This is a genomic window from Flavobacterium tructae, from assembly GCF_002217475.1.
In the GTDB taxonomy this organism is placed as follows: Bacteria; Bacteroidota; Bacteroidia; order Flavobacteriales; family Flavobacteriaceae; genus Flavobacterium; species Flavobacterium tructae.
Genome location: NZ_MUHH01000023.1, coordinates 70,727 through 128,397 on the forward strand (window position 1 = coordinate 70,727; position 57,671 = coordinate 128,397).

Here is a 57,671-nt window from a genome sequence, read left to right on the forward strand (position 1 = left end):
TCTACAATCAGCAATCTAAAATATAAATTTCACCCATGCCCTTATCAATAATCAACTCTTTCGCTTCGTGGGTCCTAAAACAAAGGATACATCAAATAGAACTTTTTCTAAAATATCCGAATGAAGTTCAGGAAGAACTGTTGCATAATTTGCTGACCGCTTCAGAAAACACTATTATAGGGAAACAGTATGATTTTGAATCGATTAATTCTTATCAGACTTTTGCTGAGAGGGTACCGATTGCTACTTATGAGGAGCTTCAGCCATTGATTGAACGCACGCGTCAGGGGGAACAGAATGTATTTTGGGAAACGCCAATAAAATGGTTTGCTAAATCGAGCGGAACGACGAATGCCAAAAGTAAATTCATTCCTGTGAGTAATGAAGCTCTCGAGGATTGTCATTATAAAGGAAGTAAAGATTTGCTTTGTTTGTACCTCAACAACAATGAGGATTCGGAATTGTTTCTGGGTAAAAGTCTTCGTCTGGGCGGAAGTTCTCAGATCTACGAGAACAACAATACGTTCTTTGGAGATTTATCTGCTATTCTGATTGAAAACATGCCTATCTGGGCCGAGTTTAGCAGTACTCCGAGCAGTAAAACTTCTCTGATGAGCGAATGGGAATCTAAAATTGCTGCGATTATAAATGAAACAAAAAACGAAAATGTAACCAGTTTCGCGGGCGTTCCGTCATGGATGCTGGTTTTAATGAATAAAGTTTTAGAGAATACGGGGAAAGAAAGTCTTTTGGATATCTGGCCTAATCTGGAAGTTTATTTCCATGGGGGCGTAAGCTTCTCTCCTTATAAAGAGCAATACAAAAATATTTTACCAAGCAAAGATTTCAGGTACTACGAAATATACAATGCTTCTGAAGGCTTTTTTGCTATTCAGGATTTAAACAATTCAAGTGATTTATTACTGATGCTGGATTATGGCATTTTCTATGAATTCATATCGATGGATACGTTTGGCACTCCAAACCAAAAAGTAATTCGTCTGGCTGATGTTGAGTTAAATAAAAACTATGCGATTGTCATTACAACGAATTCCGGTTTATGGCGTTATTTGATTGGGGATACGGTTCGTTTTACTTCTCTAAACCCATACAGAATCAGAGTGACGGGCAGAACGAAACATCATATTAATGTGTTCGGCGAAGAATTAATGGTCGAGAATACCGATCAGGCCATTGCCAAAGCCTGCCAGCTTACTCACACCGAAGTGATCGATTACACCGTGGCTCCTATTTTTATGCAGGACAAGGAAAAAGGCGCTCACGAATGGATGATTGAGTTTAAGAAAAAACCTGCTGATGTGGGACTTTTCCAAAAGGTCCTGGACGAAACACTACAAACTTTAAATTCGGATTACGAAGCCAAACGTCACAACAATATGACTTTAAATCCTCTGGTGATTAATGTGGCACGTGAGAACCTGTTTTACGACTGGCTAAAAGAGCGCGATAAATTAGGAGGGCAACATAAAATTCCAAGACTTTCGAATCAGAGGGATTATTTGGAGCAGCTGAAGGAGATGTAATTTTTATAAGGACCTTAACCAAAGACCACGTTAATTTGCATGGAATCAACAGAAAAAATCCAGAATTTACTTCCAATAGGTTATCTTTTTCTCGTCGTGCTGGGAATTTTAAAAGAATGCGTTTTCTTTTTCCAATTGAAAATAAACATTCTGAAATATTCGACCATTATGGATATTCTTGTCAGCCCCATTGCTGATTTAACTGCGAATCCAATTATCATTTTAAGTCTAATTGTTTTCGCCGTTTTTATCTTACTTTTTATCAGCTTATGCTACAAGCATCGCAATAAAAGCTGGGTAAAAAAAATAATCGGCACCAAACCGGATGGCGATAAATTCTCGGACATAGAGATCAAGAGCAAGCTGAAACATTTTTTTTTAATTTCCATTGGAATTGGACTGTTAAGTTTTTTCCTTGGTTTAGGAATTGGTGAAGGGTACAAAATTGCAGAAAAAATTAAGTCGAATAAACTGCAATACGAACAAAAGCTCACCTTTAACACAGGAGAAACAGAAACTATTTTTTTGATCGATGTGAATAGTGCTTACTATTTTTATTTGACTCCAAAAAACAATGCCATCAAAGTTGCCCCTCTGGGAGCCATTAAGAATATTGAATTAACGTGCTTAGAATCTATAAAATGAAAAATGCCATTCTGATTCTACTTTTTATTTTTATTTCTTGTACCAAGGAACAGCATTCAAAAATAATTGTTCTTCAACCCTTGGGGGATTTCAAAGCAGAGCAGGCCAAAAATGTTTATCATAAAATACAAACGATTAACCCTAATGTTGTTTTAAGAAAAAATATACCTTTTCCAAAAAACTCTTACTACAAACCCAGAAACAGATATAGGGCTGATAGTATTATTAAAACCATCAAAAACAATATTGGTCAGAATACCGTAATTGTTGGCTTATCAAACTGCGACATTAGCGTTACAAAAGGTAAAATCAAGGATTGGGGCGTTATGGGTCTAGGCTATCATCCAGGCAAATCCTGTGTAGTTTCTGATTTTAGGCTGAGCAAAAGAAACAAAGAAGTACAATTCTACAAAGTTGTTTTGCATGAGTTAGGTCACACCGAAGGTCTGCCTCATTGTCCCGAAAAAACATGTTTAATGAGAGATGCTGAAGGAAAAAATTATTTAGATAAAGAAACTGCCTTTTGTTTAAAATGTAAAAATTATTTAACTGAAAAAGGGTGGAACCTAAACAGTCCTACAACTTGAAATCTCAAAATACACTATTCAATTAACCAAAAACCAACATAAAATGAGCACCAAAAAATACAGCGAAATGACTACTGAAGAGTTAGTTAAAAGCGAGAAAATTTCAAAATCAGCCGCTTATGCATTTACCATCCTTTTACTTTTATTATTTATCTCTAACATTTATCTTGCTTTTTTAAAAGGATTCAGTGCTGTTCAAATTGTCCCTATTGCCTTGCTGCCACTACTTATTTTCAGTTTTAAGACTTTGAAAGACATCCAAACTGAATTGAAATCCAGAGAGAAATAAGAAACTGTAATTCCAACACAACTCATGAGGGATAGAAGAGAAAATCCTTTTGTGTCCGCCACGGCGGGCACAAAAGATTACTTCGCTCGTGCGCAACGGATAGCCCGACCCGCTTTTTCAGTGGGGCATGCCCATAGCTTCGACTTCGCTCAGCTTGACTAAAATGAGCGAAATCAAAGTTCTTTTTAGCATTACAGGGCTTCGACTTCGCTCAGCCCGACAATAGATTTACATCATATCGATATACCTGTCATGGTATCCTAATAAATACAAAACTCCGTCAAGACCCAGACTTGAAATTGACGTTGCAGCGTTTTCTTTTACTTTTGGTTTGGCGTGAAAAGCAATTCCCAGACCTGCTAGATTGATCATTGGCAAATCATTTGCACCATCTCCAACCGCAATGGTCTGGTTGATGTGAATTCCTTCTTTGTCGGCGATTGCTTTAAGGTATTCGGCTTTCTTTTGGCCGTCTACGATATCGCCTATATATTTTCCGGTAAGTTTACCGTCCTTTATCTCTAATTTATTGGCATGAACGTAATCGATGCCCAATTCTTTTTGAAGATACTCTCCAAAATAGGTAAATCCTCCGGACAAAATTGCGGTTTTGTATCCATAGTATTTCAGGGCTTTCATTAAGCGATGCGCTCCTTTTGTAATCGGTAAATTGACGGCTACATTCTGCAAAACATCTTCGCTCAATCCTTCGAGCAATGCCATACGCTGTTTGAAACTTTCGTTGAAATCAATCTCGCCATTCATTGCTGATTCTGTGATGGCTCTAACCTGATCTCCTACTCCGTTCAGCTCGGCCAGTTCGTCGATCACTTCAGTCTGAATTAAAGTAGAGTCCATATCGAAGCAAACCAAACGTCTGTTTCGTCTGTAAATATTGTCTTCCTGAAAGGATATATCCACATTTAACGTTCTGGAAATTTCCATAAAACTTGCCGTCATGTCAATCTTGTTTACGATCTCTCCGGTCACGGACAATTGTATGCAGGAACGAGGGTATTCTTCCAGATCTACAATAGAAGTTCTTCCGGTTAATCTTATGATAGAATCAATATTCAGATTTTGGGCTGACATTATTTTGGTTACGGCAGCCAATTGAGAAGCAGCTAGTTTTTCGCCCAAAATATTGATGATATAACGTTGTTTGGATTGTGATTTCACCCACTTTTCGTAATCCTCGATAGAAATTGGAATAAATTTTACTTTAATTTCTAATTCATAAGCTTTGAACAATAAATCTTTTAAAACGGGGCCGGAAGAGGAACCTGCCTGAATTTCGAATAAAATTCCCAGAGAAAGCGTATCATGAATATCGGCCTGACCAATATCTAAAATATTTGCATCGTAAGTTGCCAATACAGCGGTTAAACCTGCTGTTACTCCTATTTTATCATGTCCTGAAACTTTTAATAAAATAATCTCTTTATCTTCTGTTGCCATTTTATGTTTATTGATTTTACGAAGCGACAAAAATCGGCAATCTAATGTTGATAAAAAAGGATATTGCTTGTTTTTTAAAGAGAAAAAGCACCTAATACTGTGCTTTTTGGAGTAATTTAACAATAATGTTCAGGGATTGGAATAACCTAACTTTTTCGATCTCTGAATTGTTTTTTTATCACAGATTTCAAGGATTAAAATGGTGAATCCCTGAAATCTTTTGTATTGTGATAAAATATAAGAAGTTGTTTTTAACCTGCCTGGTTTTCATCAAAGTTTACCATCCAGCTTACATCAAACTTATCTTTGAACATTCCAAAATAAGCTCCCCAAAAGGTTTTTGCCATTGGCATATAAACAGTTCCTCCTGCCGAAAGTCCGTTAAAAACACGATCGCCTTCTGCTGCACTGTCTACATTTATGGAGATAGAGAAATTCCCACCAAAGGTTACGTCTCCGGATTGCTCACTGCTATCGCTTCCCATCAGTATGGTGTTTCCAATTGGCAATGAAACATGCATGATTCTATTAGCATCTTTTTCAGATACCGGAGCACCACATCCTTCCTCGCCTTCCGGCATTTCACTAAATCTTCCAAGAAATGGAAATTCTCCTCCAAAAACGGATTGATAAAACAGAAATGCTTCTTCGCAATTTCCGTTAAAAATTAAATAAGGGTTTACTGCTGTTGCCATGATATTTGTTTTTTTGTTTGTTGTTTGTTTCTTTGTTTATTGTTCCGAAAGTTCTTTGGCGGTTTCTAGTCCTTTTGGAAATGCTTCCTTAAAATAATCAATGTATTTTTCGACTACATCTACCTGCGCTACCAAATCAGTAAATTCGTCATCGGCTGTTAATCGATACGTTTCCATGGCACCTGTCCACTTTTTGGTTTCTTCATCAAGAGGCAATTCTTTAAAGTCTTTGATTTCGCCTATATGTTTAAAAGCCATATACTCGTTCGGAATTTTCGTTTCAATGACACTATTCATTCCTTCTCCGTTTGGAGACAAGAAATGTATTTTATCGCCCTGATTCCATTCACTTATGGCGTATGAACCTTCGCAAAAAGACCCCGTCCACTTCTTATATGTTTCCTCGTCCCATAAAACTGCCCAGACTTTTTGTACCGGGGCTTTAATTCTGATTTTAAATTCTAATGTTTCCATACTCATGATAGTTTACTAAAATCCATAAATAAAACATTCCAGCGATGACCGTCTAAATCTGCAAAGCCACAGCCGTACATCCATCCCTGACTTTCTGACGGTGGAGCAAAAACAGTTCCTCCGGCTTGTTTAACTTTCTTTGCCAGTTCATCTACTTCAGCAATACTTTCAGCATCAATCGAGATCAGAACTTCTGTACTTGTTTTAGTATCTGTCAGTTGATTATGAGAAAAACTGGCAAACAATTTTTCTTCAAAAAGCATTACTACAAATTTTCCTTCTCCAATCACCATACAAGTTGACTTTGGTGTGTCGTGTTCTTCATTAAAAGAGAATCCTATTTCCGAAAAAAAAGCTTTTGATTTTGCCACCTCTTTTACCGGCAAATTCAGCCAAATTTGTTTTGTCATTCTAACTCTTTTTAAAATTAAATTCTTTCTCTGTGATGTCAGTCAGTACCTTTGTCACTTTGCTTCTTTGAACCTTTGAGCCTAAAAAAACTAATTACTTTCGGCATAACTTTTAAAATTATCCATGATGGCTTGCCAGCCTCCACGCTGCATTTCTTCAGGGTTTTCTGTTTCGGGGTCAAATTTTTCAATTACCTCAACTCCGCTTGGTGTTTCTTTAAAAATAATTTCAACCTTTCTTCCATCGCCTAAAATGTACTCAATAGCTTTGTTCTGCTCTACTACAGTGTACTCCCCTCCAAAATCAAAACTCATACTGCCGTCTTTTGCAGCCATAGTCGATGTGAATTTTCCTCCAACTCTCAGATCATTTTCAGCATGAGGTGTATGCCAGTCCGGAGAAGCAAAATTCCATTTTGTAATGTGTTCCGGTGCTGTCCAAAATTCCCAAACTTTGTCTACTGATGCATTAATCGTGTTTTGTACTGTTATCATTTTATTTCTTTTTTTAGTTATACTTTTAAAATTGGTTCTTGTTTCGTTTTTTATCTAATTATTTTCAACATACTCTTTAAAACAGTCAATCACGGCCTGACACCATTGCTGCTGCATGTTTTCAGGGTTTTCTGTTTCGGGTTGAAATACTTCTGTGAGAATTACTTTTTCATCACTTTCTTTAAAATGAACACTTCCGGTTCTGTTATCAGATAGTTGATACTCTATTTCTGAAAAAGTTTCTACCCTCGTATAAACTCCTTCAAAATCAAAAGTGGCAGTTCCGTCTTTCGCAGCCATCGTATATTTGAATTTCCCTCCAGCCTTCAAATCATTTTCGGCATAAGGGGTATACCAGTCCGGAGAACCAAAACTCCATTTCACTATATGTTCCGGCGCTGTCCAAAATTTCCAGACTTTGTTTACAGCTGCGTTAATTGTGTTTTGTACGGTTATCATTGTTTATTTATTAAAATCAAAGATGTTTCTTTATAAAATTACAAATTATTTAAAGCAAATTTAGTTTTTTAGCATTAGCTTTAAGTTACATTAAAAGTCATTTTTAGGGTCATTTAAGACAAAATACTTACTTTTGTAACCTATCATTTTTCCAAAAACCAATGCAATCATGACTAAGAAAGTAGGATTAATTGTTCCGCACGACTATAAATTACTAAGTATAGCAGCTATTTTAGAAGTTTTTGAAACCGCCAACAAACTTGCTAAAGAAGACGAAAAGCCTTTTGAGATTATGGTATTTCAATTGACAGAACAGATCAAAGAAGCAAATTTGTTCGGCTATAAAGTAAATCCGGTTGAAGATTCAACAACAATCCTTGAACTTATCCTGATTCCGGCTTTTACTACGGATAATATGAGCGAAATGATCGCAAAAAACAAAAACTTTATTCCCTGGTTGAAAAAGCACCATCAATCCGGCGCCGAGCTGGCCAGTTTTTGTACGGGTGCCTTTTTATTTGCCGCATCCGGTTTGCTTAACGAAAAGTTGGCCACAACTCATGTCGATGCCTGCAGTGCTTTTACCAAAGCGTTCCCACTCGTAAAATTGAAACCCGAAGAAACTTTAACGGCCGACGGTAGTTTGTATACCAGCGGAGGCTCTACCTCAACGTTTCACCTGTTGATTCTTTTGGTTCAGAAATACTGTGGAAATGAGATTGCAGTTCAGATTGCAAAGATTTTTTCGATCGACCTAAACCGATACAAGCAAAGTTATTTCAGCACCTTTAGACCCAACCATTTGCACAATGATGCCTTAGTTGCCATGTTGCAGCAAAAAATAGAAAGTCAGTACCATACAATCGAAAAACTGGAAGAAATCACCAAAGACATTCCTACCAGCACGCGTAATATGACGCGACGTTTCAAACAGGTTACCGGCATCCCGCCTATTGAATACCTGCAAAATATAAGAGTCGAAAGTTCAAAGAAATATCTGGAACAAACTCAGCTTTCGATTTCTGAAATTATTGAGAAAACGGGCTATAATGACCCAAAAGCCTTTAGGAAAGTTTTTTATAAAATGGTAGGCATGAAACCTATTGAGTATCGGGAGAAGTTTAGGGTGCAGTAATTATTTCAGATTCCATTTCAAAAGTTTTTCTGATGTGCTATTGTCCCAATGATAATGCTGCCTTCTAAATGAAGAATCAATTTTTACCGTTGACTGATACTGTTCCAACCAAACTTTTTCTTTGTCAACAGCAATAGATTTCTCCGTTTTTTCCTTTTCTTTCTTTTTTATTAAACACCAATGAGTGACCAACATTGGAAGCCCTAAAACAATTATAACAATGGCAAATTTTTTAATATCCTTCACACAAATCCATTTTTACAAATGTAGGAAAAAAAATACATTAAATAAATTAACTTAGAAAGTTCTTTTCTTTACAAAAAAACCTATTCGAATTAATGAACAGGTTTAAGAAACTTATAAATAAGAGTTTAATACGTTATAAACACCCCCTCATCTCCTTTAAGAATATAATCAAAAGAGAGTATTCTGCCATCTATTAAATAGAAATATTCAACTGGTTTATTTTTACTTATTAAAATAAAAATTTTATCAGTATCTCTAGAGAAAAAAACTTTATCATGTTTATAGTCTTTATAGCCTACCACATAAAAATCTTCTGAATTTAAGAGCACTTTTTTATCTTCTTTTATCTTTTTCAAATGTTTACTAAGTATCTCTATTCGGTCATCTAAAGAATATTTTACATCAGAGTTTACTGTTTCAAAACAGATAAAATTATCTGCAATAAATCTCGTCGATCTCTCTTCAAAAAAAACAGATTTCACAAAATTAGTTACCATGTCAGTCTCATTTATTTTATTCTGACATGCAATAGTCGGTGTTTTTAATAGTAACACGACAACTAAAAACATACATTTATTTATTTTCATTTAGCAACCTCCTTTCTTTTTTGACGAAATTCTCTTTCTACAATATTACATTACTAAAAAACTATAAAAGTATAATCTTCGGAACCAGCTTTTTGGAACCCAAAAAAAGACACTATTTTATCTTTTTCGATTAAAAAATACTGAGGAGCACCATTCTTTAGATCAACTTTATAAATTTCCTTCCTTTTGTCTTCTACTAGATTTTTGAATTTAATTTTATCAGTCTCAGGAAAAGAATTATAAGACGAGATAAAAAAATTATTTTCCATTATATCTTTTTTTAATAAAAAGAAATTTCCTTTTTCTTCATTAGCCAGATTACGAAAGTCCATCACCATATATACGCCTTTCTTGCATTGATCTGCATCAGAACATTCAATATATCTAGCAACTATTTCTTCCGGATCAATATCATTAATATATAATGCTTTATAAAAATCTCTTATCAGCTTTATTTCATTATTCTCTTGACCATATGAATCTAACGAATAACCAAGAATCAGAACTAGTACTAAACTTAGACATTTCATTTGTTATAGTTTAAATTATCAATTACAATCTCCTTTTCTCTGTGGAGCATTGCTTTTAGTTGTCGTTTTTGTCGTATTTAGAAAATTCCCATTTCTAACATCTCGCCTAAATTCCCTGGATATGTACCATTAAAAGTAAAACTAGAGGCCTTTGTTGAAGGAAGATTAATCCCTCCTAATTTACCAACAGCAATACCAAAATCAGTACAAGCATATCTATTTTGCATAATCTTTATCGCTACTTAAAAATATTAACTTTAAGTAATTGGAAAGTTCAGATACCAAACCCATTTATTATTTACTTTCTTATAAACTTTCACTGTAGTAGCACCACATCCGTCATAATTGCAGGGGTTACTAAAAAAAATAAAAACCACTTTTTTGTCTTTGGAATAGATTGGAGGCGAGACACTAAACCTAATAGTTTCATAAGGTGTCGATTCACTATATTTTATAAAAGGATATTTGAATTTACTTAAATTCCAATTTACTTCTTCTCTCTTTTGATTGGCTAAATATTCAAAGTTCATTGATTTAATTAGCTTTTTTATTTTTACAGAATCTATTGGCGTATAAAAGTACTCTTCAAAAGTTTCTTTAGTAAAAAATGTTTTCTGATCATGAAATATTAGACTCTCTTTATACAGAGCAATAGTGGTATCTTTATCCTTTACATATAACTGTTTTCTACCCTCTATTAAACTATTTGTTATTTGGTTTATTACCTCATAATCTTCGTTATCAACTTTGCTGATTGTTTGACCAATAGCAACATTAGCTAATAAAGAGAAAAACAAAAAAATTAAATGCGCTTTCATATTTTCTAATTAGTAGGTTTTTATTGGCAAGCTTTTTTCCCTCTCGGATTAAAGCTATTATTTCCTGAATTTTTGTACTCTGAATAAATTCTATCCAATATTCTCTCTTGGTCAGCTTGAGGAAGATTTTTAAAGGCCTTTGTTTCTGCTAAACCACCCCATGCCATATCATCGTAAAACAATTTGGGTAGATTATATCCTTTCAAATTGCCATACTCTTGCAAGGCAACAGATATTTCCTGTACAATATTAGTATCGGCAAAAATATTATGCTGAGCATCATTTAAATCTTTATTGAATTGATTAAAATATGTCTCTACCAAGTTAACATAGCTCTTATCTATATCTCTGTATCTGTAAACACTAACCAAATACGCATGAAAACACTCATGAAGTAAAGTTTTTGCGATTGAAAGATCTGTCGAAACTGAAAGATCACTTTCATTTAAAGTTGTAGTTACTTTACCATCTAATACTACTTTACTTGTACTTCCAGGGCTATCTGCTGATAAATTGCCCTTAATTATGAGCCAATTGTAATTAGTAGGTGTAGGATTTACTCCTGAAAATTTTGCAATTACCTGAGAAAACTTACCCTTTTGTAATTTTTTTATATCATTGACAATGTTATCAATACATACGGGCAAATTAGTCTTTATCTGTTTTACTATATTTTGTGCATTTTCTGAAGTCGTAGAACTTCCACTTCCACCACCTCCCGGAGACTTCACATATCCCTTTGGACTGTTACCTTTCGATCCTGATTTTAGACTGCCTCCATAAGCTCCTCCTCCATATTCCTGCTTATTCTCGGATTTTTCTCTGCGAATGATCACTTCATCTAATTCAAAAGGATCTGAATCTGACTTAGCAGTCGATTTATTGAGGCGTTCTGACTCCTCCGAAGTGATTACCCTAAGTCCTGTTAGCGCTGCTGTCGTATTGGAGTTTTCAAATTTTGCCCCATTTACAAATCCCTTTTCTAAATCCCAGGCAATGATATACCCATTAAAGTTAACTAAATCCGCTGAAGTTTTTATTTTTTCTAAAGATTCTGATAAAGGGAGTATCTCATATAATGTAGCCGAAAATTCCTTTTTATTTTCTAAAGGGTATAAATACAATACTTTCTGACCTTTATAAGCATCACTCAGATTATTATCTCTAACGGGAACTACAATTGCCTCAGTCCCATTTTCAAAAGTTTCCGTGATTGCACTATCCCAATTATAAACCTGACTTTTAAACGACGAATCAATTTTTGCTTTTGATTGATACTGTTCAAACCAAACCCTCGCTTGACTAACCTTAATAGATTGCTCTATTTTTTGTTCGCTTCCTGCTTCTTCTGAAACACAACGACCTGTTAATACTGCAACTCCTAAAACCATTAAGAGGATTGCCATTTTTTTAATATTTTTCATACAAATATATTTTTATAAATATAAGAAAAATATTATAATAAATAATTTAAATTATAGGTTTTATTTTACAAAATAAAAAAACCTGTTCGTTAAGCCGAACAGGTTTTTTCTAAATTATTAAATCTTATTATAGAAACTTACGAAGCGATTTCCATACGTTTCAATAGATTTTTATTCAAAGTATGTTTTGCGTAATCTTTATCGATACTCAAAACTTTATCGTCTGAACTTGGCAATTCGTACATGGCATCGGTTAAGATTGCTTCACATAACGAACGCAATCCACGTGCCCCTAATTTGTACTCTAATGCTTTGTCTACAATAAAATCTAATGCCTCATCTGTAATGGTGAATTCAACTTCATCCATTAAGAATAATTTTTGGTATTGTTTTACCAAAGCATTTTTAGGCTGTGTCAAAATTGCACGCAGGGTTTCTTTGTCTAAAGGATCCATGTGCGTTAAAACCGGTAAACGTCCAATAATTTCAGGAATCAAACCGAAATCTTTAATATCTTTTGGAATAATGTATTGCAACAAATTGTCTTTATCGATATTGTCTACATTTTTAGAAGTCGAATATCCAACAGCCTGACGGTTCAAACGTTTAGAAATGATACGCTCAACACCATCAAAAGCACCTCCCGCAATAAACAGGATGTTTTGAGTATTTACTTCCACAAATTTCTGGTCCGGGTGTTTACGCCCTCCTTTTGGTGGTACGTTTACAATTGTTCCTTCAAGAAGTTTCAATAAAGCCTGTTGTACTCCTTCGCCGGAAACGTCACGTGTAATAGACGGATTATCACTCTTACGGGCAATTTTGTCAATCTCGTCAATAAAAACGATTCCTCTTTCGGCTTTAGTTACATCATAATCGGCAGCTTGCAACAAACGTGTTAAAATACTTTCAACATCTTCTCCTACATAACCTGCCTCAGTAAGTACGGTCGCATCAACGATAGCCAAAGGAACATCTAACATTTTAGCAATTGTCTTTGCTACCAGTGTTTTTCCTGTTCCGGTTTGTCCCACCATGATGATGTTACTTTTTTCAATCTCAACTTCATCGTCTAATTGCTGTTGCATTAAACGTTTGTAGTGATTGTAAACGGCAACCGACATTACTTTTTTGGTCTGATCCTGGCCAATAACATATTGATCTAAGAAAGCTCTGATTTCTTTTGGTTTCTTTAAAATTAAATCCCCAACCAATTTTGCGCTTCCACTTGATTTTAATTCTTCTAATACAATTCCATGTGCCTGTTCGATACACTTATCACAGATATGTGCATTGATACCTGCAATCAATAAATTAGTTTCTGGCTTTTTTCTTCCACAAAACGAACATTCTAATACTACTTTTGCCATTCTTTATTTAAGTTACTAAGCTGCAAAGATACTAAGTTTTAAAGTTTTTCAACTAAAACTTTAAAACTTAACTCCTTACAGCTTAAGAGCCTGTTTAATTTTTAAACAGGCTCTAATATTTTTATTTTTTTATTTAAAAATTTAAATCACAAAGAACACCTAGAATCTTAGCGTCTTAGCAACTTAGAAGCTTTAAAAAAATTAGCTTCTTCTTAATACTTCATCAATCATTCCGTATTCTTTTGCTTCATCTGCAATCATCCAGTAATCACGTTCACTGTCTTTGTGCACTTTATCAAAAGTTTGTCCTGAATGTTGAGAAATAATATGATACAATTCATCTTTCAACTTCAACATTTCACGTAAGTTGATTTCCATATCTGTTGCAACTCCCTGAGCTCCCCCTGATGGCTGGTGAATCATCACTCTTGAATGTGGTAAAGCCGAACGTTTTCCCGCTGCTCCTGCACATAATAGTACTGCTCCCATAGAGGCTGCCATACCAGTACAAATTGTCGCTACATCCGGTTTGATATATTGCATGGTATCATAAATTCCTAATCCTGCATAAACACTTCCTCCAGGAGAATTCAGATAAATCTGAATGTCTTTTGAAGCATCAGCACTTTCTAAAAATAATAACTGTGCCTGAACAATGTTCGCGATCTGGTCGTCAATACCTGTTCCTAAAAAGATAATTCTGTCCATCATTAATCTGGAAAAAACATCTAATTGAGAAATATTCAACTGACGTTCTTCAATAATATATGGAGTCATATTCGTTGGGTTCATTGCCGCTATAATTTTGTCATAGTACATGGCATTTACTCCCTGGTGCTTTGTAGCAAATTTTTTGAATTCTTTACCGTAGTTCATATTTTTAGTTTAAAGTTTGAAAATCTAAAGTCTTTAAGCGACTTAAGCAGGTAAAAACAAAGTTCGTACCTTTTTATACAATAATGTCAATTTGTCTTACTTTTTTGTTTCAGGTTTCAGGTTGCAGATTACTTAAAGTCCGTTTAAACGAAAACCGAAACAAAATAAACTTAAAACAAAAAGAGCGTCAGAAAAATCTCCTGACGCTCAAATATACTTATTTTTTTAGAAATTATTCTCCGTATGAAGCGGCAATAAATTCTTCGTAAGTTACTTCTTTTGTAGTTGGATTTGCTTTTTCTTTAAAGATTTCCAATAACTTCTCAGCTACTACCTGCTCAGAAAGTCTTTTCACTTCTTCCTGGTTTGATAAAACTCTTGCTACAATTGCCTGAACTTCTTCATCAGAAGGATTTAACTGTCCAAATTGAGCCATTTGTTGTTTGATAGCGTTTGTTGTAAAAGCTTTCAAATCTTCAAAATTAATCTGGATGTTGCTTTGAGCTAAAGCTTTTCCTTCGATTAATTGAAAACGTAATCCTTTTTCAGATCTTGCGTATTCAACTTCAGCTTCTTCTGCAGAAAGTTTTTTCTCTCCAACAGTTTGCAACCATTTTTTAAGGAATTCAGCCGGTAAATCAAATTTTGTGCTTTCGATCAGGAAGTCCTGAACGTCTAACAATAATTTCTGATCTGCTTGCTGCGCGAATTGAGCTTCAGCATCTTCTTTAATTTTAGATTTCAAATCTTCTAAAGAAGCTACTTTTCCTTCACCAAAAAGTTTATCAAATAACTCTTGGTTCAATTCTGCCAATTCAGCTCCGTTGATAGCCTCGATAGTAAAGTTTACTTCGATATCTAAACCGTGAACATTATCATGACCTACTTTTAAGTAATCCATTAATTGGTGATCGTCTTCAAATAAACCTTTTGTGCTTACTGTTACAACATCTCCAACTTTTTTACCGATGAATTTATCTCCGGCAGCTTTGCTAAAAGTAGCTACAGCAATTGTAGTTGTATTGTTGATTCCGTTTTCTTCGTTAGCGAAAGTTCCAGTCAAATCTGAATCAGCTACTACCACTTCTTGTGGAATTGCTTTTCCGAATTGTTTTTGGATACGCTCTACCTGACCGTCGATTAATTTATCATCAGCAGTAACGATGTATTTTACGATATTGTTTTTAGCTTCTAAATCAATTTCGAAGTTTGGTACTAAACCAATTTCATACTCGAATGTTAATTCTTCAGCATCCCAGTCAAAGTTTTCGTTTACTTTAGCTAGTGGAGTTCCTAAAAGATTTAATCTTTCAGCTTGAACAAAACGCTCTAAAGCCAAATCAACTACTTTTTTAACTTCTTCCTGCTTAATTGCTTTTCCGTATTGTTTTTCAACCAGGTCTTTAGGAACCTGTCCTTTTCTGAAACCTTTTACAGTAGCCAATGGCATTTTTTCGTTTATCCTTTTTGCTACCTGACCTTTATAATCCATGTGAACAACTGTCATTACAATTGTTTCATTCACAGCGTCTATTGCTACTCTTTTAATATCCATTTTCTTCTTTAATTTACATAATAAAATTGGGTCGCAAAATTATAAAATTTTTGCAACCCAACCAAGTTTTTAATCTATTGTATTTGAATACGTTTTAATCACGCTTTCTCTATTTATTTTATTTATCGTCTCCTATAATCTTATAGGTGATGGACTGCAGAACAGACAATATAACACTAAAAAACAAGGCTGTCCAAAAAGAATCTACTTTAAAACCTCCGACAATATTTGTACAGAACAAAATAATGATTGCATTAATTACCAACAGAAATAAGCCTAAAGTAATCAGTGTAACCGGTAACGTCAAAATTACCAATATTGGTTTTATAAAAAGATTTAACAACCCCAAAACTACCGCAACAATTACCGCGGTGGTAAAACTGGCAACATGAACACCAGGTAAAAAGTGAGCAATTAACAAAACTAAACCTGCCGTAACAAGAAGTCTGAGTAGTAAATTCATAATGGTATGTTTTAAAAATTTATTTAAAAGTACTAAAATTTAATAATATAAACCTTTGCTCAAAATTGCATTGATTGCTTTTTTTTCATGCTCCAGTAATTTCACCATTTCCTCTTCAGAAATATCATGTTTTACTCCGACATATTCCATCTGATCAAATCCTAAAATTTCATCAAAAATAAGTTTCACCCTTTCAACATGATAATCAGATGTAATGACCACAACAGCATTTAAGTTGTGACCGAGTACTATCTTTTTTGATAAAACGGCATCTTCGACGGTATTGGCAGACAAGGCAGACTCCAGAAAATTTTCAGCACTAAGTCCTTTTTCTTTTAAATATTTGATGGCATAATCTGCGTGTGGAAGCGGCGCTGTATTAAAGTGCTCTCCAAAACCTCCTGTACAAATAATGCAATTGTCCTTTGATTCAAAAATATCGAAACAATATTCTAACCTGTCCAAAGCTACTTGCCCCAAATCTCCTGTTTCTGAATTTGGGGATCCCAAAACTATTAAAACTTTCATCTTTTAAACTAAATAGAATTAGTTATTTTAAATCAAAATTTACTCTTTCAAAAACCCTGCTGTCAGTTCAAAAAACATTTTTGGATTTTCGGCGTGAAGCCAGTGCCCTGCATTGGGAATGGTTTCAAATTTAGCTTTAGGGAAATGTTCGCGAATTGCATCAAAATCTGTATCTAAAATATAGCCGGAATTCCCTCCTCTTATAAACAAGGTATCTTTATCGAAAACTAAATCATCGGCCAGCGCTTTTCCGATAGCATCAAGATTATTATTAAAAACTTCCAGATTGAATCTGAAAGCCAGCTGTCCCGGTTCCTTCCAATATAAATTCTTCAATAAAAATTGCCTTGTACCAAAATCGGATACATATTGCGCAACAATTGCTTCAACATCATTTCGGCTCGGTTTTACCGAAAAATCAACGGCATTTAATCCGGCCAAAATATCCTGATGATGTTGTTTGTAAAATCGAGGACCAATATCGGCTACAATTAATTTATCGACTATTTCGGGATGCGTAGTAGCAAAAAGCATAGCCACTTTCCCTCCCATTGAATGTCCTAACAGCTCTATTTTATTTAACTGATTGGCCTGACAATATTCAAACACGTCTTGTACCATTGCTTCATAGGACCATTCGTCTGAATGAAAACTACGTCCGTGATTTCTTAAATCCAGAAGATGAACCTGAAACCCTGCCTCGACATATTGACCTGCAAGTGTTTTCCAGTTGTCTGACATTCCTAAAAATCCGTGCATGATTACGAAAGGCTTTCCTTCTCCTTCTATTTTCGAATATAACATTTGTATTGGGTTTTAAAAACTGCCCACAAAGGTAAAAAAAGTTATGCATCAATTCTTAAACTAATTCCCCCTGACAAAGCTACTTTGTTTAAAAAACTTCGCGGCATTACGGCTTTCCGTAAAGAAAGCACAAATACAAACTGTAACTTGCGCCTTCAAAAATCAAAATAAAATTTTTATTTAATTTAAACCTCAACCATGATTAAAAAATTATTTTTAGTATCCTTAGTTGCTTCTCAACTTATGGTTTCCTGTTCTAGTGACGACAGCAAAGACGAACCTACAAAGGAACAAACTCTGGCAGAACAAATTGAAAATCTTAGCAAACAACCTTATTCAAAACTAACTCCGGCTGAACAAAAAGTAAAATTAGAGGCTGAAGCTAATGAGATGTTGGCTCAATTAGACAAATCAAAAAGTTCCGGTGCTATTGAAGCAATTCAAAACTTAGGCAGATTGTTAGGTCTTAGAGAGGTTGATATTTTTAACGGAAAAAGCGATAATGCAGTAGAAGACATTTTAAATGTTTCTGGTGTTTACGGTATTTATACCTGGGACAATGCCGCAAAAAACTGGGTTAAAACAGCTTCTACAACTGAATTAAAGTTTGTTTTCCCTGCAAAAGCGTCACAAACAGCGAACAATGCAATATTCTCTGCTAAAAGTACTTCATCTGATATCAAAGTAAAAAATATCGACACTTACGGAAACTGGACTTACGACCCTGTAAAACAGCAATATATTCAAAATCCATCTGTATACGACTATTTCTTTTTACCAACATCTGCAGATGCTACTTTAACAATCGATAATGCAACAGCAGCTACTTTTACTCAAACTGCAAAATACTCTAACAAAAAAGAAATCCCGGATGAGTTTGCTTACAAGATGACTTTGAACGATGGATATGCCTGGGAAATGAGTGGTAAAAAAGCGCTGGAAAGCAGCTCAAAAGCTACTTTTACTTTTAACGGAAAAACATTAGTTGATTTCAACGCCGGAAGTACAGCAAACATCGATGGTTTACTTGAAAATGACGAACTTGTTCAGTACAGAGGAAAAGCGAATGGTGTAATTAAATTAATGGACAATTTTATTATTGTTGCTAATATGGATTTGGCTACTGAAGCAGCTGATGATATCGCCTTAGATAAAAGCATTGTTCGCCCTGCTTATTTAACAGATAACACCAACCCTAAAAATGATTACAAAGCCTATTATACGGCCTTAAATGCATACGAGAAAAAATACTCTGAAGGTTTGGTTGCGCTTTTCAATAAAAACATAAAACTGATCTTAGTTTCTAAGAAAGACGGTACCAAAATAGCTGATATTATTAAACGTTCAGAAGCGAGAGGTAACTATACTTTCAATCTGCCTGTTTGGAATGAAAAAAACAAATACTGGTCATGGAATACTGCACAAGGTGAATCTTTTTCACAACCTTACATGGAAGAAATCTACTATCTAAAATTCAGTGACAACACTGAAGTAGAAATGAGTACTTATTTCTCAGAAGGTTTCACAGCACTTGAAACTAAATTCGAGAATTTCGTAAAAGCATTCAAAAGATAATTACCCTTAAAACATAAACTTAAAGCCGTTTTGAAACTATTTTCAAAACGGCTTTGTTTTTTACTGAGCCTTTACCCTAAAGGTACTTTGACCATATCCTGCCCAAATTCCTATTCCGCCTTTTATATTTGATTTCAAACTAGTGTTTGCAGGATAAATAGGGTTTCTGCTGTTTACAATTTCGTTTTGCCAACTGTTCCAAAAATCCAGAGCCTCTTTGTTCTGTGTTCTTAATTTTACGTGTATTAAATCTCCATCTACAAAATAAGGTGTGAACTTGGTTTTAGGAAAAAGTAAAACTCCTCTGTTAACTTGTACAGATACTGCCGAAATACTAAAGTTTTTATCGTCTAAATTGCCATAAAATGCAGGTACAAAAACAGGTTCCTCTCCTTCTATTCTGGTTGCAATCTGATAATAATTTTTTTCGTTTAGCGGATCATCAAATTTCACAAAAACGTAGCCAGTCGTATCGGTGTCAACTTTCTTTACATACTCTGCACTTTTTATGGCTACTGATTTTGGAATCTTGGTTGTCGCTTCAACCACGCGGTTTAAATACTCTATTTTCAATGAATATTCTTTCCCTGTCTCCCCTTTAAGAACTGAACCATAATACACAAATGGAGGCACTCTGTTTTTATCATTCTTAACCCTTAAAACTTCCGATGTCACACCATCTGAAATTGTAATTTTTGCAGAACGTATGACATGATTTAAGACATTAGTGGAATCAATTGTATTGGTAACCGAAATACTGCTCGATAGCAAAACCTGAGCATAATCTCCTTCTTCAATCCAGCCTTCTACTACAATTTTAGATTCTGCTTTTCGGTCGCCAAAATCATCCTTAGAACAACTTGCTATTATCAAAACTACCAGAAATAATATATATTTTTTCATCTTTTTTAAAATTTAAACCTCCAGCTCACAGAAGGCAATATGCGATACAAAACCTTTTCTTCCTGTTTTACAATTACACTGTTTTTATCTTTATTCTCTTTAACACTCAGTACCACATAAATAGGGTTTTTGATATTGAATGTATTGTAAATGGAGAAATTCAAAGCGCTTTCTTTTTTGTTTGTTTTTAAGAAAAAATAATTCACCGAAAGATCGGTTCGGATATAATTAGGCATTTGTGCATTGTTATAACCTGAATACTCTTTAACCGGATTATTATTGATGAAATACCAGGATGTTGGCATAGTAAAACGGTTTCCGGAACCAAACAGCTGTGTAACTCCGAAATTCCATTTAGCATTCAGATCATACATCCCGACAATTGACAGATTATGTCGTCTGTCGTATTTGGCAAAATAGGTTTTCCCGTTGTTGAGTTCCTCAAAATTTCGATCAGACCAACTCAATGTATAACTCAGCCAGCCTGTAAACTTTCCATTGCTTTTACGAAGCATTACCTCCAATCCGTATGCTTTACCTTTTCCCGTCAACAAGTCGTTTTTGAATGTGGTAACCTCATTAAACTGTGTGATACCGTACGGATACTCCAGTAAATCTTTCATCGAACGATAAAAACCTCCCAAAGAAGTACTGAAATTTTTCGAAATATTCTGATTAGAACCGATCGAAAACTCGTCTGACGATTGCGGTTTTATACCGTCTGAACTGGCAATCCAAAAATCAGTTGGAATCCCAACACTTGAAGTAGTTATCAGGCTCAGATATTGATATTGTCTGTTATAAGATCCATAAAAAGAATATTTTTCGTTTAACTGATAATTCAATAAAACTCTGGGCTGAAAATGCAAATAAGAATCACGGGAACCTGAAGTATAATAATTAACCCGAATACCCAATTCGGCACTTAAACGATCTGTAAATCTAGGCCTTACAGTCGTGAAAATAGCCGCCTCATTGGCATTGATTGTACTATTTTGAAAAGTATTATTAGCATCTGTCAAATTCTCGACATTCACTTTTTGAGGCTGTAAATTATGATGTACGTATTGTATTCCGGATTCTACAGGAACATTTTTTATCTGATATTTAAAAGCGTTATTAAATCCAAAATCTTTTACATACGACGAAACTCCAAACTCAATTGTAGCCTGTTCCATATTCAGTTCATTAGAATATTGGCTGAAATATAGTGCATTTGACATACTTACATTTGGCGAAATTGCAGTAATCAAGGTTGGTGAAATGGTGACATTACTCCATTTTAAACTGGTTTGCAAAGCAAGGTTTCCGTCTTTGATTTTCAATTCATCACCGCTAACAAAAGCATCGACAGAAAGCAAATTATTTTTAGAAAGCTGAGAGATAAAAGTTAGATTTCCATCTGAGAAACCGTATTTCATATTCTGAACATCATTGTTTTCTGAACCGGAACGCAATAATGGCGCAACAATTTCGTCTATATACGTTTTCCTTCCTGAAATGTACAAGCCTGAGTTTTTACCAATAGGAGCGGTCAATGTAAGCTGTGAAGCTAAAATCCCAACATTTCCCTGAATCCCCAATTCTGAAGGTATTTTTTTATTCGGTATCAAGAGTGTAGTTGAACTCAAACGTCCTCCATATTTTGCATTCGAACTTGATTTATCAAACTCGACACCCTTTATATGATCAGTATTGTAAAAAGGGAAAATCCCCAGTAAGTGTGACATTCCATATACAGGAGCTCCATCGTACAAAATGGCATTATGCCCAGGATCTCCACCTCTAACATACAAATATCCGTTTGCATCTCCTGAATTTTGCACTCCTGGTGTCAGCTGCAAAAGTTTTATAATATCAGTAGTTCCTAAAACAGTCGGAACTGAAGTCAATTCTTTTAAATTAAAGGCTAATTTCCCACCTGATAAAGTCGTTATGGGGCTTTTTTTATCATTGTTCACGATAACTTCTTTCAGATGAGAAACATCTTTATCCAGTACTATTGAAAGCACCGTATCTTTTTCGAAGTTAAGATTAATGATTTTCGTAAGATAACCCAATTGGCTGATTGCTATTTCTACAGGTCCCGGCGGCAGCTGTTGCGAGAAATTACCAACAGAGTCAGACAATGTATAATACTGTTGGGTTGCTGTTTTTAAAGAGATACTTGCTCCAACGAGATTCTCACGTTCAGAAGATTTTAGATTTCCGTTTATACTGACTTTAGATTGCGCAAATACATTGGAAAAACAGAATAAAAAAAGGAGGATAATTGGTTTTGGCACTTGATTTTAATAAGAAAAATGCGAAAATAAACAATTATAAAGTGTTTTTTGAGAGTCTGCGCGATTTTATTTCAATTTGCGTACTGCTTTCTTGCGGTCTAACCTGACCCATTTTAGATCAGTTTCAACCTGTTGCTTTTCTCAGCGATTAAAAACCTTCAAAGCTAGTCCCTTTTCTAAAATTCGTGACTAATCTTTACTATTAGTCACGAATTATTATCTCAATTACTTCAATTTATTCAGATACATGTTTACTACGTTATCCAAGCCCAGATAAAGAGCTTCTGAAATCAAAGCATGGCCAATAGACACTTCTAACAATCCCGGGATATTTTGTTTGAAGAACTGAATATTATCCAAACTTAAATCGTGACCTGCATTAATCCCTAAATCCAATTCATTAGCCAGTTTTGCCGCTTCAACATAAGGATCAATTCCGTTTTTATTCCCTAAACCGTATTGATGTGCAAAAGCTTCCGTATACAACTCAATACGATCTGTTCCTGTTTTTTTTGCTCCTTCTATAACTTCCAGCACCGGATCGACAAAAATTGAAGTTCTGATTCCGTTTCGTTGAAACTCCTGGATAACTTCCGTCAGATACGATTGATTGGCCACAGTATCCCAACCTGCAGACGAGGTAATCGCTCCAATTGCATCAGGAACCAGAGTCACCTGTGTTGGTTTACATTCTAAAACCAAATCGATAAAATTATGCTGAGGATTTCCTTCAATATTATATTCGGTATATACAATTGCTTTTAAATCGCGTGCATCCTGATAGCGAATATGACGCTCGTCCGGACGTGGATGGATTGTGATTCCCTGGCTTCCGAAATTCTGAATATCTGTCGCAACTTTTAATAAATCAGGAACATTTCCGCCGCGTGCATTTCGCAACGTTGCAATTTTATTGATATTTACACTTAACTTTGTCATATAAATAGATAATTAATTCTGGTAACACTATATTTGTTACGACAAAAATACAAAGTAAAACGTAGCGTTTTTTGCTATTTTTTGATTATTTTGCATGAAATATCTTCAATAGATTTATGACAGAAATTACAAACTATATCACCAATGATTTCAGAGCGATTGATAGTCAGGAAACGATAGCATCGGTTCAGGACTTTTTTGCTGATTTGAGTTTTTCGCATTTTCCGGTTTTGGAAAACGGAATTTTTATTGGAAGTATCGCCGCCGATGATGTCGAAACTTTTGATACAGACAAAAAAGCCATTGACTACAAATATACGCTGGAACGTTTTTTTGCCCGAAAATCTATGATTTGGCTTGACGTTCTGGAAGTATTTGCTAAAAATCATACCAATACAATCCCGGTTCTTGACGAAAACAACACCTATATTGGCTATTATGAAATGGAAGACATCATGAAGTTTTTTCAGGAAACTCCTTTTTTAAAAGAGCAAGGCGGTATTATAATCGTTCAAAAAGGGCTTTTGGATTACTCCATGGGACAGGTTACTCAAATTATAGAAAGTAATAACGGTAAAATCCTCGGATGTTTTGTCTCTGAAGCTGACTTAGAAAATGTTCAGATCACCATAAAAATTGGTATAGGACCTATGAATGAAATCATCCAGACTTTTAGACGATACAATTACGAAATCATATCCGAACATCAGGAAGACGCTTATATCAACAGCTTAAAAGAACGTTCTGATTATCTGGACAAATACCTTAACATATAAATTATTAATGTGTCAATAAGCAAATTAGTTGATTAGATAATCTTCGCATTGACAAATTATCCGATTAACACATTGACAAATTATCTAATTAACGAATGAAAGTAGCCATTTACGGGCAGTATTACCAAAACAGTACAGGCCCCATTATTAAAGACATTTTTATTTTTTTCAATTCCAATAATGTCGAAATGGTAATTGAAGAAGACTTTCTGAAAATGCTCTACGAAAAAGAACTTGTTAAAAAGGAATATAAAACCTTTTCTTCTTCTACTTCGTTAGACGACAGTTATGAAATGCTCATTAGTATTGGTGGTGACGGAACTATTTTAAGAGCCGCAACTCTGGTTCGCAACTCAGGAATTCCAATACTAGGCATCAACGCCGGAAGATTAGGGTTTCTGGCAACAGTTCCCAGAGAAAGTATCGATAATTTTTTACAATACATCATCGACAAAAATTACACGATCTCCGAAAGAACTTTATTAAGCTTGACCTGTGATCCTAAAAATGAAGCCATCGAAGACGACTTAAACTTTGCAATGAATGAAGTCACCGTCAGCCGAAAAGACACCACGTCTATGATTACAGTTGAAACGTATTTAAACAACGAATACTTAAATTCATACTGGGCAGATGGTTTAATCATTTCAACGCCAACCGGCTCGACCGGCTACTCATTAAGCTGCGGTGGTCCTATTCTGACCCCTAATGTTGAGAGCTTAGTGATCACTCCTATTGCGCCGCACAATTTAAACGCAAGGCCATTGGTTATCCCGGACAATACCGAAATCAAACTTCGCGTTACCGGAAGAGAAGACCAGTATTTAGTTTCTTTAGATTCCAGAATCACCTCTGTAAAAAATGACTCCGTTCTAAAAATTAAAAAAACCGATTTTAAAATAAAAATGGTGGAAATACCGGGCGAAACTTTCCTGAAAACATTGAGAAAAAAACTGCTCTGGGGAGAAGACAAGAGAAATTAAGCGCTTTTCTGAATTACCACTATACGATAATACTACATTTTCCCGTTCTGCATATAGCGAATCATTACCAAATAGCTCAAAATCATATTATAAATTGAAAAAAAAGCACATTTAGCTAAACAAACTTTGATTCGAATCGATAATTATTATATTTGCACGCAATTTTGAATTAAATGAAGAAAATTTTTAATTTATTGTTATGTTTTTTCCCCTTTATCACACTAAATGCTCAAATCAATGAGATTGGTGTTTTTTTAGGTGGAAGCAACTTTGTAGGAGATGTAGGCAAAACTACCTATATTGCACCAGAAAAACTTGCTTTTGGCGTCTTGTACAAATGGAACAAAAGTCCGCGTCACTCCTATCGTTTTTCGTATACACAATCAACCGTTACAGCAAACGATTTCGATTCATCTGAAACAGGAAGAAACAGAAGAGGCTATAGCTTTAAAAATAATGTAAAAGAACTTTCAGCGGGTCTGGAATTCAATTTTTTCGACTTTAATCTGCATGATTATCACAGAAAAATAACTCCGTATATCTTCTCCGGGCTTAACTTTTTTATGTACGACAAATTGTACCGCTTTACATCAAGTCCAACCGTAACACAATCTATAAGTTCAAGTTCGTTTGCCATACCTATTATATTAGGTATAAAATCAAACATAACTCCAAGTATTGTTCTGGGAGCTGAAGTTGGAGCACGATATACTTTTACAGATGCTATGGATTCCAGTAATCCAAATACAAAAAACACAAACATATTACAGTTTGGAAATTTAAATAATAATGATTGGTATGTCTTCTCTGGTATTACTTTAACTTATACCTTTGGAGAAAAACCTTGCTATTGCGCAGAATAATAAAAATGAATTTACTAGAATCAATAGATAAAACAAATTTACCTCAACACCTGGCCATTATTATGGACGGGAATGGCCGTTGGGCAAAACAACAAGGTTTTTTAAGAGCATTTGGTCATGAAAACGGAACAAAATCTGTAAAAAACACTATAAAAACATGTGCCAAACTTGGTATTGAATACCTGACGCTATACGCTTTTTCGACAGAAAACTGGAATCGTCCGAAACTGGAAGTCGAAGCACTGATGAAAATTTTGATCAATTCCTTAAAAAAAGAACTTGGAACCCTGCAGGAAAACAACATCAAACTTAATGCTATAGGGAACCTTGAAAAATTACCAAAATCAGCTCAAAAAGAGTTGTTGGATGTAATCGAAAAGACCAAAAATAATACCCGTCTGACCTTAACTTTAGCATTAAGTTACGGATCAAGAGAAGAATTGGTACAAGCTGTTAGAATCATCAGTGATAAAGTTAAAAATAATATAATTTCAATAGACTCTATTGACGATTCAATTATAAATGAGCATCTTTACACGCAAAATTTACCTGACGTAGATTTATTAATAAGAACAAGTGGAGAGCATAGAATAAGTAATTTTTTGCTATGGCAGATCGCCTATGCAGAACTATATTTTACTAATGTCTTATGGCCAGACTTTAAAGACCAAGATTTATATGAGGCTATTATTAGTTATCAAAAAAGAGAACGTAGATTTGGAAAAACCAGTGAACAAATTAAATAATTTTTTAGTGTTGCAAAAAAGAATACAAATAGTCTTTACCCTACTTCTTTTGGGTAGTTTTTCACAAATTAAAGCGCAGGAAAGAGTTCCTTTTGATCAGGGGAAAAAATATATTCTTGCCAAAGTTTCTGTTGTTGGTAAAATAAGCTTTAACGAACAAACAGTTGTTACTTTTTCCGGTCTTCAAAAAGGACAGGAAATTGCTGTTCCGGGTGAAGAAATTAGTGGGGCTATTAAAAAATTAGGCAAACTTGGCCTTTTTGACGAAATCTCTTTTTATGTTAACAAAATCGACAACGACAGTATCTATCTGGATCTGAACATTGTCGAACTCCCTAAATTAAACGAAGTTAAATTCGTTGGTATCAAAAAAAATAAAATCGAAGGGTTAATTAAGGACAATAATCTGACCAAAAACAAAATTGTCAACGAAAACTTAATCACGACAACTAAAAATTATATTGAAAATAAATATAAAAAGGAGGGATTTTACAACACTAAAGTTACCATTACCAATACTCCTGACAGTACTGCAGGCAATCATGTAAACATGCTTGTACGGGTAGACAAAGGAGATAAGGTCAAGATTAGCAGTATCGATTTCATCGGAAACAAACAGCTTAGCGGAAATCAGTTGCGAGCTGCTATGAAAGATACCAAACAAAAGAACGTACTCCGTATCTTAAAGTCTTCTAAATTCATCCCTGAAAAATATAAAACTGACTTAGAAAAAGTCGTTGCTGCTTATAAAGAAAAAGGATATCGTGATGCCCGTATTATTTCTGATTCTGTTAAATACGACAAGAAGAAAAATATGCTGGCCATCAAAATTAATGTGGAAGAAGGAAACAAATACTACTTCGGAAATATTAAATTCTTAGGAAATACAGTCTATTCAGATCAATTATTAAACCGTTATTTAGGAATCAAAAAAGGGGAAACTTACAACGGTGTTTTACTGGAAAAACGTATTGCCGACAAGACAAAACCTGATGCTGAAGACATCACAAACTTATACCAAAACAATGGTTATTTATTCTCTAACATTAATGCTGTAGAGGTAAAAACAGTAAACGACACCATTGATTTTGAGATCAGAGTTACAGAAGGCCCTATCGCATACTTCAACAAAATATCGGTTGTAGGAAATGATAAAACAAACGATCACGTTATTTATCGTGAATTAAGAACTAAACCGGGAGAAAAATACAGCAAAGAACAGTTAGTTCGAACAATTCGTGAAATTGGACAATTAGGATTCTTTGACCCTGAAGCCATTGATCCAAAATTCAAAAATGTTGATGCTGCAGCAGGAACTGTTGACATTGAATACCACGTTGTAGAAAAAGGATCTAGCCAGGTAGAACTTCAGGGAGGTTATGGCGGTGGAGGTTTCATTGGGACCCTTGGATTATCATTCAACAACTTTTCAGCAAGAAACCTGTTCAATAAAGAATCTTATAAGCCATTACCAATGGGTGACGGTCAAAAAGTAGCACTTCGTTTACAGGGAAGTACTTATTTCCAAACCTATAGTGTGTCATTTTCAGAACCATGGTTTGGAGGAAAAAAACCTGTACAATTTAGTTCTTCTATTTCATACAGTAAACAATTCCTAAACAATTTCGCGACCAGACGTGTAGATAAAAGCAAAAGTTTCAACATCCTGACCTTACAGGTTGGTTTAGCTAAAAGACTTACCGTGCCGGATGATTACTTCGTATTATCACAATCTGTAAGTTACCAACATTATGATTTGAACAATTATAACACAGGATTGTTTACCTTTGGTAACGGAGCGTCGAGAAACTTAGCGTATACTATTGGACTTTCCAGAAGTAATAAAGGGGTTAACCCAATATTCCCGACTTATGGTTCAGACTTTAGTATTTCAGCAAAAATAACTCCTCCATATTCATTGTTTAACGGAATTGATTACGGTGACCTACAAAATCAAAAAGAATATAAAACACAATATACAGGAGCTCCAAAATCTGGTGATGATGGCAAACCATTGAACACTGGAGATTACACTAAAACGGAAATCGTAAACGGAACACCAAGAGTTGTAAGTGTTGGTTCTGATTACGCAAGTGCAGATGTTGACCAGGGGAAAGTCGATCAAAAAAGATACAATTGGCTGGAATATTATAAAATTAAGTTCAAAGGAGAGTGGTTTACCAAACTTTATGGTAAATTAGTACTACGTACGCTAACAGAGTTTGGATTCATGGGAGCCTACAATCAGTCGAGAGGTCTTGTACCGTTTGAGCGTTTCTATTTAGGTGGAGACGGAATGGCAAACTATTCGATGGATGGTAGAGAAACGGTACAGTTGAGAGGTTATGAAAACAACTCTTTAACTCCTGTAAATGCAAATGGAGAACAGATTGGAGCTACAATCTATAACAAATTCTCTATGGAGTTACGTTATCCGATTACATTAAAAGCTTCTGCATCGATTTATGCATTGGCGTTTTTAGAAGCTGGTTCATCATACCCAACTTTTAAAGCTTATAACCCATTTGATTTGAACCGTTCTGCGGGTGTTGGTTTACGTGTATTCATGCCGGCATTTGGATTATTGGGTATTGACTGGGGTTACGGTTTCGATCCTCAACCGGGAGAAACTAAGGCACATGGTAAAGAAATTCACTTTATCATTGGGCAACAATTCTAAAAAAAAACAATAGTTGGTTAAAAATTTTCAAATAAAGTAATGTTATGAGAAGACAATTTTTATTTATATTTTTAGCCCTGATTGTAGCAAATACAAGTCAGGCTCAAACAAGAACGACAAGGATTGGCTACATCGATATGGAGTATATTTTAGAAAATGTTTCCGATTACAAAGAGGCTAAGGCTCAATTAGAGTTAAAGGCTCAAAAGTGGAAACAGGAAATAGAAACCAAAAAACTGGACATCAATAATCTTAAAGAAAGCCTTAAAGCCGAAAGAGCTTTACTGACAAAAGAGCTTATTGATGAGAAAGAAACCGAGATTAAATTTCTCGAAACTGAAATGATGGATTATCAACAAAAGCAATTTGGTGTTGACGGAAATCTGATGCATCAGAAAGCTGGTTTGGCAAAGCCAATACAAGACCAGGTTTTTACTGCAGTTCAGGATATTGCCGAAGCAAAAAATTATGACTTTGTCTTTGACAAATCATCTGATTTAACCATGCTTTTTAGCAATAAGAAATTTGACATCAGCGATCAGGTAATCCGTATTTTAAACCGTACGGACAAACGAGAGCAACTGACCAAAAAACAATTAAAAGATCAGGAAGCCAAAGAAAAACTGGAAAATGCAATTGATGAAAATCCGGCAATGGCAGACCGACAAAAAGCTCTTGATGACAAAAAAGCAGCCAGAGCAAAACTAATTGAAGACAGAAGACTTGAGCAGGAAGCCAAGAAAAAAGAATACGAAGACAGAAGAAAAGCATTAGCTGCTGAAAGAGATGCTAAAAAAAATGGCACGGTTTCTGAACCTGCCAAAACAGAACCTGCTAAAACGGATGGTACAACAGCTAAACCTGCTACCACTGTTACGCCAACTGAAGGAACAGCACCGGCTCAGCCTGCTGTAAATAAAGCCGAAGAAAGACAAAAGCTTTACGAACAGCGCAAAAAAGAATTAGAAGACAGAAGAAAGAAAATTTTAGAAGAAAGAGAAGCGGCGAAAAAAGCAAAAGAAGCCGAAACACAAAAATCAAATACGACCAATAATTAATTAATATTTTTAAAAATGATGAAACAAATCAAAACTTTACTAATTGCTGCAATACTAGTTTTAGGAGCAAGCAACACGATGAACGCGCAAGCTAAGGTAGCTCACGTTGATGTTAGCGAGATTATGTCGAAAATGCCTGCAATGCTAGACGCTCAAAACCAACTGCAAAAATTAAGTGGTACATATGATGCTGAATACAAAAAAATGGTTGACGAATATCAAGTAAAAATCAAAAAATACGAAGGTGAAGCTGCAACTGTAACTGATGCTGTAAACGGAGAACGTTCTAAAGAAGTTCAAGACATGCAAAAAAGAATTGTTGACTACAGAGACAACGCTCAAAAAGAATTACAACAAAAAGAAACTGACATCGTAAAACCATTAATGGAAAAAGTAAAAGCTTCTATCCAAAAAGTTGGAAAAGCTAAAGGTTTCCAATACATTTTAGACGGTTCTACTTTATTATTAGCTGATGGTCCAAACATTACTGCTGATGTAAAAAAAGATTTAGGATTCTAATAAACGAATTCCTTACATAAAAAACGGTCCGTACTTTAAATTGTACGGACCGTTTTTTTATACATCTCACCGAAATAGGATAAATGCTTCTCTTTAGAGATCAGGCTTGCGCCCTTTCAGGGCTTTACAATGATTATTCTTATTGATAGTGCGTTGCACTATGATATTGCTGAGGCTCTTTCAGAGCAATGAGTTTCGAATAATTCAATCTGAGAGTCAAACCATAAACCAATTGCTTTTAAAAAAGTATTCTGGAAAACTTCTCTTTCAATCACTCCAAAATCTAACTCCCCATCCACAAAAACATAGCGAACCTTACCGAAAACATTGCGCTCTTTGCGGTTAAATCTCTAAATTTTTATCTGAGTTAAAATGCCGTTAAAAAACAAAACATCCTACGATTTCCTTTCAATTGGGATATGCATTTATATCAAAAAACATTAAATTTGTCCTATGACAAACAACAATCCTATAGGCGTTTTTGATTCCGGTATTGGAGGAACTTCCATCTGGAACGCCATTCATGACCTGCTTCCAAACGAGAAGACTATTTATTTAGCCGATAGCAAAAATGCTCCTTACGGTCAAAGAACAAAAGAAGAGATTGTTGCTCTAAGTAAAAAAAATGTAGATTTTTTACTGGAACAAAACTGCAAACTAATTGTGGTTGCCTGCAATACTGCTACGACCAATGCGATTCGCGAACTTCGTGCTGATTATGACATTCCCTTTATCGGAATTGAACCGGCAATTAAACCGGCTGCCAACAATTCGAAAACACAGGTTATTGGCATATTGGCCACGCAAGGAACGCTGAACAGTGAACTGTTCAATAAAACTGCCGAAATGTTTCAGCATACCACTATTATCGAACAAGTAGGTCACGGGCTCGTTCAGCTTATTGAAGACGGGAACTTATATTCTCCGGAAATGACTCAGTTACTGGAATCCTATTTGCGACCTATGATTGAGGCCAATATTGATTATCTTGTTCTGGGATGCAGTCATTACCCTTACCTGATTCCGCAAATCAAAAAGATACTTCCGGAACACATTCATATTATCGATTCAGGAGAAGCGGTTGCCAGACAAACGCAAAACATCCTGCGCGAAACTGTTGGTTTTACTGCTAATCCGAAAAGCGAACCCGTATTTTATGTCAATTCAAATCCAGAAGTTTTAAAATCTATTTTAGACCATAAATATCCTGTTATCGAGAAAGATTTTTAATTCTTTACTCAAATTTTCGCTTAACGAACCAAATTCCGTCCAAGGATAAATTAAGGGATATTTTATGATAATTTTCTTTGATCAGGTTATCCGAAACCCTTCCTCTTTGTCCGTAGGAATAGGAAATATTTAAAGACGAATAGGTATTTTCAAGAGGTAAATTAAGTCCTATTGAAATTGCGGCATTATGGATTTTTTTACCATCGATTTCCAAATAACCGGTGTCAAAGTTTGCTCCGGCAGCATACTGAACTCTATCCCAATATTTACGGATATTTTTCCTTCCACTGTATGTAAATCCCAGGGCAAACCGATCCTGATTTACGAAATTGCCATACAATTCAGATTGATTGGTACTGCCCCACAAGCTTTTTTCATAATCCAGCGTCATGTTTAAGTTGTTCTTAAAACGTTTACTGATCCCGATCCCCATTTCCAAAGGCATATAATAATCGTCTGTATCTGAAGCCACATCAGACTCTATAGTTGTCACAACATCATCAGCAATAGTTTGAACAGTTTGAACTTTGGATGCTTTAATCCGGGTCGGAACCTTAAATGTTGTTGCAATGATAAGAGTAGAATCAACATGGTACTGCGCACCTAATGTTGCCCGAAGACCACTGTAATGTGTCTTTTTCTGAATGCTTGTAATGGAATTCATAATTAAGAAACTTCTGTTGTCTTTTGTATTTCCAAACAACACAGATGCTGAAGCTCCAACAGACCATTTCTTACCAAATCGGTAGCCGTAAGACAAATCCAGATTATTTAATCCTCCGGAACCAGTCGCCGTTAAGTAGTAAAAATCCTGGCTGTTTTCGATAGGCAATTTTAAATTCGATATTTTAAAAGCAGCACTCGAATAAGGGCGAATCGCAATACTAAATCCTGAATTCTTAGTAACCGGAAAGGCAAATGCCAAATGCGAAAACTGAAAATTATTGCGGCTTTCGCTTCTTAAACTGCTTTGATAAGTAGTCGAAATGGATTTTCCTCCAACATCAAACATAAAATGATTCTGTGGCAAATATCCCAGTGATGCCGGATTTAGATTGTTGATAAAAGTGGCAGAAGGCATAGCAATTCCTGAAGATCCAATAGAAGGAATGTTTCCAAAATCAGAATCGTACACACTTCCTAAACCATACAGCGAGTAAGGAGAACTTGAAATGCTTTGAGAAAACGACGTGAGCGACATCAAAATGAGGCAGCTTAAACAGGCAATTTTACTTTTCATTTAATAAGAGATATAATAAATTTTAAGCTGGAGTTTATTGTTCAAATGTTTCTGATCGCCTAGAACAATCCGGTTAACTGTCTTAGAAATCCCGGGTAAAGAGAGAATAAGAGAAGATCTGGAACTAGATTGCTTCAGCATTTCTTTCTGCAGGAAATAACCAATCGGCACCGAATATCCCACATTTTCATTGAATTCATCCTTCTTCTTGTTGAGAATACCAAATACGGCAGTTCCGGCCGAATTGACCAACGAAGTACTGATTCGGTTTAAATTATCGCTTACATAAACTTTCAAAGAATCTTCCAACGGATATTTTTCTGAGTACGTATTGTTTACCGGCTTTAAAAACAATTGCGCGTCTACAATCGCCCCGTTAGTCGAAATACGTTTCAATTGTTTGATGTTCGGAAAATCAATCCGACAGGCAACTCCGGTACCGGACTGAATAAATCCCTGACGATTGGTTAGTACGCTGGAAAGCTTACTATTCGGAGCAGGTAGATTTTGAATTAGGGTTCCTGTCTTATCTAACGAGATGGAATTAAATTGCTTTTGAGCGTCCGAAATCTTGAAATCCATGATATACGGAACTTCTTCAGTATTTGCCTGATATTTGGAATAATACAAACGTACCTTACTCGATGCAACATGAAAGCCAATAACGTTTGCCGAATTTGAAACAGAAGGAACCACAACAAGCCCTTTTAAATATTCACTAAAACTATCAAAATCTGTGATTTCTCTTTTTTTGAGTTTCTGAAAAAGAGCCGCCCCGAAAGTACTGCTCATCTTAATATTAATAGAATCTTTCCCGGCTGGTCTGGGTTTATACAAAATGCTCCCCAGGCTCTCATCACTATAATTTAAAACCGAATTATTATAGAAGTTTTTGTCATTAGTATTCGGCTTTACTTTCTCTGTTAAGCGATGAATATCTAATGTCTGAACTTTCGTGGTATCTCCGTAATAATATTTATCATATTTCAGAATCATCGCAATAGAATCAAAAACATAATTGGTAGATTCTGTATCAGATCCGTCATTTTTTAAAGAATAAGAATCGGACGCCAACTGAAAATAACTGCTCGATTTTACTTTTCCATAAATAGGATCTTCATAACTTCCAATTAAAATACGATTTTTCCCAGAAGTAATCAAAGAGTCAAAATTTATTGTAGACATCTCCACAGTCATGGTATCAATCAAAATAACTTTATTGCCTACAGCCAGATAATCAGATCCCACTACAAACTCACCCGCATCTGAGTCGGTTCCGCATGAAAACAGGGTCATTGTCAAAAATAACATTACGATGTACTTGTGCATATTCTAATTTTTTGGGCAAATATAAATGGCACTCTTTCGCGCCACATCATAACATATACCGTCATGCATTTTTACACTATAAACAGCCAAAAAATATCTATAACAGATCTACAGTATCAAATACCCCGTTCGGCTTTGAAATCGGCTGTTTAGTCTATCAAAAATCGCCATACATATATCTTCTTTTTTTTAAAACCACTAGCCTCCTACTTTTGAACCAATAAATAAGTAATGAAAATAAGGATGCTAATTCGTTCGTTTTTTTTGATTTCGTTTTTCAACAATATTCGTAATACTTTCAATCTGACCAATAGTTTCAACAGTAATTTTTATCATCTGGATGATGCAAAACAATCATAAAGCCTATGATTTTAATACCGGTAACAGCTATGCCTTAGGAATTGGCATCAAATACAAACAATAAATAAACTCAATACATTATGAATAATTTAAAAAAAGGAATACTATTCGCGACACTGTTTTCAGGTCTCTTTTTTATAAGCTGTAGCAATGACAGCAGCGAGGAGCTAATAGGAAACTGGGTTAAAAAATCGGCATTCGACGGACCAGCAAGATCCAGTGCTACCAGTTTTGTCATTGGCGATTATGCTTATGTCGCAACAGGTTATACCGGAGATGTTTATCTGAAAGATTTATGGTCGTATAATTCAACGGGAGATTACTGGGAGCAAAAAGCGGATCTTCCGGGTATCGGAAGAAGTTCTGCCTCGGCTTTCGCCTTAAATCAAAAAGGATATCTTGGTTTGGGTTATGATGGAACTAATAAATTAAAAGATTTTTATCAGTACGATCCGAGCAGCAATACCTGGGCCCAAAAGACTGATTTTGCCGGAACAGGCCGCTACGCTGCGGTAGGTTTTCAGGCGGGTGGAAAAGCTTATTTTGGAACCGGTTATGATGGAAATTACCTAAAAGATTTCTATCAATACAACGATCAAGCCAATAGCTGGACGCTTGTAAATGGTTTTAGCGGAAATAAAAGACGTAATGCCACTGCTTTTGTAATTGCCGATAAAGTTTATTTGGGAACGGGAATTAATAACGGAGTATATCAGGAAGATTTTTGGGAATTTGATCCCGCCACTGAGGCATGGACCAGAAAACGAGACATTGATAAAGATACCGAAGACGACAGCTCCTATAATGATGATTATGCCGTTGTTCGTTCAAATGCCTCCGCTTTTGCCATGAATGGTTTGGGCTATGTTGTGGGAGGAGATAATATCAAAACCATCTGGGAATATAACCCTATCACCGATTTATGGTCAGAAAAAACACCAATGGAGGGTGCAACCAGAACAGATGCCGTTGGCTTTGCCATCAACAATCGTGGTTTTTATATGCTTGGAAGAACGGGTTCAACCTATTTTGATGATGCCTGGGAATTTAAACCGTTAGATGCACAAACAAGTAATGACAACTAAAATAAAAATACCGTTCGTCTGGAGTAAAATCGGGAAGAATGTATTACTTACGGCACTTATTTTACAATTTTTAGCCTGCGCGAAAAATGAAACTTTTAAAATCGAAGCCTTCAAAACTACGTCAGGTTGGGGTTATTCGATTGCTACAAAGAACAAAATCATTATCAAGCAGGCTATTATTCCCGTTATAAACGACTCTAAAAGTTTTGCCTCAGAAAGTGATGCTTTAAAAGTGGCACATTTAGTCGTGACCAGACTCGATCAAAATAGATCGCCAACAGTAACCAAAAATGATTTAATTTTATTAAAAATAAAATTATAGATGAAACTCGATACGATTAGAAATACAAGTTCAAACAAAATTTTACTGCACACTATCATCTGGGTTTTCTTTATTCTGACTTCATTAATTCAATTTTACGAAAGTCCGTTTAAGGTTAGCGCCGATTTTTATGTACAATGGAGCACGGGAATTGTTTTGTTTTATCTGAACTTTTTCTATCTGGTTCCTGTCTTGCTTTTGGAGAAAAAATACTGGCTTTATTTTGTATTTGTATTTGCCCTTATTTTACTTTTTATGATTATCAGAATCAATTATTTTATTCCTGATTTTAGTCAGGCAAGGCCTTTAAAAAATTTACCGCCACCGGAAGATCTTAAGTTAATGTATAAAGGAACAAGAGTAAGGGCTGTTTTAGCAACAAGACAGCCTTTATTTTTTAAAATTGGCCCTTCGTTTTTCTATATTTTAATCATTACCATCAGCGCTATTATCAGAACGCTAACCGAATTTTACAACAATCAGCAAAACAAATTAATCGCCGAAACACACCGAACCAATACAGAGCTGATCTATCTGCGCAAACAAACCAATCCGCATTTTTTATTCAATTCATTAAATAGTATATATTCTCTGGCACACAAAAAATCAGATTTAGTTCCCGATGCCATCGTAACCTTATCAGAATTGATGCGCTATATGCTGTATGAAACGGATAACAAAACGGTCGATTTAGAAAAAGAAATCAATTACATCCAGAACTACATTGAATTGCAAAAACTCAGATTAAACAATATTGAAGACATCGTAATCAATGTTCATGGAGACACCAGAAACAAATTTATTGAACCTTTATTATTGATTTCGTTTGTCGAAAATGCGTTCAAATACGGAACCGATTACAAAGGTGCGGCTCACGTAAAAATTAAGATATTCATTCTAAACAGCAGTCTGGATTTCTGGATTGAAAATACGATTGAAGATTATAGTAAAGATCCTGACAACTCCGGAATTGGACTGGTCAACATTCAAAACCGACTGGATTTACTTTATCCCAATGCGCATAAACTTGATATCACACAAGACGACGAATTTTTTCGCGTACATTTGAATTTGGAATTGGATAAAATTCAAACCGCGATAGATTAGACCTTTTTACCTAAGGTTACTTTACAATAAAAGCTGAAAAGTTCTTCTACGTATTTTTATGATAATTTTAAAACTTATTTTATTGGTTTAAAAGTACTTTTAGCGCTAAACAAAACTTTAAAATTAAAACTTCAACAGATGAAATGTGTAATTATAGACGATGAACCTTTAGCAGTTGAATTACTGGAAGATTTTGTTCAAAAAGTAGATTCTCTCGAATTGATCCATACTTTCAACAATGCCATTGATGCTATTTCTTTCATCAATCAGAACAATGTTGATTTGATTTTTCTGGACATCCAGATGCCGCATTTCTCAGGAATTGATTTCTTAAATACGATCGAGAAAAAACCATTAGTTATTTTTACCACTGCTTTTTCTGATTATGCCGTTGAAGGTTTTAACCTCGGAGCAGTGGATTATTTGGTTAAACCTATTCCGTTTCACCGGTTTTTGAAATCGGTCGTACGGGCACAGCAGGTATTAAATCCGACCACAACGGTTCAGGCCATTTCAGAACACACTACCGCGCCGGAACTGGAACAGGATTTTATGTTCGTAAGAGCGGAGTACGAAAATGTAAAAATGAATTTCTCTGATATTCTATTTATTGAAGGACTAAAAGATTACGTAAAAATTTATACTATTGATAACAAATTTACTCTCACATTAATCAGTTTAATTAAGCTTGAAAATCTGCTTTCGAACAAAGGCTTCTCCCGAATTCACCGCTCTTATATCATCAATATAAAACATGTGAAATCCATTCAGAAGAATAAAGTTTTGATTAGCGATAAACGCATTCCTATTAGTGAAAGTTATAAGACTTCTTTCTTCGAAAGAATCAACCTTTAGATTCAATTTCAAAAATAGAAATTCCAATATGTTGCGTAAAACTTTTGGAATTTGGAATTTGAAACTTCTAATATTTACAACGTTTCTTCATTTTTAAACCAACCGGAATACATGACGTAATTGTTTGAAATACGCTCAATTTCGCCTGCAAAATCAGACTGATCAATGTCTTTTACTTTTTTAGCCGGGACACCTGCATAAATACTTCCTGAAGTTATGACCGTATTTTGAGTAACGACAGCACCGGCTGCAATAATCGAGTTGCTTTCAACCACACAATTATCCATAACAATAGCGCCCATACCAATCAAAACATTATCGTGAATCGTGCAGCCGTGAACAATTGCATTGTGTCCTATGGAAACATTATTACCTATAATAGTAGGATGTTTTTGATACGTACAATGGATGATGGCACCGTCCTGAATGTTCACCTTATTTCCAATAGTAATAAAGTTAACATCACCACGAATAACTGCATTGAACCAAACACTGCAGGACTCTCCAAAAGTCACATCGCCCACAATTGTAGCATTTTCGGCCACATAACAATCTTCTGGAATCAAAGGTGCTTTTCCGTTTACAGATTTAATCAGCATAATATTTTTTTAATTAATGGCGGGACAATTACAATCGTAACGTTCCTTTTTACAAAATAAATTAATTCCGAGGGTAATTTGGTGATAGCCACCTGTGTCAAATTTCACATCACCCGTAACCTGAGAATAGGTATAAGCAAACATGAAATTTTTATAGTTCACGCCAACGATTGGTGTAATATATTGCAGTTTTTGAGCAGCTACTCCACTTGATGAACTGTACTGAGTACCATTAAAACCTTTTCGATAAGACAAGGCAGCCCAAAGACTTCCAAAATCCATATTTTTATAGGCTTTAAGGTTTAAATCGATAGTCTTTTCTTTGGTTTTATCAAACACCTGAAGCATTACAGATGGCTCCCAGGTTATTTTACTTCTTTTTCCAAAAACATAGCCTGCACTTAACAGAAACTTTCTTAGATTATTACTTTCATATTCGGTGTACAATTCTCTTCGGGTTTCCAGAACACCCTGAACTGTTGCATGGGCATAAAAATCAAGATAGTTGTACGATGCCCCAATATCTAAATTGAAGTACGAATCTTTTTGAATAGAGCCGAAAACGATAGGATCAAAAGTAGTTCCAAATTTAGTTTCATCCAATTGACTCTGAATCACTCCCCCACTAATACCAAATGAAAGCTGATTTAAATCGAGTTCATCTCTGGAAAACAAGATATGATGTGCATAGGTAAGTTTCAATCCTTTTTGAGAATGATAACCGTTTTTATCATTAAAAATAATAATTCCGGCTCCTGACCGCTCTCCTATTCTGCCATTAAAAGTCAACGTTTGTAAAGACGGCGCATCCTCCTGGCCAAACCATTGTTTTCTGGCAGTCAGTCTTATCTTGGCACAATTCGCCGCTCCTGCCATCGACGGATGGATCAGGTAATAATTATCAGACAAATAATCAGAGTAAACCGGTATCCCCTCTTGTGAATAAGAATAAGCGGATACAATTAGAAAAAACAATAAAACCCTGATTCTAAATTTCATAAAGACAATATTGAACGACTATATTTTAAACTCCTCTAATTTAATACGATTAATTTGAAAAGAGTCTTAATTATTTTATTAAAAAATCAAATATAGGTATTAGTAGAAAATAACTTTACTAAATTTGTAAAAAATTACAAATCATGACAAAAATCACCATAAAAGAAACTCAAAATCCAACGATATTAAAGTTTGAATTTGAGGATTTTATTACTCAGAATCAAAGCTTCGAATTCAAAAATATTGACGAAGCACAAGCCTCTCCTTTAGCACAGCAATTATTCTATTTACCGTTTGTAAAAACCGTTTATATTTCAGGAAACTTTATCGCAATCGAAAGATATAGTATTGTAGAATGGGATGATGTGAAAGATGCGGTTTCGGAACAAATTACTTCATTTGTAGACAAAGGAGGCGTAATCATTAAAGTTGAAGAAACCCAAGCCAAAAAACAACCTATTACAGTTTATGGAGAAACCACTCCTAATCCTGCAGCTCTAAAATTTGTGGTGAGCAGAATGCTGACCAGAAACGCTGTTGAGTATAAAAACATCGATCAGACTGCTTCTTCTCCATTAGCCAAAGAATTATTCAAATTTCCTTATGTGAAAGAAGTTTTTATTGATGAAAACTACATTTCGGTAACCAAATACGACATCAATGACTGGCAGGAAATTACACTTGAAGTACGAACTTTTATCAAGCAATTTATTGAAAACGGAGGAACTGTTTTAGATGAAAGTCTAATTGAAACAGCTACTAAAAATGACATTACAAAAGACGAAGCATTTGACAAACTGGATGTTACTTCGCAACAAATCATTAACATTCTTGAAGAATACGTAAAACCTGCAGTTGCTGCTGACGGTGGAAATATTGCTTTTGACTCTTATAATGAAGAAGACAAAACAGTAAAAGTAATTCTACAAGGAGCTTGTAGTGGCTGCCCATCCTCAACTTTTACTTTAAAAAGCGGAATCGAAAATATGCTAAAAAGCATGTTAAATGACGAAGCCATTAAAGTAGAGGCTGTAAACGCTTAATTTTTTTTATCCTTTATAAAATACAGAAAGCGTCTGCCAATGGCAGGCGCTTTTTTCATTAAAACACATATCTCACTAATTATCAGCAAATTATTAATCAAATAACGCTGTACTATTTTAAAAATAGTTAATATTGTATTCTAAACCAATCAATATCAAGACTATGGGATTATCTTCATTCTTTAAGAATTTATTTGGCACAGCCAAAGATTCTGCTACTGATCTGGCACATCAGGCCGAAACCACTTTTGAACAAGCCAAAGAGGCCGCTGCTCCTTATATTGATAAAGCAGAAACCTTCGCCGAAGAAACTTTTACAAAAGCCAAAGAAGCATCAGAACCACTGATTGAAACAGCAACGGATTATGCGCATCAGGCCAAAGATATTGTTAGCGAATATGTCGAAAAAGCATCTGATTCTATAAGCGACGTAATTGATTCTGTAAAAGAAAAAACCAGCGAACTAACCGGAGAAACTAAGGCAATTGTTTCAGAAACCGTAACTGATATTAGCGAAAAAACGGTTACTAAAGCAGATGATGTTATTGACGGGACTACCGACAAGGAATAAAACTCCTTTTTCTTATCCCGGGAAATATTTTTATATTTGCACAACTAATATACCTTCTCTTTGGGAAGGTTTTTTTATTCTAAAAATATGTACAATTCAGAACAGATTAGCAATTATGCTACTAAATTTATTAACGTATTAATCGATTATTCTCCAAAATTAATCTCGGCATTCATCATTTTATTTGTCGGAATCTATGCCATCCGATTAATCAGCAGAATCATCACAAAAATAATGATCCAAAGAAATCTGGATCCCACATTGACCCGATTCCTCTCCGACATCCTGATTTGGGCACTCCGAATTTTATTGTTTGTGACTTTTATCTCAAAGCTTGGTATTGAAACATCATCCTTTGTTGCCATATTAGGAGCAATGGGTCTTGCCGTAGGTTTGTCTTTACAGGGTTCTCTATCCAATTTTGCAGGAGGAATGCTGATTATAGTATTCAAACCTTTCAAAGTAGGCGATACGATCGAGACCGCAGGAGGAGTTATTGCAACCGTGGTAGAAATTCAGATTTTTGTAACAAAGATGTTAACCGCCAACAATCAAACTGTTTTTGTTCCAAATGGAGCTTTATCAAACGGTACCATCATCAATTATTCGATGCAGGGAGAACGAAGAGCCGATTTGACTTTTGCAGTTTCGTATGATTCTGATATAAAGAAGGCAAAAGACATTCTTTTGAACGTTTTAAACAACAATCCAAAAGTACTTAAAAAACCTGCTCCTGAGGTTTTTGTAAAAAACTTAACCGCAAGTTCTGTAGAGTTTGCCGTACGTCCGTGGGCAAAAAACGCTAATTACGGAGCTGTTTTTTCTGAGACTTTAGAGAATTGTAAAGCAGCATTAGATGAAGCCGGAATTTCGGTTCAGCCGTATACTCTTCAAAAATAAAAAGTTTTATGCTTTTTTTGATGGAGGAGCCATCATAAAATCTTTTAAATAATAAGGTTCAAAATAAGCGACATCAACAGTGTCGCTTTTTTGATATTTATCATAACTGATTTTACTCATTGCAGCAGCCGAAGGATATTTGATCTCTTCCAAAAACACAAAATTTGATTGGGTTAAAACTGTTTTACATTTTTCGGCACAATCACCTACAAAATACACAGTCTCTGCATACCCCTTAAAAGAATCCTCGGTAATAATTTCAGCCTGAATGGTTCTTTCCACTTTTAAATCGGCTGTAAATACTTCACTGTATACTTCCATTCTTCTGGCATCCAGCATCGGAATAATTTTCCCTTCGGAAACCTTAGCTTGTGAAGCTAATGTTTGCAAAGTATCAACTGCAATCAAAGGAATATTTAAGGCAAAACACAATCCTTTAGCGGCCGAAACCCCAATACGCAGACCGGTATAAGACCCCGGTCCCTGGCTTACGGCAACAGCCACTAAATCCTCAGTCGCTACACCTGCTTCGGCAATTACCTCTTCGATAAAAACATGCAGTTTTTCGGCATGTGAATAACCTTCTTCGGCAATTTCCCTGCATATAATGGTTTCTCCGTTTTTAGCAATAGATACGGAGCAATTTTTGGTAGCGGTTTCAATATTGAGAATAAAAGACAATGTATGTAATTTTAAATTTTTATTATGATGCAAATTATTTCTTAGAAGTATCTGCTTTTTTGAGTTTTACTTTATCTCCGGAATTCAAATCTTTAGAGACAGTGGTATAAGGCCCTGTGATGACAACATCTCCTGCTTTCAATCCTGACATTACTTCGATATTCGTATCGTCCTGTATACCGGTTTTGATAATTTTAATTTTGGCTTTGGTTCCTACTTTCACAAAAACGCATTCAAACTTTTTATCGCTTTTCGGAGCTGCTTTTTTGTCCTCATTAGGATCTTCTACCTTAAAGTCTTTTACCGCAGCGGTATCTGACTTAACTACAACTGAACTGATTGGCACCGCCAAAACATTGTTTTTAGTTTTGGTGCGAATATCAACCGTAGCTGTCATTCCGGGTCTGAAAGGAGAATAAGTACTTGGTTGTCCTTCCAGTAAATCCTGATAAGATTCTTTTAAAATACGTACCTTAACTTTAAAATTTGTTACCTGATCAGAAGTCAGCGCTGTACTTGCCGAATTAGAGATACTGGTTACAATACCTTTAAATTTCTTTTTCAGATAAGCGTCAACTTCAACGTTTGCTTCGTCGCCAATTTTTACTTTAACGATGTCATTTTCGTTTACGTCAACTTCAACTTCCATATTGTTTAAGTTGGCTACACGCAAAAGTTCTGTTCCGGCCATTTGCTGCGTTCCTAAGACACGCTCTCCCAGCTCTACATTTAAAACAGAAATAGTTCCGTCAGCAGGAGCATAAATTAACGTACGTCCTAAGTTGTCTCTGGCCTCTGTAACCGATGCCGAAGCACTTTTAACATTGTAATATGCATTTTGCTTGGTGGCCTTGGCTACTTCGTAACTCGAAATGGCCTTGTCCCAATCTGATTTTGAAATTACTCCTTTTTCGTATAACGTTTTGTTACGCTCGTAATTTGCTTTTGCTTCGTTATAACTAGCCTCAGACTGTGTTAAACCGGCCTTAGTTCCTGACAGATTAGCCACAGAACGATCTAAACCGGAGGTGTACAAATCAGGATTTATTTTTACCAATAAATCTCCTTTTTTAACCACCTGGCCTTCTTTTACATTTAACGCAATAATTTCTCCCGAAACCATTGACGAAAGCTTCACTTCAATTTCAGGCTGGATTTTTCCTGTTGCTGAAACTGTTTCAACAATTGTTGAAGCTATTACTTTTGAAATTTCTACTTCTGTTCCTTCATCCTTATTCCCAATGACTCCTGCTTTCGAAAGACCAACTAAAACTGCAATAAGTGCTACTGCGCCACCTACTAAAAGATAAATCGTTTTTTTAGACATAATAAATTATTTTGTAACAATTGGAACAATTGGAATTCCAAAGTAGAATTCTAATATTTTTATTTTAAACATGTAATCGTATTTTGTTCTGATCACATCAGACTGCGCATTTGTTAACAATGTTTGCGCCTGAGTAAAATCAAAAGAATTCATTAAACCTACATCATACTTTTCTTTCGCATAGTTATAGGCCTGCTGTCTTGCTTCTAATGTTACTGTAGACGATTCGTAAGTATTTAAAGCTCCTTTTGCATTTGTAAAAGCGGTATAAACATTACGTTGCAAATCTAAACTTTTTTGCTCTAAATCTATTTTAGATTTTTCTAAACTTACTTTACTACGCTCTACATTATTTCGAACTGAAAAACCATTAAAAATTGGCACATCTAAACGAAAACCGAAATTATGCCCTTTATTATCACTAAACTGTTTAAATATCGGGTCCGGCCCTACAGAATAGGGTTTATTATTTTCATCCAGTCTGGTTCGGTCACTGTAACTCGCTCTGGTATCAAATCCATAGAACCCTCTTAATGTTGGCTGATAGGCCCCTTTTGCAATAGTAACATTTTTCTGTGCTATTTCAAGATTGGTTTGCGCCAGTTTTAGTTCAGTTCTTGTTTCTTTTGCTTTGTTGTAAATCTCATCCGGAGTTTGTGCCATAATGTTATTTTCATCTTTTGCATTAGTATCATCTACCACATCAAAATCTGTAAATTCTTTTAGTTGTAAAAGTTGGGCCAAACTCAATTTTGAGATTAAGAAATTATTTTCTGAAACGGTGATATTTTGTTTATCAGTTGCGACAGTTGCTTTTAAATCAAACAAATCACCTCTGGGAATAGTCCCGGCATTAACCATTTCTTCTGAACGAGCCAAACGTTTTTCATCAATCGTCAGCTGTTCTTGTTTTATTTTTAAATCTTCTTTATTCGAAAGGATCTGAAGGAAGGCATTGGCCACATTCAGTGAAATATCTTCCTGCATTTTCAGCAATTGATATTGTGAAGCGATGATGGCAAGTTTTGTTCTTCTATACGTATTTTGAATTTGCAAACCTTTATAAATATCAACTCCCGCACTTAAACCTACAGAAGAGTACTGTGTCGTTTGATTACGCAAAAGACCGGTTGTAAGATCCTGATTCAAACCAATGTTCCAGGAATGTGATGCATTACCACTTACTGACGGAAGATAACTTCCAAAGGCAGCCCTTTTGTCAATCGCTGCATTTTGAACGTCCAGTTCTGACAACTTTATCGTAATATTATTTTCTAATGCATAACGAACACATTCTTCCAAAGTCCATTTCTTTGTTTGCGCCTGACCCGACAAGCCAAAACCGAATAACACTGCAAAAACAAGACTATTATATTTATTTATTTTCATATATTTTGAATGAAAGCATAGTAACCCTACTACACAAATTTAACATTTTTTAAAAACCAAAAATTCTTTATTTGCTCAAATTACTTCTTTTCTTCACTGATCAAACCCTGATTCCAGATTTTAATTTTATCCGAAGCTTTGATTCCGCTTTTCACCTGAACATAAATTCCGTCACTTACTCCTAAAACTAAATCTTTTCTTTGAAATTTCTGAGGATTAGTTTCAATCTCAACATAAGGCTTTTGTGTCTTTTTATCAAACTGTACCAGTGATTCTTTTATTGCCAAAACTTTATCTGCTTTTTCTAAGATAATTGAAGCGTTTGCACTCAAACCTGCTCTGATAAAAGTAGCATCTCTATTCACTAAAGCTGCTTTAATTTCAAACTGAATTGCTCCGTTTTCTACAACACCTTTAGGCGCAATATCGGTCAGAGCAGCTTCAAATTTTTTATTCTCGATTGCTCCAACGGTGATTTCAATTGGCATTTTTTCTTTGATTTTCCCTACTTCAGATTCATCAATTTTTCCAATAAAAATCATTCTTCCCACATCCGCTACGCTCGCAATAGTAGTTCCTTCATTAAAATTATTACTCTCAATAACCTGATTTCCTACTTTAACCGGAACTGCCAGTACCATTCCGTTTACTGTGGAACGGATTAACGTATTGGCATAATTTCCAAGTGAAGTTGTTGTTCCTGTTTTAACAATATCTAAACTTTGCTTTGCTGCCAGATAGTTTTGTTTGGCTTGTTTGTACGCTAATTGTGCTGCATCAAAATCATTTGCTGAAATTACGTCTTTATCGAACAATGTTTTTTGTCTTTGATATATTTTTTCCTGATTGTCTAAAGCAATTTTGGCAGTCTGTACCTGATTTTGGGTACTGCTTACATTAGAAACATTGGCGACAACTCTAATTTTGGCAATCATATCGCCGGCTTTAATTTTCTCTCCCGCTTTGATATACACTTCTTCGATAATCCCTGAGATGTTAGGTTTGATTAAGACCTCTTCATTAGGCTGAATATTACCGGTTGCAATGGTATTCTTGACGATAGTTTTAATCTCTGCTTTCTCCGTTTTAAATACAATTGGAGACTCTTGATTCTTAGCGTACAAGTAATACAGTGCGCCAAAGAAAACTATAGCAATAAAGATTAAAATGGTTACGGTTACTCCTTTTTTCATTGTGTTTTCAGTTTAATTCGATTATATTCTGATTGATAATTTATTCTGTTCGTAAAGCATCTACCGGCTTCACATTAATTGCGGTTTGTGCCGGAATAAACCCTGCCAGCAAACCTGATCCTACTAATATTATTAAAGCCACAAATACTACTCTCAAATCGACACTTGGATTTGCAAACATGGTATTGCTATCCGGCGGCATTGAAGCTAATGCCATGTTTAAAATCGCGATAATTCCGGTCGCTACAGCAATACCTAACATTCCTGAAATAATGGTCAAAAATATAGACTCTGCTAAAATTTGTCCCCGAATAGCAGCTGGTGTCGCTCCTAAAGCCCTCCGGATACCTATTTCTTTGGTACGTTCTTTCACTACAATAAGCATGATATTTGAAATACCGATTACTCCTGAAATCAACACTAAAGTACCCACGAAATAAGCAATGATTTTTAAGATACTAAACAAACTCTGTACTTTGTTGAACTGCTCGTATAAATCAAAATTACCTACAGCACGCTCATCTGTTGGATTTATAGAATGCAGTCCTTTAATAATCTCGAGAATTTTTGGTTTTAAATCGGTAATAGACGTTTCATCTTTTGCAGTAAGTGCCATCCATCCCACTTTATCTCCGTAATTGAAAGCTTGTTGAAAAGTGGTAAATGGAATAAATATATTCTTTTGCTCCTGCTCCGCATTTCCTCCCTGTTGTTTTGAATTGTAAACTCCTACCACCATAAAATTGATTCCGTTGATTTTCACATAAGTTCCAATCGCTTCTTCCTCTTTTCCATAAAGTTCACTGATAACACCTTTACCTACCACGGCAACTTTTCGTCTTTCAAGGATGTCCTGCTGATTTACAAATCGCCCTTTAATGATATCCATCGGCTGCTGCTTGATCAGCTCCGGGTAATCTCCATAAATAGTAAATGCCGAAGTTTTTGTGCCACGAACCACATTATTAGTCCCATTAAAATCACCCAGTTGATTTCGAGGCGACACATATAACAAATCCGGCAAAGCTGCTTTTAGCGCTCCAACATCACTGTTTCTAAAATCATAACGACGTGTTTTAGGCAATCCTTTGTAGGCTTTCGATGTGGTCTGACTCCACATAAACATGGTGTTTGTGGCAATTCCGTCAAAACCTTTCTTAACTCCGTTCTCTAAACCGTTTCCGGCAGCCAGCAATATCACCAAAATAAAGATACCCCAAAATACTCCAAACGCCGTTAGCACCGTTCTGAAAACGTTGGCTGTTAAAGCCTGTAAAATCTCGTCCCAATTATCTTTCTTAAACATAATTATTCGTCTCTAAGTGCTACAATAGGTCTAATTTTTGCCGCATGATAAGCCGGAAAAAATCCTGCCAGAGCACCTGCAAATATGAGCAGCGCCAGTGTAGTTAAAGCCACACTAAAATCGACTTCAGGATTTCTAAAATACTCGCTTTGTACCATCGGCCCAACAAATTCCAATAACGCTAAACTAGCCAGTAAGCCTGTAAATCCAGCAATAGTGGTTATGAAAATAGATTCATGAAGAATCATCGAAATAATTGAAAACGGAGAGGCTCCGAGTGCTTTTCGTATTCCAATTTCCTTTGTTCTTTCTTTTACAATAATCAACATGATATTACTTACCCCAACAACTCCTGCAATGATGGTACAAATACCTACCCACCAAAAGAACAATCTTATGTATAAGTTTAAGTCATAAAACTGTTTTGCATCTTTAACGGAATTGTAAACTCCAACTCCACTGTCATCATTCGGAGCAATTACATTTTTACTTTTCAAAAGGTCTTTTAAATCTTGTGTGAATTTTTCAGATTGCGCCAAAGCTTCATTGTAATCATTCGTTTTCTTCAACGTAAAAAACAGATTACTGATTTTATCCCCTCCGCCGTAAGCTCTCTGAACAGTAGTTTTAGGTAGATAAGCTCTGGTTTCTTCTCTCTCTCCTCCCGGATCAGTAAAAACTCCTACTACTTTAAAATTGATATTATTAATTAGAATTTCTTTTCCTAGAGCATCTTTGTCTTTAAACAAATCTGTTTTGACTTTCATTCCAATGCAAGCTACTTTTTCATTATTCGCCAAATCATTACTGTTTATGTATCTTCCCTGAACAACAGTAAGATTCTCGATCCCTGAATAATCCGGATCAACTCCTCTGTATTGATAACTCCCGGATTCTTTTCCATAGGCAAAGGTTCCTCCCCAATAATTTTGTGTTGCGGCCTTCAAGTCCAGTTTATCATTAAATTTCTGTACCGATTGTGAATAATCACTATTTCTAAACTGAATTTGTCTTCCCGGATTCAACCCTTTATATTCTTTTGTTGTTGTTCCCGACCAAACCTCAATAATTCCGGCAGCATCACGTTCAAATTGTTTCTCAATTCCGTTTTGAAGTCCTTTACCTGCTCCAAGCAAAATCACCAAAATAAAAATCCCAGACGCTACAGAAACTCCGGTAAGAAATGTTCTCAATCGGTTTTTAGAGATTGCCTCAAATATTTCCTGCCAACGCTCAATATTAAACATAAGATGAAGCTCTAACTTGTTCTACCTTTTTATCATCGATAATTAATCCGTCTTTCAGGACCACATTTCTTTTGCACATTGCGGCAATATCAGGTTCGTGAGTTACGATCAGGATTGTTTTCCCTTCATCGTTAATCCCCTGAATCAGTTCCATAACCTCATAAGATGTTTTAGTGTCCAATGCTCCTGTTGGCTCATCTGCCAATAAAACTTTTGGATTCGAAGCCAGAGCTCTTGCAATGGCAACACGCTGTTTCTGACCTCCTGAAAGTTCATTCGGTAAGTGATGAGAATGCGAACCAAGTCCAACTTTCTCTAAATATTTCATAGCGATGTCGTAACGCTCTTTTCTTTTGATTCCCTGATAATACAACGGCATTGCAACGTTATCGAGAGCGGTTTTATAATTGATCAGATTGAAAGACTGAAATACAAATCCCAAAAATTTATTGCGGTATTTAGACGCTATTGTTTCGTTTAACTTTTTGATTGGGGTTTTATCTAAAATATAACTACCGGAATCAGCCTCGTCGAGAATTCCTAAAATATTCAAAAGTGTTGATTTTCCTGATCCTGATGATCCCATAATTGCAACCAGCTCACCTTCTTCAATATTAAAATTAATTCCCTTTAACACGTGTAACTCCGAACTACCCATTTTATAGGATTTGTGCAAATCTTTGATCTCAATCATGGTGGTAATTGTTAAATTTTAAAACAATAATAGCATTTTTCTTAACTTTTTTATGATAAGAAAACGTTAATAATTATCTCTTCTTCTTTGGATAAGACTCACTTTTTTGCTAATTGTTACACATTTTTACAATAATATAATTGTTTTATTAATTTTGTCAGACTAAAAAAAATCATAACGATGAAGTTTTCTTCCATTATCTCCTTATTCACGCTACTTGCTGTACTTGCAGGCTGCTCTACAGCCCAAAAACTGGAAACCCTAAAACCGGAGCCGGATGACGCAAGTCCGTTAGTTTACGAAGCAAACCCCTCTTTTATCAATTTACCAATTACAGTAAAACTTAGCGATATTGAAAATCAGACCAATACCCTTTTAAACGGATTGATTTATGAAGACAATACGATCGACGACGACGATATCGAAATGAAAATCTGGAAGCAGGCTCCTATAAAAATTCAGAATGACCCCGCAAGCCCGGACAAGAAAATAAAAACCATCCTACCTTTAAAAGCCACTATTAAATACAGAATCGGCACCAAAAGACTAGGTGTTGAACTTTACGACACCAGAGAGTTTAATCTGAATGGTATAATTACCCTTTCCAGTGAAGTGGCGCTGACAAATTGGAAACTAAACACTAAAACCGAGTTTAAATCATTAGACTGGAGCGAAAGTCCGACCATGCAGGTTTTTGGTAAAAACATGCCTATTACTTATCTGATAAACCCGGCTATTTCTATTTTTAAATCAAAAATTGAAAAGAAAATAGACGAGGCTATCGAAAAATCGATGGATTTTAAACCCAATGTTTTAACTGCTTTAGAGAAGATATGCACTCCCTTCCAACTGAGTGACACTTATGAAAGCTGGCTTAGAATTGTTCCTGTCGAAGTGTATTCAACCAATGCCAAATTAAAAAATGATCAGTTTTTACTGGACATGGGAATGAAATGCAACATGGAAACCATCGTAGGCAAACAACCTGAATCGAAATTCAGTGCCAATAAAATCATATTGAAACCTGTCGCTAAAATTCCTAATCAGATTTCAGCAAACATTGCTGCCATATCTACCTATGTTGATGCTTCAAAGATTATGACGAAGAATTTTGCAGGTCAGGAATTTGGTTCGGGCAGCAAAAAAGTGACGGTAAAAAATGTTTCCATCTGGCATAAAAACGGAAAGATGGTTATTGCTCTTGATGTTCTGGGCTCTGTAAACGGAACACTTTATTTAAACGGATTTCCTCAATACAATCCTCAGACTAAAGAAATTTACTTTGAAAAACTGGATTATGTTTTAGATACCAAAAGCAGGTTAATGCGTACTGCAAGCTGGCTGGGTCAGGGGTATGTTTTAAGAAAAATGGAAGAGAGTTGTCGTTATTCGATACAACCCAATTTAGAGGAAGGTAAGAAAAACATGGCAGCTTATCTTAAAAACTATTCTCCAATGCCGGGTGTTTTTGTCAATGGAAAAATGGAAGACATTCAGTTTGATAAAATTCAGCTAACCAATCAAGCCATTATTGCTTTTATCAAAATAAACGGTATCGTAAATGTCTCGGTTAACGGTTTGAAATAATAATTAGGTAATGAGATAATTAGAAAATTAGATAATGAACGAATTGCCACATTATCTAATTTTCTAATTATCTGTTTTTTTCTTTTTTGACTGGTACATTCTGTATATCAGAACACCTATTACTGCCACCAGTAAATACGGGATGACCATTAAATATACGATTCCATTATTTACTGCTTCTGCTTTTTTAACATTTGAATCTCCACCAAGCGCTGCACGACACATCGCACATTGAGCATTCGCGTTTAGAGAAAAGAGAATAGAGGCCAGAATATAGAAGCATTTCGTTGACAAAAAATTCACAAACCTACTTCTATTTACTTTTCTATTTTCTTTATTCTTTAATCTATTTTCCATTTTAAGCATAATAAGGAGAAATCATTAGGTAAACTACAACACCGGTAACCGCAACATACAACCAAAGCGGAAATGTTATTTTAGCAATTTTTTTATGTCGGTCAAAGCGTTTTGCCAATGCACGTACATACGTAATTAATACCAATGGAATAATGGCAATAGACAATAAAATATGAGTCACCAAAATAAAGAAATAGATATAACGAATTGCTCCTTCACCACCAAATTTAGTAGAATCAGAGGTCATGTGATACGCCACGTACATTACTAAAAAAGCTACTGAAAGTCCAATCGCTAAAGTCATTAAGCGTTCATGGAGCTTACGTTTTCCATTTTTAATGGCCAATACTGCCCAAACTAAAACTACAGCGGTAATACCATTAGTTGTTGCGTAAATTGGAGGTAGAAACGAAAGCGGTTCTACTTCAATTCCTAAGTCTTTCAATTTTACTCCAAATAAAATGGCTACTACAAGTGGAATTACAATTGAAACTGCAACAATAAACTTACTGAATTTTTTCTCTAATGAATGATCTTCCATTTCTACTCTTCTAATAATATTTTAATATCTTCCTGTATGTCTCTAACTCCTTTTTTATCTAATCCGTCATAATAGATATTTGGGTTTCCGAATTCATCTTTTCTGCAACGAATATTTCCTTCTTTATCAATTAAAGCGAACAAACCTGAGTGTTCAAAACCACCGCTCACTTTTTCATTCTCTCCGGCATATAAATTGAATCCTTTATTAGACAATTCCATGATCGCATTTTTATCACCCGTTAAGAAATTCCAGGTAGAAGATTTTACTCCTAATAACTTCGCATGTTCTTTTAAAACCTGTGGTGTATCATGTTTAGGATCGATTGTGATGGATACGATTCCGAAATTTGGATTTCCGAAAAAAGTCTTTTCGATCTCCAGCATGCTTAAATTCATTTTCGGGCAAATTGACGGGCAAGTGGTGAAGAAAAATTCTAACACATACACTTTTCCTTTGTAAGTATCATTCGAAACTTTAGCATTGTCCTGATTGGTTAATTCAAATTTCGGCGCTGGTCCAATTTTCATCAATTTACCATCCGATTTTGAAGTTTTCAATCCTACATTGTCCAGACGGTTTCCTTTTACAATGTCGTCGTTTTTAACTCTGTCAACAATTTTAGGAACGGCATAAATTCCAAAAATTAAAATGATAAACGAAATACCGATATATGATTTATTCTTAAACATGATAGAAAGATTAAAGTTGTTTAGTTGCGTTGTGATTCTTTTTTAGAGCAGCACGATATTCGTATAAAATGATTTTAAAATCATCCAGCATTTCATTGCTTAGCTCTGAAGGATGAAAAGTGTCATACCCTTCTTTATATTCAGCTGCATCTTTTCTTCCTCTAAGATTTCTTTCTTTATCGACGATAAAAACATTCGGAGTTCCAAGATTCTGATCTAATTTACCTTTTAACTTTAGCTGATTGTAAAATGTTTGAATTTCTTCCGGTGAAGCGAAGACGAAGTTCCAGCCTTTCACGTCCGTAAAAGGTTTAAGAGCATCTACTACTTTTTGCGCATCGGCTTCAGTTCCCAACGGGCAAAGTATTACAAACTGAAGATCTTCAAAACCATTATAGCGTTTGTAAATTTTTTCGTTTAAGTTAAAATAATTCCCGCGATTGCTTAAAAGTTCAGATCCTGAAAAACCAAGAACCGTGATCTTTTTATCCAGCAAAACTTTCTTTCCGTTCAGGGATTTCCAATCACCGAAATCTTTAATTTTTGGTGTTATAACAGGAAGTGTAGTAAAGCTGTTAACCCCCGAAGCAAAAAACAAATAGGCTACAATTGGCAAAACAAAAAGAGCAAAAAGAACTATATTTTTTTTCATTATATCTGTACAAGTTATTGAGGTACAAAAATAAAAAAATCCCGATGTTATCGGGACTCTTTTCGAATTAATATCATGTTAAAAATTCCATTTAATAGTAGAATCTTTAAAAACCCCATAAATATAATGTCCTTCTGTTAACAGAATAAACAATAAATATAATACCAGGAAAATAACCGGTGCTACAACAGACCATCTAAGGCTGCTTTTTTCACCTTCCATGTGCATAAATGCCCATACTATATAATATGCTTTGAATATTGTAAGGATGTAAAAAATCCAGTTCAACAAATTCAAGCCAACAAAATGATTAAACTCTAATGATGCAGGTTTGTAGATACCTAAAATAACCTCTACTGTAGTTACTACTGATAGTAATGCAAAAACAAACCAGATTCTTTTTGTATTTGATACGTGCTCGTGTGACATAATAATTAAAATCTAAAATTAAACTAAGTAGAAAACTGTAAATACAAATACCCAAACTAAATCGACAAAGTGCCAGTATAAACCAACTTTCTCTACCATTTCGTAGCTTCTTCTTTTCTCGTAAGTACCTAATAATACATTAAAGAAGATAATGATATTAATGATAACTCCTGAAAATACGTGGAATCCGTGGAATCCTGTGATGAAGAAAAAGAAATCAGCAAATAATTTATTTCCGTATTCGTTTCTAATCAAATTAGCACCTTCTACAACATATTTAGCACTTGCTAAACGAGCTTCAGACTCTTCTCTTGATAAAACTGTTTTTTTCTTTTTATCTGTAAGATGTTCTGTTCTGATTAAAACTTCAGGATGAGCTTTAAAACCTGCCTGAATTTCTGCAACTGTATAGGTTGGCTGTGCCTGAGCATCTTCCATAAACCATGTTGAATGGCTTCTTGTTAAAGCTTCTCTTTGTTCCGGTAATTTAACCGCAAAATCAGCAAGAGCAACTCTTTTACCATCTTTATCAACAAACTGTAATAAACTTCCACCTGCTGTTTCAACTGCCCCATACTCTCCTTTAATGAAGTTTTTCCACTCCCAGGCCTGAGATCCCACGAAGATTAAACCTCCAATAATAGTTAAGAACATATAAATTGCAACCTTTGTTTTTTTCAATTGGTGACCTGCATCAACAGCTAAAACCATTGTTACAGATGAGAAAATCAAAATAAAAGTCATTAAGGCTACATAATACATTGGTGCCGCAACGCCATGCATAAAAGGAAAGTGAGTAAACACTTCATCAGCCAAAGGCCAGGTTTCAATAAATTTAAATCTTGAAAAACCATAAGCAGCAAGGAATCCAGAGAATGTTAAGGCATCTGATACGATAAAAAACCACATCATCATTTTACCATAACTTGCTCCTAATGGCTGGATCTCATGACCGCCTCCCCAAGTTTTTTCGTCGTTGTTTGCAGTAGTAACTGTCGCTCCCATAAAAGATATTCGTTAAAAAGTTCCCAAATTTACGTTTTTTTCTTATTTAAAGAAATATAAAAATAAAAATAAATACAACCATAATAAATCCAAAAAGTGCCAATACATCGCACCTAGTTCTATACCAAGAGTTTGAGTCGAATTGTATTTTTGTTTAAAATGATTATAAATTATAATTAAAAGTGAAATTAATCCTCCAGCCAAGTGTAACAAGTGTGTCACAGTTACTACATACAAAAATGTTGTAGTAATTGAGCTACCTTCTCCTGTAAAATAATACCCGCTTTCAACGATTTGCCCAAAACCTGCAAATTGCAGTACCACGAACAAAATCCCTAAAGCTAAAGTTCCCAAAAGTAAAGCTGTAACAGCACTTCTATTGTCTTTCTGAATGGCTTTTTTAGCCAGGTAAAAAGTAACACTACAAGCCAAAATAACCGCTGTACTATAATAAAATGCCGTTGGCAATTCAAAGTTCTTCAACCAGTCAGCTCTTGATTTACTTACCACAAAAGCACTTGTAAGTCCGGCAAACATCATGGTCATACTTACCATTGCAAACAAGAGGATAAGTTTTGCCGATTTGGCTTTCCTTAGCTTCTCTTCAGCCGCCGTTTCTGTTTTTGTCATTGTCATTTCCATAACTATCTTAAAAATTTATCTACTATAAATACGATTTGCAGTAACGAGATATACGAAACACTTACCAGCATTAAAGTTCTCGCTGCTTTTGGTGTTCTTAACTGATACAGACGTACTGCATAAAACAACATCCATAAACCTAACAAAAACACTAAAATTGCTGCTATTGGCGAGATAAACAATTGCCCTGTATATCCTAAAACCGGCAATAACGAAGCAACAATCAACCAAACTGTATATAAAATAACCTGCAAAGCGGTTCCTTTATCTTTTTTTCCTGTTGGTAACATGAAGATTCCGGCTTTCTCATAATCTTCATACAAAAACCAGCCAATTGCCCAAAAGTGAGGAAATTGCCAGAAAAACTGAATTAAAAACAGTGTTCCGGCTTCTATACCAAATTCTCCTGTAGCAGCAACCCAGCCTAACATGAAAGGAATTGCTCCCGGAAAAGCACCTACAAAAACAGACAATGAAGTTACCGTTTTCAAAGGGGTATAAATACTGGTGTATAAGAATATGGAGATTGCGGCAAACATAGCCGACTTAGCATTTATAGTGTAAAGCAAGGCGATACCAATAATAGTAAGCAAACTTGCTACAAACAAAGCCATTTTTGGAGACATGCGTCCTGAAGGAACCGGGCGATTTTTGGTTCGGTCCATTAAAGCATCGATATCTTTTTCGATCACCTGATTAAATGCATTCGAAGCTCCAACCATGCAATATCCACCGATTGCCAAAACTGCCAAAACACTCCATTTAAAAGGATGTTCCTCATTAACTCCCAATAAATATCCGGCTACAGAAGAGAACAATACACTGATTGCTAAACCAGCTTTGGTAATCTCTTTGAAATCGGTAAATATTGATTTTAGTGAAAATGTATTTTTAGTCGCGTTCAATACAGTAATTATTTGTATGTTTTTTTTGAGTGGTGCAAATGTACAAATTAGATTGTAGAATTTAGACCTATAAAATTAGATTTTTTTCAATAAAACCTTTACAAAATAAGGACTTGCAAATCTTTAACACTATTATATCAAAAAATCTTATTAAAAACACTAGTAATCAAAATACCAATTGAAGATATCGGAACGCAATCCGATAGAAAACCAGGTAGTACTTTGCTTAAAAGTTGTTGGTGTATTTTTCGTAGGATCAAAATTTCGATATAAAAAACTTCCGAACAGTTTCAGATTCGTCATCGGGTTTATCAGGTATCCTCCTTGTATATCTGCTATAAAAACGTTTGTTTTATTTCCCTGTCCTACTTTTACACCTTTATCATACGGTCGTTTCTCATCATAATTCTTATAGATGTTACTTCCGTAATTAAAACTATCTTCAGCGGTATCAAAGTCTAAACCTCTTTTTCCAACGGTAAATTTGGCATCAGCAAAATAACGCCCTTTATGGTAACGTCCGATTGCAACCAGTTCTGAAAAATTACCTCCCCATTGGTGCCCTATACTCTGATTGTTGTGTCCATAATTGGTAATCACCGCGCTGTGCGCATATACATACGGACGCACATGATTGTATTCCAGCTGCAGCAGCAAATCTTTTA

General features: G+C 35.2%; 63 protein-coding genes (1 of these 63 cut by a window edge). 22 read left to right on the forward strand and 41 right to left on the reverse strand.

Features of this window, described 5'->3' with window-relative positions; translation table 11 throughout:
* Nucleotides 1-35: 35 nt before the first annotated feature.
* Genes B0A80_RS10945 through B0A80_RS10960 form a run of 4 tightly spaced genes read left to right on the forward strand, consistent with a single transcriptional unit; the run spans nt 36 to nt 3,065 of the window.
* Nucleotides 36-1,544, forward strand: coding sequence for a GH3 auxin-responsive promoter family protein (locus B0A80_RS10945; protein WP_017497751.1), 1,509 nt, complete (start codon nt 36-38; stop codon nt 1,542-1,544).
* 39 nt (nt 1,545-1,583) lie between these two features.
* The gene (locus B0A80_RS10950; protein ID WP_089077306.1) at nt 1,584-2,189 is read left to right on the forward strand and encodes a hypothetical protein; all 606 of its coding nucleotides are present in this window, start codon (nt 1,584-1,586) and stop codon (nt 2,187-2,189) included.
* Complete coding sequence (locus B0A80_RS10955; protein WP_089077307.1) at nt 2,186-2,776, forward strand: Zn-dependent protease; 591 nt, start codon at nt 2,186-2,188, stop codon at nt 2,774-2,776. The genes B0A80_RS10950 and B0A80_RS10955 overlap by 4 nt, the downstream gene beginning before the upstream one ends.
* Before the next feature lie 43 nt (nt 2,777-2,819).
* Nucleotides 2,820-3,065 (forward strand): redox-active disulfide protein 2, encoded by a 246-nt coding sequence (locus B0A80_RS10960; RefSeq protein ID WP_089077308.1) that lies wholly within the window; start codon nt 2,820-2,822, stop codon nt 3,063-3,065.
* A gap of 228 nt (nt 3,066-3,293) precedes the next feature.
* On the opposite strand, the gene serB is transcribed toward B0A80_RS10960, so the two are convergent.
* From serB to B0A80_RS10990, 6 genes are all read right to left on the reverse strand, one after another.
* On the reverse strand, nt 3,294-4,523 hold the full coding sequence (gene serB, locus B0A80_RS10965) for a phosphoserine phosphatase SerB (RefSeq protein ID WP_017497747.1): 1,230 nt from the start codon (nt 4,521-4,523) through the stop codon (nt 3,294-3,296).
* A 251-nt stretch (nt 4,524-4,774) separates the two neighbouring features.
* The gene (locus tag B0A80_RS10970) at nt 4,775-5,218 is read right to left on the reverse strand and encodes a VOC family protein (RefSeq protein WP_089077309.1); all 444 of its coding nucleotides are present in this window, start codon (nt 5,216-5,218) and stop codon (nt 4,775-4,777) included.
* Between the two features lie 36 nt (nt 5,219-5,254).
* Nucleotides 5,255-5,692 (reverse strand): SRPBCC family protein, encoded by a 438-nt coding sequence (locus tag B0A80_RS10975; RefSeq protein WP_089077310.1) that lies wholly within the window; start codon nt 5,690-5,692, stop codon nt 5,255-5,257.
* A gap of 2 nt (nt 5,693-5,694) precedes the next feature.
* A complete protein-coding gene (locus tag B0A80_RS10980; RefSeq protein ID WP_089077311.1) occupies nt 5,695-6,102 on the reverse strand; it encodes a VOC family protein in 408 nt (135 codons plus the stop codon).
* A gap of 90 nt (nt 6,103-6,192) precedes the next feature.
* A complete protein-coding gene (locus B0A80_RS10985; RefSeq protein WP_089077312.1) occupies nt 6,193-6,597 on the reverse strand; it encodes an SRPBCC family protein in 405 nt (134 codons plus the stop codon).
* Between the two features lie 54 nt (nt 6,598-6,651).
* Nucleotides 6,652-7,056 carry an SRPBCC domain-containing protein gene (locus B0A80_RS10990; protein WP_089077313.1) on the reverse strand — a complete coding sequence of 135 codons (405 nt, stop codon included), beginning with the start codon at nt 7,054-7,056 and terminating at the stop codon, nt 6,652-6,654.
* Between the two features lie 169 nt (nt 7,057-7,225).
* Here B0A80_RS10990 and B0A80_RS10995 point away from each other — a divergent pair, with 169 nt between their 5' ends.
* Complete coding sequence (locus B0A80_RS10995; RefSeq protein ID WP_070905644.1) at nt 7,226-8,191, forward strand: GlxA family transcriptional regulator; 966 nt, start codon at nt 7,226-7,228, stop codon at nt 8,189-8,191.
* On the opposite strand, the gene B0A80_RS11000 is transcribed toward B0A80_RS10995, so the two are convergent.
* The 12 genes from B0A80_RS11000 to B0A80_RS11050 all read right to left on the reverse strand — a co-directional run bounded on the left by B0A80_RS11000 (nt 8,192) and on the right by B0A80_RS11050 (nt 17,392).
* A complete protein-coding gene (locus tag B0A80_RS11000) occupies nt 8,192-8,437 on the reverse strand; it encodes a hypothetical protein (RefSeq protein WP_089077314.1) in 246 nt (81 codons plus the stop codon).
* Nucleotides 8,438-8,562: 125 nt separating this feature from the next.
* Nucleotides 8,563-9,024, reverse strand: coding sequence for a hypothetical protein (locus B0A80_RS11005; protein WP_017497739.1), 462 nt, complete (start codon nt 9,022-9,024; stop codon nt 8,563-8,565).
* Between the two features lie 53 nt (nt 9,025-9,077).
* Complete coding sequence (locus tag B0A80_RS11010) at nt 9,078-9,554, reverse strand: hypothetical protein (protein ID WP_089077315.1); 477 nt, start codon at nt 9,552-9,554, stop codon at nt 9,078-9,080.
* A 77-nt stretch (nt 9,555-9,631) separates the two neighbouring features.
* Nucleotides 9,632-9,781: a hypothetical protein gene (locus tag B0A80_RS20795; RefSeq protein ID WP_165769248.1), complete on the reverse strand. Its 150-nt coding sequence runs from the start codon at nt 9,779-9,781 to the stop codon at nt 9,632-9,634.
* 30 nt (nt 9,782-9,811) lie between these two features.
* A complete protein-coding gene (locus tag B0A80_RS11015; RefSeq protein WP_089077316.1) occupies nt 9,812-10,372 on the reverse strand; it encodes a hypothetical protein in 561 nt (186 codons plus the stop codon).
* A 20-nt stretch (nt 10,373-10,392) separates the two neighbouring features.
* Complete coding sequence (locus B0A80_RS11020; protein WP_089077317.1) at nt 10,393-11,796, reverse strand: hypothetical protein; 1,404 nt, start codon at nt 11,794-11,796, stop codon at nt 10,393-10,395.
* Between the two features lie 137 nt (nt 11,797-11,933).
* A complete protein-coding gene (gene clpX / locus B0A80_RS11025; RefSeq protein ID WP_017497935.1) occupies nt 11,934-13,166 on the reverse strand; it encodes an ATP-dependent Clp protease ATP-binding subunit ClpX in 1,233 nt (410 codons plus the stop codon).
* A 201-nt stretch (nt 13,167-13,367) separates the two neighbouring features.
* Entirely contained in the window at nt 13,368-14,042 is a 675-nt protein-coding gene (gene clpP / locus B0A80_RS11030; protein WP_017497934.1) for an ATP-dependent Clp endopeptidase proteolytic subunit ClpP, read from the reverse strand.
* 232 nt (nt 14,043-14,274) lie between these two features.
* Nucleotides 14,275-15,597, reverse strand: a complete 1,323-nt coding sequence (locus tag B0A80_RS11035; protein WP_089077318.1) for a trigger factor — start codon at nt 15,595-15,597, stop codon at nt 14,275-14,277.
* Nucleotides 15,598-15,715: 118 nt separating this feature from the next.
* The gene (locus B0A80_RS11040) at nt 15,716-16,060 is read right to left on the reverse strand and encodes a phage holin family protein (RefSeq protein ID WP_017497932.1); all 345 of its coding nucleotides are present in this window, start codon (nt 16,058-16,060) and stop codon (nt 15,716-15,718) included.
* A 39-nt stretch (nt 16,061-16,099) separates the two neighbouring features.
* The gene (locus B0A80_RS11045; RefSeq protein WP_070905636.1) at nt 16,100-16,588 is read right to left on the reverse strand and encodes a YdcF family protein; all 489 of its coding nucleotides are present in this window, start codon (nt 16,586-16,588) and stop codon (nt 16,100-16,102) included.
* Nucleotides 16,589-16,627: 39 nt separating this feature from the next.
* Entirely contained in the window at nt 16,628-17,392 is a 765-nt protein-coding gene (locus B0A80_RS11050) for an alpha/beta fold hydrolase (RefSeq protein ID WP_089077319.1), read from the reverse strand.
* A 198-nt stretch (nt 17,393-17,590) separates the two neighbouring features.
* Here B0A80_RS11050 and B0A80_RS11055 point away from each other — a divergent pair, with 198 nt between their 5' ends.
* Nucleotides 17,591-18,967, forward strand: a complete 1,377-nt coding sequence (locus B0A80_RS11055) for a hypothetical protein (protein ID WP_070905634.1) — start codon at nt 17,591-17,593, stop codon at nt 18,965-18,967.
* A gap of 60 nt (nt 18,968-19,027) precedes the next feature.
* Here B0A80_RS11055 and B0A80_RS11060 read toward each other — a convergent pair whose 3' ends face one another.
* The 3 genes from B0A80_RS11060 to B0A80_RS11070 all read right to left on the reverse strand — a co-directional run bounded on the left by B0A80_RS11060 (nt 19,028) and on the right by B0A80_RS11070 (nt 23,094).
* Nucleotides 19,028-19,870: a DUF4249 domain-containing protein gene (locus B0A80_RS11060; RefSeq protein WP_089077320.1), complete on the reverse strand. Its 843-nt coding sequence runs from the start codon at nt 19,868-19,870 to the stop codon at nt 19,028-19,030.
* Between the two features lie 5 nt (nt 19,871-19,875).
* Nucleotides 19,876-22,155: a TonB-dependent receptor gene (locus B0A80_RS11065; protein WP_089077321.1), complete on the reverse strand. Its 2,280-nt coding sequence runs from the start codon at nt 22,153-22,155 to the stop codon at nt 19,876-19,878.
* Between the two features lie 225 nt (nt 22,156-22,380).
* Nucleotides 22,381-23,094, reverse strand: coding sequence for a pyridoxine 5'-phosphate synthase (locus tag B0A80_RS11070; RefSeq protein ID WP_017497925.1), 714 nt, complete (start codon nt 23,092-23,094; stop codon nt 22,381-22,383).
* A 116-nt stretch (nt 23,095-23,210) separates the two neighbouring features.
* Here B0A80_RS11070 and B0A80_RS11075 point away from each other — a divergent pair, with 116 nt between their 5' ends.
* The 8 genes from B0A80_RS11075 to murI all read left to right on the forward strand — a co-directional run bounded on the left by B0A80_RS11075 (nt 23,211) and on the right by murI (nt 31,949).
* A complete protein-coding gene (locus B0A80_RS11075) occupies nt 23,211-23,870 on the forward strand; it encodes a CBS domain-containing protein (protein ID WP_070905630.1) in 660 nt (219 codons plus the stop codon).
* Between the two features lie 95 nt (nt 23,871-23,965).
* Nucleotides 23,966-24,853 carry an NAD kinase gene (locus tag B0A80_RS11080; RefSeq protein WP_017497923.1) on the forward strand — a complete coding sequence of 296 codons (888 nt, stop codon included), beginning with the start codon at nt 23,966-23,968 and terminating at the stop codon, nt 24,851-24,853.
* Nucleotides 24,854-25,026: 173 nt separating this feature from the next.
* Nucleotides 25,027-25,716, forward strand: coding sequence for a type IX secretion system protein PorG (gene porG / locus B0A80_RS11085; protein WP_089077322.1), 690 nt, complete (start codon nt 25,027-25,029; stop codon nt 25,714-25,716).
* 5 nt (nt 25,717-25,721) lie between these two features.
* Nucleotides 25,722-26,462: an isoprenyl transferase gene (locus tag B0A80_RS11090; RefSeq protein ID WP_070905629.1), complete on the forward strand. Its 741-nt coding sequence runs from the start codon at nt 25,722-25,724 to the stop codon at nt 26,460-26,462.
* A complete protein-coding gene (locus B0A80_RS11095) occupies nt 26,395-29,142 on the forward strand; it encodes a BamA/OMP85 family outer membrane protein (RefSeq protein WP_070905628.1) in 2,748 nt (915 codons plus the stop codon). The genes B0A80_RS11090 and B0A80_RS11095 overlap by 68 nt, the downstream gene beginning before the upstream one ends.
* Nucleotides 29,143-29,186: 44 nt before the next feature.
* Nucleotides 29,187-30,200: an OmpH family outer membrane protein gene (locus B0A80_RS11100; protein ID WP_017497919.1), complete on the forward strand. Its 1,014-nt coding sequence runs from the start codon at nt 29,187-29,189 to the stop codon at nt 30,198-30,200.
* A gap of 15 nt (nt 30,201-30,215) precedes the next feature.
* A complete protein-coding gene (locus B0A80_RS11105; protein ID WP_017497918.1) occupies nt 30,216-30,719 on the forward strand; it encodes an OmpH family outer membrane protein in 504 nt (167 codons plus the stop codon).
* 453 nt (nt 30,720-31,172) lie between these two features.
* Nucleotides 31,173-31,949 (forward strand): glutamate racemase, encoded by a 777-nt coding sequence (gene murI / locus B0A80_RS11110; RefSeq protein WP_017497917.1) that lies wholly within the window; start codon nt 31,173-31,175, stop codon nt 31,947-31,949.
* 4 nt (nt 31,950-31,953) lie between these two features.
* Here the strand turns inward: murI and B0A80_RS11115 are convergent, their stop codons facing one another.
* The gene (locus B0A80_RS11115) at nt 31,954-33,189 is read right to left on the reverse strand and encodes a PorV/PorQ family protein (RefSeq protein WP_089077323.1); all 1,236 of its coding nucleotides are present in this window, start codon (nt 33,187-33,189) and stop codon (nt 31,954-31,956) included.
* Nucleotides 33,190-34,518, reverse strand: a complete 1,329-nt coding sequence (locus tag B0A80_RS11120; protein WP_233430738.1) for a DUF4270 family protein — start codon at nt 34,516-34,518, stop codon at nt 33,190-33,192.
* 440 nt (nt 34,519-34,958) lie between these two features.
* On the opposite strand from B0A80_RS11120, the gene B0A80_RS11125 reads away from it, so the two are divergent.
* From B0A80_RS11125 to B0A80_RS11140, 4 genes are all read left to right on the forward strand, one after another.
* Nucleotides 34,959-35,963: a Kelch repeat-containing protein gene (locus B0A80_RS11125; protein WP_089077325.1), complete on the forward strand. Its 1,005-nt coding sequence runs from the start codon at nt 34,959-34,961 to the stop codon at nt 35,961-35,963.
* Nucleotides 35,953-36,285 carry a DUF4907 domain-containing protein gene (locus B0A80_RS11130; RefSeq protein ID WP_089077326.1) on the forward strand — a complete coding sequence of 111 codons (333 nt, stop codon included), beginning with the start codon at nt 35,953-35,955 and terminating at the stop codon, nt 36,283-36,285. The genes B0A80_RS11125 and B0A80_RS11130 overlap by 11 nt, the downstream gene beginning before the upstream one ends.
* Nucleotides 36,286-37,392 carry a sensor histidine kinase gene (locus tag B0A80_RS11135; protein ID WP_017497911.1) on the forward strand — a complete coding sequence of 369 codons (1,107 nt, stop codon included), beginning with the start codon at nt 36,286-36,288 and terminating at the stop codon, nt 37,390-37,392.
* 138 nt (nt 37,393-37,530) lie between these two features.
* Complete coding sequence (locus B0A80_RS11140; protein WP_026110134.1) at nt 37,531-38,247, forward strand: LytR/AlgR family response regulator transcription factor; 717 nt, start codon at nt 37,531-37,533, stop codon at nt 38,245-38,247.
* A 74-nt stretch (nt 38,248-38,321) separates the two neighbouring features.
* Here the strand turns inward: B0A80_RS11140 and B0A80_RS11145 are convergent, their stop codons facing one another.
* Both B0A80_RS11145 and B0A80_RS11150 read right to left on the reverse strand, forming a co-directional pair.
* Entirely contained in the window at nt 38,322-38,846 is a 525-nt protein-coding gene (locus tag B0A80_RS11145) for a gamma carbonic anhydrase family protein (RefSeq protein ID WP_070905621.1), read from the reverse strand.
* A 9-nt stretch (nt 38,847-38,855) separates the two neighbouring features.
* A complete protein-coding gene (locus B0A80_RS11150) occupies nt 38,856-39,845 on the reverse strand; it encodes a PorP/SprF family type IX secretion system membrane protein (RefSeq protein WP_089077327.1) in 990 nt (329 codons plus the stop codon).
* A gap of 143 nt (nt 39,846-39,988) precedes the next feature.
* Here B0A80_RS11150 and B0A80_RS11155 point away from each other — a divergent pair, with 143 nt between their 5' ends.
* From B0A80_RS11155 to B0A80_RS11165, 3 genes are all read left to right on the forward strand, one after another.
* Nucleotides 39,989-40,888, forward strand: a complete 900-nt coding sequence (locus B0A80_RS11155; protein WP_089077328.1) for a NifU family protein — start codon at nt 39,989-39,991, stop codon at nt 40,886-40,888.
* Nucleotides 40,889-41,051: 163 nt separating this feature from the next.
* A complete protein-coding gene (locus tag B0A80_RS11160; protein ID WP_070905618.1) occupies nt 41,052-41,459 on the forward strand; it encodes a hypothetical protein in 408 nt (135 codons plus the stop codon).
* A gap of 87 nt (nt 41,460-41,546) precedes the next feature.
* Nucleotides 41,547-42,359, forward strand: coding sequence for a mechanosensitive ion channel family protein (locus B0A80_RS11165; protein ID WP_035746896.1), 813 nt, complete (start codon nt 41,547-41,549; stop codon nt 42,357-42,359).
* Between the two features lie 6 nt (nt 42,360-42,365).
* Here the strand turns inward: B0A80_RS11165 and tsaB are convergent, their stop codons facing one another.
* The 7 genes from tsaB to B0A80_RS11200 form a co-directional block, all read right to left on the reverse strand.
* Nucleotides 42,366-43,040 carry a tRNA (adenosine(37)-N6)-threonylcarbamoyltransferase complex dimerization subunit type 1 TsaB gene (tsaB, locus tag B0A80_RS11170; protein WP_089077329.1) on the reverse strand — a complete coding sequence of 225 codons (675 nt, stop codon included), beginning with the start codon at nt 43,038-43,040 and terminating at the stop codon, nt 42,366-42,368.
* Between the two features lie 34 nt (nt 43,041-43,074).
* Entirely contained in the window at nt 43,075-44,367 is a 1,293-nt protein-coding gene (locus tag B0A80_RS11175) for an efflux RND transporter periplasmic adaptor subunit (RefSeq protein WP_089077330.1), read from the reverse strand.
* Between the two features lie 6 nt (nt 44,368-44,373).
* Nucleotides 44,374-45,756 (reverse strand): TolC family protein, encoded by a 1,383-nt coding sequence (locus B0A80_RS11180; protein ID WP_089077331.1) that lies wholly within the window; start codon nt 45,754-45,756, stop codon nt 44,374-44,376.
* A gap of 80 nt (nt 45,757-45,836) precedes the next feature.
* Complete coding sequence (locus B0A80_RS11185) at nt 45,837-46,949, reverse strand: efflux RND transporter periplasmic adaptor subunit (RefSeq protein WP_070905614.1); 1,113 nt, start codon at nt 46,947-46,949, stop codon at nt 45,837-45,839.
* Nucleotides 46,950-46,989: 40 nt separating this feature from the next.
* Nucleotides 46,990-48,255, reverse strand: coding sequence for an ABC transporter permease (locus B0A80_RS11190; protein ID WP_070905613.1), 1,266 nt, complete (start codon nt 48,253-48,255; stop codon nt 46,990-46,992).
* 2 nt (nt 48,256-48,257) lie between these two features.
* Complete coding sequence (locus B0A80_RS11195; protein ID WP_089077332.1) at nt 48,258-49,502, reverse strand: ABC transporter permease; 1,245 nt, start codon at nt 49,500-49,502, stop codon at nt 48,258-48,260.
* The gene (locus tag B0A80_RS11200) at nt 49,495-50,196 is read right to left on the reverse strand and encodes an ABC transporter ATP-binding protein (RefSeq protein WP_017497898.1); all 702 of its coding nucleotides are present in this window, start codon (nt 50,194-50,196) and stop codon (nt 49,495-49,497) included. Before B0A80_RS11200 ends, B0A80_RS11195 begins: the two co-directional genes overlap by 8 nt.
* Nucleotides 50,197-50,376: 180 nt before the next feature.
* Here B0A80_RS11200 and B0A80_RS11205 point away from each other — a divergent pair, with 180 nt between their 5' ends.
* Entirely contained in the window at nt 50,377-51,783 is a 1,407-nt protein-coding gene (locus tag B0A80_RS11205) for a DUF4403 family protein (protein WP_089077333.1), read from the forward strand.
* Nucleotides 51,784-51,846: 63 nt separating this feature from the next.
* Here B0A80_RS11205 and B0A80_RS11210 read toward each other — a convergent pair whose 3' ends face one another.
* The 9 genes from B0A80_RS11210 to B0A80_RS11250 form a co-directional block, all read right to left on the reverse strand.
* The gene (locus B0A80_RS11210) at nt 51,847-52,149 is read right to left on the reverse strand and encodes a hypothetical protein (protein WP_070905611.1); all 303 of its coding nucleotides are present in this window, start codon (nt 52,147-52,149) and stop codon (nt 51,847-51,849) included.
* Nucleotides 52,142-52,681 carry a DUF420 domain-containing protein gene (locus B0A80_RS11215; protein WP_017497895.1) on the reverse strand — a complete coding sequence of 180 codons (540 nt, stop codon included), beginning with the start codon at nt 52,679-52,681 and terminating at the stop codon, nt 52,142-52,144. The genes B0A80_RS11210 and B0A80_RS11215 overlap by 8 nt, the downstream gene beginning before the upstream one ends.
* Nucleotides 52,682-52,683: 2 nt before the next feature.
* Nucleotides 52,684-53,373 carry an SCO family protein gene (locus B0A80_RS11220; RefSeq protein WP_089077334.1) on the reverse strand — a complete coding sequence of 230 codons (690 nt, stop codon included), beginning with the start codon at nt 53,371-53,373 and terminating at the stop codon, nt 52,684-52,686.
* Nucleotides 53,374-53,383: 10 nt separating this feature from the next.
* On the reverse strand, nt 53,384-54,025 hold the full coding sequence (locus B0A80_RS11225; protein WP_070905608.1) for a hypothetical protein: 642 nt from the start codon (nt 54,023-54,025) through the stop codon (nt 53,384-53,386).
* Between the two features lie 78 nt (nt 54,026-54,103).
* Nucleotides 54,104-54,454 carry a cytochrome C oxidase subunit IV family protein gene (locus tag B0A80_RS11230; RefSeq protein WP_017497892.1) on the reverse strand — a complete coding sequence of 117 codons (351 nt, stop codon included), beginning with the start codon at nt 54,452-54,454 and terminating at the stop codon, nt 54,104-54,106.
* A gap of 18 nt (nt 54,455-54,472) precedes the next feature.
* The gene (locus tag B0A80_RS11235) at nt 54,473-55,459 is read right to left on the reverse strand and encodes a cytochrome c oxidase subunit 3 (RefSeq protein WP_017497891.1); all 987 of its coding nucleotides are present in this window, start codon (nt 55,457-55,459) and stop codon (nt 54,473-54,475) included.
* Between the two features lie 42 nt (nt 55,460-55,501).
* Nucleotides 55,502-56,101: a cytochrome c oxidase subunit 3 gene (locus B0A80_RS11240; protein WP_208861485.1), complete on the reverse strand. Its 600-nt coding sequence runs from the start codon at nt 56,099-56,101 to the stop codon at nt 55,502-55,504.
* A 2-nt stretch (nt 56,102-56,103) separates the two neighbouring features.
* Entirely contained in the window at nt 56,104-57,006 is a 903-nt protein-coding gene (gene cyoE, locus B0A80_RS11245) for a heme o synthase (RefSeq protein WP_017497889.1), read from the reverse strand.
* Between the two features lie 159 nt (nt 57,007-57,165).
* Nucleotides 57,166-57,671, reverse strand: the 3' portion of a protein-coding gene (locus B0A80_RS11250; protein ID WP_089077335.1) for an energy transducer TonB. 1,618 nt of this gene lie beyond the right edge of the window; only the last 506 of its 2,124 coding nucleotides appear in the window; its start codon lies off the right edge, out of view; it ends in the stop codon at nt 57,166-57,168.

Coding starts and splice junctions, on each gene's coding strand:
- B0A80_RS10945 (WP_017497751.1), top strand. CDS start 36: ATGCCCTTATCAATAATCAACTCTTTCGCTTCGTGGGTCCTAAAACAA.
- B0A80_RS10950 (WP_089077306.1), top strand. CDS start 1,584: ATGGAATCAACAGAAAAAATCCAGAATTTACTTCCAATAGGTTATCTT.
- B0A80_RS10955 (WP_089077307.1), top strand. CDS start 2,186: ATGAAAAATGCCATTCTGATTCTACTTTTTATTTTTATTTCTTGTACC.
- B0A80_RS10960 (WP_089077308.1), top strand. CDS start 2,820: ATGAGCACCAAAAAATACAGCGAAATGACTACTGAAGAGTTAGTTAAA.
- serB (WP_017497747.1), bottom strand. CDS start 4,523: ATGGCAACAGAAGATAAAGAGATTATTTTATTAAAAGTTTCAGGACAT.
- B0A80_RS10970 (WP_089077309.1), bottom strand. CDS start 5,218: ATGGCAACAGCAGTAAACCCTTATTTAATTTTTAACGGAAATTGCGAA.
- B0A80_RS10975 (WP_089077310.1), bottom strand. CDS start 5,692: ATGGAAACATTAGAATTTAAAATCAGAATTAAAGCCCCGGTACAAAAA.
- B0A80_RS10980 (WP_089077311.1), bottom strand. CDS start 6,102: ATGACAAAACAAATTTGGCTGAATTTGCCGGTAAAAGAGGTGGCAAAA.
- B0A80_RS10985 (WP_089077312.1), bottom strand. CDS start 6,597: ATGATAACAGTACAAAACACGATTAATGCATCAGTAGACAAAGTTTGG.
- B0A80_RS10990 (WP_089077313.1), bottom strand. CDS start 7,056: ATGATAACCGTACAAAACACAATTAACGCAGCTGTAAACAAAGTCTGG.
- B0A80_RS10995 (WP_070905644.1), top strand. CDS start 7,226: ATGACTAAGAAAGTAGGATTAATTGTTCCGCACGACTATAAATTACTA.
- B0A80_RS11005 (WP_017497739.1), bottom strand. CDS start 9,024: ATGAAAATAAATAAATGTATGTTTTTAGTTGTCGTGTTACTATTAAAA.
- B0A80_RS11010 (WP_089077315.1), bottom strand. CDS start 9,554: ATGAAATGTCTAAGTTTAGTACTAGTTCTGATTCTTGGTTATTCGTTA.
- B0A80_RS20795 (WP_165769248.1), bottom strand. CDS start 9,781: ATGCAAAATAGATATGCTTGTACTGATTTTGGTATTGCTGTTGGTAAA.
- B0A80_RS11015 (WP_089077316.1), bottom strand. CDS start 10,372: ATGAAAGCGCATTTAATTTTTTTGTTTTTCTCTTTATTAGCTAATGTT.
- B0A80_RS11020 (WP_089077317.1), bottom strand. CDS start 11,796: ATGAAAAATATTAAAAAAATGGCAATCCTCTTAATGGTTTTAGGAGTT.
- clpX (WP_017497935.1), bottom strand. CDS start 13,166: ATGGCAAAAGTAGTATTAGAATGTTCGTTTTGTGGAAGAAAAAAGCCA.
- clpP (WP_017497934.1), bottom strand. CDS start 14,042: ATGAACTACGGTAAAGAATTCAAAAAATTTGCTACAAAGCACCAGGGA.
- B0A80_RS11035 (WP_089077318.1), bottom strand. CDS start 15,597: ATGGATATTAAAAGAGTAGCAATAGACGCTGTGAATGAAACAATTGTA.
- B0A80_RS11040 (WP_017497932.1), bottom strand. CDS start 16,060: ATGAATTTACTACTCAGACTTCTTGTTACGGCAGGTTTAGTTTTGTTA.
- B0A80_RS11045 (WP_070905636.1), bottom strand. CDS start 16,588: ATGAAAGTTTTAATAGTTTTGGGATCCCCAAATTCAGAAACAGGAGAT.
- B0A80_RS11050 (WP_089077319.1), bottom strand. CDS start 17,392: ATGTTATATTCGAAAATAGAAGGAGAAGGAAAGCCTTTCGTAATCATG.
- B0A80_RS11055 (WP_070905634.1), top strand. CDS start 17,591: ATGATTAAAAAATTATTTTTAGTATCCTTAGTTGCTTCTCAACTTATG.
- B0A80_RS11060 (WP_089077320.1), bottom strand. CDS start 19,870: ATGAAAAAATATATATTATTTCTGGTAGTTTTGATAATAGCAAGTTGT.
- B0A80_RS11070 (WP_017497925.1), bottom strand. CDS start 23,094: ATGACAAAGTTAAGTGTAAATATCAATAAAATTGCAACGTTGCGAAAT.
- B0A80_RS11075 (WP_070905630.1), top strand. CDS start 23,211: ATGACAGAAATTACAAACTATATCACCAATGATTTCAGAGCGATTGAT.
- B0A80_RS11080 (WP_017497923.1), top strand. CDS start 23,966: ATGAAAGTAGCCATTTACGGGCAGTATTACCAAAACAGTACAGGCCCC.
- porG (WP_089077322.1), top strand. CDS start 25,027: ATGAAGAAAATTTTTAATTTATTGTTATGTTTTTTCCCCTTTATCACA.
- B0A80_RS11090 (WP_070905629.1), top strand. CDS start 25,722: ATGAATTTACTAGAATCAATAGATAAAACAAATTTACCTCAACACCTG.
- B0A80_RS11095 (WP_070905628.1), top strand. CDS start 26,395: ATGAGGCTATTATTAGTTATCAAAAAAGAGAACGTAGATTTGGAAAAA.
- B0A80_RS11100 (WP_017497919.1), top strand. CDS start 29,187: ATGAGAAGACAATTTTTATTTATATTTTTAGCCCTGATTGTAGCAAAT.
- B0A80_RS11105 (WP_017497918.1), top strand. CDS start 30,216: ATGATGAAACAAATCAAAACTTTACTAATTGCTGCAATACTAGTTTTA.
- murI (WP_017497917.1), top strand. CDS start 31,173: ATGACAAACAACAATCCTATAGGCGTTTTTGATTCCGGTATTGGAGGA.
- B0A80_RS11115 (WP_089077323.1), bottom strand. CDS start 33,189: ATGAAAAGTAAAATTGCCTGTTTAAGCTGCCTCATTTTGATGTCGCTC.
- B0A80_RS11120 (WP_233430738.1), bottom strand. CDS start 34,518: ATGCACAAGTACATCGTAATGTTATTTTTGACAATGACCCTGTTTTCA.
- B0A80_RS11125 (WP_089077325.1), top strand. CDS start 34,959: ATGAATAATTTAAAAAAAGGAATACTATTCGCGACACTGTTTTCAGGT.
- B0A80_RS11130 (WP_089077326.1), top strand. CDS start 35,953: ATGACAACTAAAATAAAAATACCGTTCGTCTGGAGTAAAATCGGGAAG.
- B0A80_RS11135 (WP_017497911.1), top strand. CDS start 36,286: ATGAAACTCGATACGATTAGAAATACAAGTTCAAACAAAATTTTACTG.
- B0A80_RS11140 (WP_026110134.1), top strand. CDS start 37,531: ATGAAATGTGTAATTATAGACGATGAACCTTTAGCAGTTGAATTACTG.
- B0A80_RS11145 (WP_070905621.1), bottom strand. CDS start 38,846: ATGCTGATTAAATCTGTAAACGGAAAAGCACCTTTGATTCCAGAAGAT.
- B0A80_RS11150 (WP_089077327.1), bottom strand. CDS start 39,845: ATGAAATTTAGAATCAGGGTTTTATTGTTTTTTCTAATTGTATCCGCT.
- B0A80_RS11155 (WP_089077328.1), top strand. CDS start 39,989: ATGACAAAAATCACCATAAAAGAAACTCAAAATCCAACGATATTAAAG.
- B0A80_RS11160 (WP_070905618.1), top strand. CDS start 41,052: ATGGGATTATCTTCATTCTTTAAGAATTTATTTGGCACAGCCAAAGAT.
- B0A80_RS11165 (WP_035746896.1), top strand. CDS start 41,547: ATGTACAATTCAGAACAGATTAGCAATTATGCTACTAAATTTATTAAC.
- B0A80_RS11175 (WP_089077330.1), bottom strand. CDS start 44,367: ATGTCTAAAAAAACGATTTATCTTTTAGTAGGTGGCGCAGTAGCACTT.
- B0A80_RS11180 (WP_089077331.1), bottom strand. CDS start 45,756: ATGAAAATAAATAAATATAATAGTCTTGTTTTTGCAGTGTTATTCGGT.
- B0A80_RS11185 (WP_070905614.1), bottom strand. CDS start 46,949: ATGAAAAAAGGAGTAACCGTAACCATTTTAATCTTTATTGCTATAGTT.
- B0A80_RS11190 (WP_070905613.1), bottom strand. CDS start 48,255: ATGTTTAAGAAAGATAATTGGGACGAGATTTTACAGGCTTTAACAGCC.
- B0A80_RS11195 (WP_089077332.1), bottom strand. CDS start 49,502: ATGTTTAATATTGAGCGTTGGCAGGAAATATTTGAGGCAATCTCTAAA.
- B0A80_RS11200 (WP_017497898.1), bottom strand. CDS start 50,196: ATGATTGAGATCAAAGATTTGCACAAATCCTATAAAATGGGTAGTTCG.
- B0A80_RS11205 (WP_089077333.1), top strand. CDS start 50,377: ATGAAGTTTTCTTCCATTATCTCCTTATTCACGCTACTTGCTGTACTT.
- B0A80_RS11210 (WP_070905611.1), bottom strand. CDS start 52,149: ATGCTTAAAATGGAAAATAGATTAAAGAATAAAGAAAATAGAAAAGTA.
- B0A80_RS11215 (WP_017497895.1), bottom strand. CDS start 52,681: ATGGAAGATCATTCATTAGAGAAAAAATTCAGTAAGTTTATTGTTGCA.
- B0A80_RS11220 (WP_089077334.1), bottom strand. CDS start 53,373: ATGTTTAAGAATAAATCATATATCGGTATTTCGTTTATCATTTTAATT.
- B0A80_RS11225 (WP_070905608.1), bottom strand. CDS start 54,025: ATGAAAAAAAATATAGTTCTTTTTGCTCTTTTTGTTTTGCCAATTGTA.
- B0A80_RS11230 (WP_017497892.1), bottom strand. CDS start 54,454: ATGTCACACGAGCACGTATCAAATACAAAAAGAATCTGGTTTGTTTTT.
- B0A80_RS11235 (WP_017497891.1), bottom strand. CDS start 55,459: ATGGGAGCGACAGTTACTACTGCAAACAACGACGAAAAAACTTGGGGA.
- B0A80_RS11240 (WP_208861485.1), bottom strand. CDS start 56,101: ATGGAAATGACAATGACAAAAACAGAAACGGCGGCTGAAGAGAAGCTA.